Origin of the sequence: Nocardia otitidiscaviarum NBRC 14405 (assembly GCF_000308635.1) — a bacterium.
Taxonomy (GTDB): Bacteria; Actinomycetota; Actinomycetes; order Mycobacteriales; family Mycobacteriaceae; genus Nocardia; species Nocardia otitidiscaviarum.
The window spans coordinates 112,876-169,592 of sequence record NZ_BAGD01000106.1 but is presented as its reverse complement, the minus strand read 5'-3'; the positions used below and the strand labels follow the sequence as shown (position 1 = coordinate 169,592).

At 68.4% G+C, this 56,717-nt stretch carries 57 protein-coding genes and 1 tRNA gene (2 of these 58 only partly in view); 31 read left to right on the top strand and 27 right to left on the bottom strand.

The window, feature by feature from the left end; all coding sequences use genetic code 11:
* The 6 genes from ON31_RS24605 to ON31_RS24580 form a co-directional block, all read left to right on the top strand.
* A protein-coding gene (locus ON31_RS24605; protein WP_029931260.1) for a TetR/AcrR family transcriptional regulator crosses the window boundary here: on the top strand, positions 1–411 show its 3' portion. 204 nt of this gene lie to the left of the window's left edge; only the last 411 of its 615 coding nucleotides appear in the window; its start codon lies off the left edge, out of view; its stop codon occupies positions 409–411.
* 216 nt (positions 412–627) lie between these two features.
* Positions 628–1,239 (top strand): TetR family transcriptional regulator, encoded by a 612-nt coding sequence (locus tag ON31_RS24600; protein ID WP_039817094.1) that lies wholly within the window; start codon positions 628–630, stop codon positions 1,237–1,239.
* 407 nt (positions 1,240–1,646) lie between these two features.
* Complete coding sequence (mfd, locus tag ON31_RS24595; RefSeq protein WP_039817093.1) at positions 1,647–5,264, top strand: transcription-repair coupling factor; 3,618 nt, start codon at positions 1,647–1,649, stop codon at positions 5,262–5,264.
* Positions 5,261–5,992, top strand: coding sequence for a nucleoside triphosphate pyrophosphohydrolase (locus ON31_RS24590; protein ID WP_370450335.1), 732 nt, complete (start codon positions 5,261–5,263; stop codon positions 5,990–5,992). Before mfd ends, ON31_RS24590 begins: the two co-directional genes overlap by 4 nt.
* Before the next feature lie 196 nt (positions 5,993–6,188).
* Positions 6,189–6,821 carry a sensor domain-containing protein gene (locus ON31_RS24585; RefSeq protein ID WP_157533767.1) on the top strand — a complete coding sequence of 211 codons (633 nt, stop codon included), beginning with the start codon at positions 6,189–6,191 and terminating at the stop codon, positions 6,819–6,821.
* Between the two features lie 105 nt (positions 6,822–6,926).
* Entirely contained in the window at positions 6,927–7,748 is an 822-nt protein-coding gene (locus ON31_RS24580) for a DUF5602 domain-containing protein (RefSeq protein WP_039817091.1), read from the top strand.
* Positions 7,749–7,814: 66 nt separating this feature from the next.
* Here the strand turns inward: ON31_RS24580 and ON31_RS24575 are convergent, their stop codons facing one another.
* From ON31_RS24575 to ON31_RS24565, 3 genes are all read right to left on the bottom strand, one after another.
* Entirely contained in the window at positions 7,815–8,111 is a 297-nt protein-coding gene (locus ON31_RS24575) for an MTH1187 family thiamine-binding protein (RefSeq protein WP_039817090.1), read from the bottom strand.
* On the bottom strand, positions 8,108–8,683 hold the full coding sequence (locus ON31_RS24570) for a TerD family protein (RefSeq protein WP_039817089.1): 576 nt from the start codon (positions 8,681–8,683) through the stop codon (positions 8,108–8,110). Before ON31_RS24570 ends, ON31_RS24575 begins: the two co-directional genes overlap by 4 nt.
* Positions 8,684–8,815: 132 nt before the next feature.
* Positions 8,816–9,292 (bottom strand): pyridoxamine 5'-phosphate oxidase family protein, encoded by a 477-nt coding sequence (locus ON31_RS24565; protein WP_051037728.1) that lies wholly within the window; start codon positions 9,290–9,292, stop codon positions 8,816–8,818.
* 512 nt (positions 9,293–9,804) lie between these two features.
* On the opposite strand from ON31_RS24565, the gene ON31_RS24560 reads away from it, so the two are divergent.
* On the top strand, positions 9,805–11,259 hold the full coding sequence (locus tag ON31_RS24560; protein ID WP_039817088.1) for a stealth family protein: 1,455 nt from the start codon (positions 9,805–9,807) through the stop codon (positions 11,257–11,259).
* A 7-nt stretch (positions 11,260–11,266) separates the two neighbouring features.
* On the opposite strand, the gene ON31_RS24555 is transcribed toward ON31_RS24560, so the two are convergent.
* The gene (locus ON31_RS24555) at positions 11,267–12,220 is read right to left on the bottom strand and encodes a phosphodiesterase (protein ID WP_169335038.1); all 954 of its coding nucleotides are present in this window, start codon (positions 12,218–12,220) and stop codon (positions 11,267–11,269) included.
* On the opposite strand from ON31_RS24555, the gene ON31_RS38165 reads away from it, so the two are divergent.
* Positions 12,213–12,338, top strand: a complete 126-nt coding sequence (locus tag ON31_RS38165) for a hypothetical protein (RefSeq protein ID WP_255222241.1) — start codon at positions 12,213–12,215, stop codon at positions 12,336–12,338. The two genes, ON31_RS24555 and ON31_RS38165, sit on opposite strands and share 8 nt — an antisense overlap.
* 16 nt (positions 12,339–12,354) lie before the next feature.
* On the opposite strand, the gene ON31_RS24550 is transcribed toward ON31_RS38165, so the two are convergent.
* From ON31_RS24550 to ON31_RS24530, 5 genes are all read right to left on the bottom strand, one after another.
* Entirely contained in the window at positions 12,355–13,752 is a 1,398-nt protein-coding gene (locus ON31_RS24550) for an MATE family efflux transporter (protein WP_039817086.1), read from the bottom strand.
* Complete coding sequence (locus ON31_RS24545) at positions 13,749–14,900, bottom strand: PLP-dependent cysteine synthase family protein (protein WP_081592698.1); 1,152 nt, start codon at positions 14,898–14,900, stop codon at positions 13,749–13,751. Before ON31_RS24545 ends, ON31_RS24550 begins: the two co-directional genes overlap by 4 nt.
* 126 nt (positions 14,901–15,026) lie before the next feature.
* The gene (locus ON31_RS24540; protein WP_255222240.1) at positions 15,027–16,421 is read right to left on the bottom strand and encodes a type III PLP-dependent enzyme domain-containing protein; all 1,395 of its coding nucleotides are present in this window, start codon (positions 16,419–16,421) and stop codon (positions 15,027–15,029) included.
* Positions 16,422–16,479: 58 nt separating this feature from the next.
* Positions 16,480–17,442: an ornithine cyclodeaminase gene (locus tag ON31_RS24535; protein ID WP_029931274.1), complete on the bottom strand. Its 963-nt coding sequence runs from the start codon at positions 17,440–17,442 to the stop codon at positions 16,480–16,482.
* A gap of 30 nt (positions 17,443–17,472) precedes the next feature.
* Complete coding sequence (locus tag ON31_RS24530; protein WP_039817085.1) at positions 17,473–18,546, bottom strand: TauD/TfdA family dioxygenase; 1,074 nt, start codon at positions 18,544–18,546, stop codon at positions 17,473–17,475.
* A gap of 222 nt (positions 18,547–18,768) precedes the next feature.
* Here ON31_RS24530 and ON31_RS24525 point away from each other — a divergent pair, with 222 nt between their 5' ends.
* From ON31_RS24525 to ON31_RS24490, 8 genes are all read left to right on the top strand, one after another.
* Positions 18,769–19,530, top strand: a complete 762-nt coding sequence (locus ON31_RS24525; RefSeq protein ID WP_051037696.1) for a lytic transglycosylase domain-containing protein — start codon at positions 18,769–18,771, stop codon at positions 19,528–19,530.
* 180 nt (positions 19,531–19,710) lie between these two features.
* Positions 19,711–20,997 (top strand): phosphopyruvate hydratase, encoded by a 1,287-nt coding sequence (gene eno, locus ON31_RS24520; RefSeq protein ID WP_039817214.1) that lies wholly within the window; start codon positions 19,711–19,713, stop codon positions 20,995–20,997.
* Between the two features lie 79 nt (positions 20,998–21,076).
* Positions 21,077–21,649: an FtsB family cell division protein gene (locus tag ON31_RS24515; protein ID WP_039817084.1), complete on the top strand. Its 573-nt coding sequence runs from the start codon at positions 21,077–21,079 to the stop codon at positions 21,647–21,649.
* Positions 21,646–22,185, top strand: coding sequence for a DUF501 domain-containing protein (locus tag ON31_RS24510; RefSeq protein WP_039817083.1), 540 nt, complete (start codon positions 21,646–21,648; stop codon positions 22,183–22,185). The genes ON31_RS24515 and ON31_RS24510 overlap by 4 nt, the downstream gene beginning before the upstream one ends.
* A gap of 26 nt (positions 22,186–22,211) precedes the next feature.
* A complete protein-coding gene (locus ON31_RS24505; RefSeq protein WP_039817082.1) occupies positions 22,212–23,186 on the top strand; it encodes a Ppx/GppA phosphatase family protein in 975 nt (324 codons plus the stop codon).
* Positions 23,187–23,304: 118 nt separating this feature from the next.
* Positions 23,305–24,768, top strand: a complete 1,464-nt coding sequence (locus ON31_RS24500) for a peptide MFS transporter (protein WP_039817081.1) — start codon at positions 23,305–23,307, stop codon at positions 24,766–24,768.
* A gap of 293 nt (positions 24,769–25,061) precedes the next feature.
* Positions 25,062–25,922, top strand: a complete 861-nt coding sequence (locus tag ON31_RS24495) for a cutinase family protein (protein WP_081592718.1) — start codon at positions 25,062–25,064, stop codon at positions 25,920–25,922.
* 153 nt (positions 25,923–26,075) lie between these two features.
* A tRNA-Leu gene (locus ON31_RS24490) sits at positions 26,076–26,149 on the top strand.
* Between the two features lie 140 nt (positions 26,150–26,289).
* On the opposite strand, the gene ON31_RS24485 is transcribed toward ON31_RS24490, so the two are convergent.
* Both ON31_RS24485 and ON31_RS24480 read right to left on the bottom strand, forming a co-directional pair.
* Positions 26,290–26,616 carry a MerR family transcriptional regulator gene (locus ON31_RS24485; protein WP_244961527.1) on the bottom strand — a complete coding sequence of 109 codons (327 nt, stop codon included), beginning with the start codon at positions 26,614–26,616 and terminating at the stop codon, positions 26,290–26,292.
* Positions 26,617–27,198: 582 nt separating this feature from the next.
* Positions 27,199–27,558, bottom strand: coding sequence for a hypothetical protein (locus ON31_RS24480; RefSeq protein WP_039817079.1), 360 nt, complete (start codon positions 27,556–27,558; stop codon positions 27,199–27,201).
* Between the two features lie 622 nt (positions 27,559–28,180).
* Here ON31_RS24480 and ON31_RS37330 point away from each other — a divergent pair.
* Entirely contained in the window at positions 28,181–28,324 is a 144-nt protein-coding gene (locus ON31_RS37330) for a hypothetical protein (RefSeq protein WP_169335037.1), read from the top strand.
* A gap of 42 nt (positions 28,325–28,366) precedes the next feature.
* Positions 28,367–28,759 carry a VOC family protein gene (locus ON31_RS24475; protein ID WP_039817078.1) on the top strand — a complete coding sequence of 131 codons (393 nt, stop codon included), beginning with the start codon at positions 28,367–28,369 and terminating at the stop codon, positions 28,757–28,759.
* Positions 28,760–28,813: 54 nt separating this feature from the next.
* On the opposite strand, the gene ON31_RS24470 is transcribed toward ON31_RS24475, so the two are convergent.
* Both ON31_RS24470 and ON31_RS24460 read right to left on the bottom strand, forming a co-directional pair.
* Entirely contained in the window at positions 28,814–29,023 is a 210-nt protein-coding gene (locus tag ON31_RS24470; RefSeq protein ID WP_039817077.1) for a hypothetical protein, read from the bottom strand.
* A gap of 362 nt (positions 29,024–29,385) precedes the next feature.
* A complete protein-coding gene (locus ON31_RS24460) occupies positions 29,386–30,558 on the bottom strand; it encodes a helix-turn-helix domain-containing protein (RefSeq protein WP_039817075.1) in 1,173 nt (390 codons plus the stop codon).
* Between the two features lie 114 nt (positions 30,559–30,672).
* On the opposite strand from ON31_RS24460, the gene ON31_RS34865 reads away from it, so the two are divergent.
* Positions 30,673–31,557, top strand: coding sequence for a hypothetical protein (locus ON31_RS34865; RefSeq protein ID WP_051037694.1), 885 nt, complete (start codon positions 30,673–30,675; stop codon positions 31,555–31,557).
* 176 nt (positions 31,558–31,733) lie between these two features.
* Here the strand turns inward: ON31_RS34865 and ON31_RS24450 are convergent, their stop codons facing one another.
* The 3 genes from ON31_RS24450 to ON31_RS24440 all read right to left on the bottom strand — a co-directional run bounded on the left by ON31_RS24450 (position 31,734) and on the right by ON31_RS24440 (position 35,670).
* Complete coding sequence (locus ON31_RS24450; protein ID WP_255222239.1) at positions 31,734–32,552, bottom strand: CPBP family intramembrane glutamic endopeptidase; 819 nt, start codon at positions 32,550–32,552, stop codon at positions 31,734–31,736.
* Positions 32,553–33,201: 649 nt separating this feature from the next.
* Positions 33,202–34,812, bottom strand: a complete 1,611-nt coding sequence (locus tag ON31_RS24445; RefSeq protein ID WP_081592697.1) for a Na+/H+ antiporter NhaC family protein — start codon at positions 34,810–34,812, stop codon at positions 33,202–33,204.
* 288 nt (positions 34,813–35,100) lie between these two features.
* Positions 35,101–35,670: an NADPH-dependent FMN reductase gene (locus ON31_RS24440; protein WP_039817073.1), complete on the bottom strand. Its 570-nt coding sequence runs from the start codon at positions 35,668–35,670 to the stop codon at positions 35,101–35,103.
* 135 nt (positions 35,671–35,805) lie between these two features.
* Here ON31_RS24440 and sigJ point away from each other — a divergent pair, with 135 nt between their 5' ends.
* The 4 genes from sigJ (at position 35,806) to ON31_RS24420 (ending at position 38,590) form a co-directional block, all read left to right on the top strand.
* Positions 35,806–36,696: an RNA polymerase sigma factor SigJ gene (gene sigJ / locus ON31_RS24435; RefSeq protein ID WP_039817072.1), complete on the top strand. Its 891-nt coding sequence runs from the start codon at positions 35,806–35,808 to the stop codon at positions 36,694–36,696.
* A 52-nt stretch (positions 36,697–36,748) separates the two neighbouring features.
* A complete protein-coding gene (locus tag ON31_RS24430) occupies positions 36,749–37,222 on the top strand; it encodes a YybH family protein (protein WP_051037693.1) in 474 nt (157 codons plus the stop codon).
* Between the two features lie 218 nt (positions 37,223–37,440).
* On the top strand, positions 37,441–37,866 hold the full coding sequence (locus ON31_RS24425; RefSeq protein ID WP_370450332.1) for a VOC family protein: 426 nt from the start codon (positions 37,441–37,443) through the stop codon (positions 37,864–37,866).
* Between the two features lie 181 nt (positions 37,867–38,047).
* Entirely contained in the window at positions 38,048–38,590 is a 543-nt protein-coding gene (locus tag ON31_RS24420; protein WP_039817071.1) for a carboxymuconolactone decarboxylase family protein, read from the top strand.
* Positions 38,591–38,641: 51 nt separating this feature from the next.
* On the opposite strand, the gene ON31_RS24415 is transcribed toward ON31_RS24420, so the two are convergent.
* A complete protein-coding gene (locus ON31_RS24415) occupies positions 38,642–38,893 on the bottom strand; it encodes a helix-turn-helix domain-containing protein (RefSeq protein ID WP_039817070.1) in 252 nt (83 codons plus the stop codon).
* Entirely contained in the window at positions 38,890–39,591 is a 702-nt protein-coding gene (locus ON31_RS24410; protein ID WP_039817069.1) for an AraC family transcriptional regulator ligand-binding domain-containing protein, read from the bottom strand. The genes ON31_RS24415 and ON31_RS24410 overlap by 4 nt, the downstream gene beginning before the upstream one ends.
* A gap of 220 nt (positions 39,592–39,811) precedes the next feature.
* On the opposite strand from ON31_RS24410, the gene ON31_RS24405 reads away from it, so the two are divergent.
* Positions 39,812–40,276 carry a hypothetical protein gene (locus tag ON31_RS24405; RefSeq protein WP_039817068.1) on the top strand — a complete coding sequence of 155 codons (465 nt, stop codon included), beginning with the start codon at positions 39,812–39,814 and terminating at the stop codon, positions 40,274–40,276.
* A 22-nt stretch (positions 40,277–40,298) separates the two neighbouring features.
* Here ON31_RS24405 and ON31_RS24400 read toward each other — a convergent pair whose 3' ends face one another.
* The 5 genes from ON31_RS24400 to ON31_RS24380 all read right to left on the bottom strand — a co-directional run bounded on the left by ON31_RS24400 (position 40,299) and on the right by ON31_RS24380 (position 46,075).
* The gene (locus tag ON31_RS24400) at positions 40,299–40,751 is read right to left on the bottom strand and encodes a flavodoxin family protein (protein ID WP_039817208.1); all 453 of its coding nucleotides are present in this window, start codon (positions 40,749–40,751) and stop codon (positions 40,299–40,301) included.
* Between the two features lie 42 nt (positions 40,752–40,793).
* Positions 40,794–42,473, bottom strand: a complete 1,680-nt coding sequence (locus ON31_RS24395; RefSeq protein ID WP_039817067.1) for an MFS transporter — start codon at positions 42,471–42,473, stop codon at positions 40,794–40,796.
* 9 nt (positions 42,474–42,482) lie between these two features.
* The gene (locus tag ON31_RS24390; protein WP_039817066.1) at positions 42,483–43,901 is read right to left on the bottom strand and encodes a condensation domain-containing protein; all 1,419 of its coding nucleotides are present in this window, start codon (positions 43,899–43,901) and stop codon (positions 42,483–42,485) included.
* 34 nt (positions 43,902–43,935) lie between these two features.
* Entirely contained in the window at positions 43,936–44,865 is a 930-nt protein-coding gene (locus ON31_RS24385) for a glucosyl-3-phosphoglycerate synthase (protein ID WP_051037725.1), read from the bottom strand.
* A 328-nt stretch (positions 44,866–45,193) separates the two neighbouring features.
* Positions 45,194–46,075, bottom strand: a complete 882-nt coding sequence (locus ON31_RS24380) for an alpha/beta fold hydrolase (RefSeq protein ID WP_085996486.1) — start codon at positions 46,073–46,075, stop codon at positions 45,194–45,196.
* 152 nt (positions 46,076–46,227) lie between these two features.
* Here ON31_RS24380 and ON31_RS24375 point away from each other — a divergent pair, with 152 nt between their 5' ends.
* From ON31_RS24375 to ON31_RS24365, 3 genes are all read left to right on the top strand, one after another.
* Positions 46,228–47,283: a mechanosensitive ion channel family protein gene (locus ON31_RS24375; protein ID WP_051037692.1), complete on the top strand. Its 1,056-nt coding sequence runs from the start codon at positions 46,228–46,230 to the stop codon at positions 47,281–47,283.
* A 195-nt stretch (positions 47,284–47,478) separates the two neighbouring features.
* Complete coding sequence (locus tag ON31_RS24370; RefSeq protein WP_051037691.1) at positions 47,479–47,943, top strand: hypothetical protein; 465 nt, start codon at positions 47,479–47,481, stop codon at positions 47,941–47,943.
* Positions 47,930–48,361 carry a hypothetical protein gene (locus ON31_RS24365; protein WP_039817064.1) on the top strand — a complete coding sequence of 144 codons (432 nt, stop codon included), beginning with the start codon at positions 47,930–47,932 and terminating at the stop codon, positions 48,359–48,361. The genes ON31_RS24370 and ON31_RS24365 overlap by 14 nt, the downstream gene beginning before the upstream one ends.
* Before the next feature lie 151 nt (positions 48,362–48,512).
* On the opposite strand, the gene ON31_RS24360 is transcribed toward ON31_RS24365, so the two are convergent.
* On the bottom strand, positions 48,513–50,009 hold the full coding sequence (locus ON31_RS24360; protein ID WP_039817063.1) for an MDR family MFS transporter: 1,497 nt from the start codon (positions 50,007–50,009) through the stop codon (positions 48,513–48,515).
* Between the two features lie 257 nt (positions 50,010–50,266).
* Complete coding sequence (locus ON31_RS24355; RefSeq protein ID WP_081592695.1) at positions 50,267–50,857, bottom strand: TetR/AcrR family transcriptional regulator; 591 nt, start codon at positions 50,855–50,857, stop codon at positions 50,267–50,269.
* Positions 50,858–50,977: 120 nt separating this feature from the next.
* Between ON31_RS24355 and ON31_RS24350 the strand changes: the two genes are divergently transcribed.
* A complete protein-coding gene (locus ON31_RS24350; protein ID WP_039817062.1) occupies positions 50,978–52,477 on the top strand; it encodes an amidase in 1,500 nt (499 codons plus the stop codon).
* 8 nt (positions 52,478–52,485) lie between these two features.
* On the opposite strand, the gene ON31_RS24345 is transcribed toward ON31_RS24350, so the two are convergent.
* A complete protein-coding gene (locus tag ON31_RS24345) occupies positions 52,486–53,010 on the bottom strand; it encodes a GtrA family protein (protein ID WP_039817061.1) in 525 nt (174 codons plus the stop codon).
* A 168-nt stretch (positions 53,011–53,178) separates the two neighbouring features.
* Here ON31_RS24345 and ON31_RS24340 point away from each other — a divergent pair, with 168 nt between their 5' ends.
* The 3 genes from ON31_RS24340 to ON31_RS24330 are packed head-to-tail and all read left to right on the top strand — an operon-like array spanning position 53,179 to position 55,359.
* Complete coding sequence (locus tag ON31_RS24340; RefSeq protein WP_039817060.1) at positions 53,179–54,405, top strand: cytochrome P450; 1,227 nt, start codon at positions 53,179–53,181, stop codon at positions 54,403–54,405.
* Positions 54,406–54,445: 40 nt separating this feature from the next.
* Positions 54,446–55,039, top strand: coding sequence for a TetR/AcrR family transcriptional regulator (locus ON31_RS24335; RefSeq protein WP_039817059.1), 594 nt, complete (start codon positions 54,446–54,448; stop codon positions 55,037–55,039).
* Positions 55,040–55,050: 11 nt separating this feature from the next.
* A complete protein-coding gene (locus ON31_RS24330; RefSeq protein ID WP_039817058.1) occupies positions 55,051–55,359 on the top strand; it encodes a chorismate mutase in 309 nt (102 codons plus the stop codon).
* A 105-nt stretch (positions 55,360–55,464) separates the two neighbouring features.
* Here the strand turns inward: ON31_RS24330 and ON31_RS24325 are convergent, their stop codons facing one another.
* Positions 55,465–56,717, bottom strand: the 3' portion of a protein-coding gene (locus tag ON31_RS24325; protein WP_051037690.1) for a flavin-containing monooxygenase. Its footprint extends 235 nt past the window's final position; only the last 1,253 of its 1,488 coding nucleotides appear in the window; the start codon falls outside the window, past its right edge; the stop codon is at positions 55,465–55,467.

Below are 56,717 nucleotides of genomic sequence, written 5' to 3'. Positions count from 1 at the left end.
ACCGCCTCCCTCACCCAGAACCGGTCGCGGGTGCGGCTGGAACAGGTGGCGCTGGCGTTGCTCACCTATATGGAGGAGCGCACCGACGGGTTCCGCATCCTCATGCGCGACCAGCCCGCCTCCGCCGCCGAGGGCACCTACTCCAGCCTGCTCAACGAGGCGGTGAATCAGGTGGCGCACATACTCGCCGGGGATTTCGAAAAGCGAGGTTTCGATACGAGCCTCGCGACCCTGTACGCGCAGGCGCTCGTCGGCATGGTCGCGACCGCGGCCACCTGGTGGCTCGACGAACGGCAGCCCTCCAAGGAAGTGGTCGCCGCGCACCTGGTGAATCTGTGCTGGAACGGTCTCACGCATTTGGAAGCGGACCCCAAGCTGGCGTCGGAATGGCCCGCCCGCAAAGGGGTATGAACACGGTCACGTGAAATGTCGGTTATGCGGGGGCGGAACTGGACAGTTAACCAGCGAATTGCGAAGGAGGACGGGCCGAATGCTCGAATCGGCTGGCGGCGCGCAGTCGGGTGGTACGGTTCACCCATCCTTCGAGTGCTGTTCGAGCTGTGATGTCGGTCTACTTCGGGATGTCGGTCTACTTCAGGATGGCTGGTTTGATGACAGGCGGATCTGATGGCTAGGCAAGCGCGTGCGGAGATCACTCGCGATTCCGTGCTCGCGGGTGCTGCCGATGTCTTTCTGCGATTGGGCTACGCGAACGCGAGCCTGTCGGAGATCATCGCGCAGTCGAATGTGACCAAGGGCGCCTTGTACTTTCACTTCGGCTCGAAGGAAGAACTGGCGCGCGCGGTGGTCGACCAGGGCAATGAGCGACTCGTCAGCGCCTGCCAGGGCTTCTTCGATCCGCGCGTGCCCGCCCTGGAGGCGTGCATCGGGATCACCTACGTGGTCGCGGACCTGACCATGAACGATCCGATGGTCGGGGCCATGCTCAAACTGACCCACCAGATCGGCGACTACCGCGGCGCGAACGGCGACAATATCGCCAAGACCTGGGGCGAGACCCACCGTTTGCTCGCCGAACGCGCCATCGCCCAGGGCGACCTGAAGCCGGACCTCGACCCCGAGACCATCGGCCTGCTGTTGCAGGAGATGACCACCGGCGTGCACATCGTCGCCGTCAGCACCGATTCCATCGACCAGATGGCGAACCGCATGGAACGCGCCTGGTACTTCCTGCTCCCCTCCATCGTCCCGGAGGAGAAGGTCGCCTACTTCCGCTAGTTCGCCGCCCGCCGCCTGCGCCGCTACGTGCTGTAATTTTTGGCCTCCGCTCCGCTCCGGCGGGGTTTGCGGCGCTGGAAGTCCCGGTTCTTCCTTCCCGCCGCTCCTCCGCTTCGCTCCCCCGCTCTGGTCAGTCCAGAACCGGGACGCGCCGCAAACCCCGGGGTGTTGCCGGTGTGGAGTGGTGAATCCTGGCGGGTTGATCGCCGGTGGGCGGAGTTGGGGTACGGCGCAGGTGGGGGTGATTCGGGGGCCGTGCGGGGTGGCGCGCACTCGATGAGTGTGGTGTGTCGCCTCCGTCGGTGTTCGGCATGCTCGCCGCGTGGGGCGGCGGGGTGCGGTGTCGGCGTGAACAACTAGACTCGGCTGGCCGTCCGAATCGCTGATCCGCGTCCAGGAGTCTGCCCATGTCCTCGAACCGTCCACCTCTGGCCGGACTGGCCGCGGCGGCTGCGGCCGATACGGCGCTGCGGCAGGTCGCGGGGTTGATCGGGCGGGAGTCGGCCATGCTGGTCGCGCCGTCGGCGGTGCGGCCGTTCGTGGCGGCGACCATTGCCGAGCAGCGGCCGCTGGTGGTGGTGACGGCCACCGGGCGGGAGGCCGACGACCTCACCGTGGAGCTCGCGGAGATCCTGGGCGACGCCGTGGCGCAGTTCCCGTCGTGGGAGACGCTGCCGCACGAGCGGCTGTCCCCGAGCGCCGACACCGTGGGGCGGCGGCTCCAGGTGCTGCGGCGGCTGGCACACCCCGACGAGACGCTCTACGGCGAACCGCTGCGCGCGGTGGTGACCACCGTGCGCTCGCTCATGCAGCCCATGGCGCGCGGGCTCGGCGATATCGAGCCCATCGTCCTGCGCCTGGGCGCGCAGCACGACTTCGACGAATTGCTCACGCGGCTGGTGGAATTCGCCTACGAGCGGGTCGACATGGTGGGCAAGCGCGGCGAGTTCGCGGTGCGCGGCGGCATTCTCGACCTCTTCCCGCCCACCGCCGATCACCCTGTGCGCGTGGAGTTCTGGGGCGACGAGGTGAGCGAGCTGCGTGCCTTCTCGGTCGCCGACCAGCGCTCGCTGCCCGATATCCCCACCGAGGTGGTGATCGCCCAGCCCTGCCGGGAACTGTTGCTCACCAACGACCTTCGTGAGCGTGCCGCCCAGGTCGCCACCGAGAACCCGGCCGACGCCGCCCTGGTGGAGATGTTGGACAAGCTGGCCCAGGGCATCCCCGTGGAGGGGATGGAGGCGCTGCTGCCGGTGCTGCAACCGGGCGAACTGCAGCTGCTCACCGATGCCCTGCCGGCGCACACCCAGGTGCTGCTCTGCGATCCGGAGAAGATCCGCACCCGCGCGGCCGATCTGGTGCGCACCGGCCAGGAGTTCCTGGAGGCGTCGTGGACGGCCGCCTCCTTCGGCGGGGCCGCGCCGCTGGGCGCGCACGGACTCGACCTCGCCGCCTCCGCCTACCGCGGCCTGGACGAGGTGCACGCCGACGCCGAGCGGCGGGGCCTGGCCTGGTGGACATTGAGCCCGCTGGCCGCCGACGATCCGAACGAGATCGCGCTGCCGGTGCTGTCCGCCCCCGCCGCCCTCGGTTCCGAGGAACTGGTCGCCACCATCTTCGCGTCGCTGCGCGCCCACGTCACCACCGGCGGGCGCGCGGTGATCGTGGTCGCGGGACACGGTACGGCGCAGCGCGTGCTGGAACGGCTGCGTGACGCCGAGGTGCCCGCCACGGCGCTGGAGCCGGGGGCGCAGCCGGTCGACGGTCTGGTCGGCGTGCTGTGCGGTTCGCTGCACGACGGCATCGTGTTCGACGACGCCAAGCTGGTGGTGGTCGCGGAATCCGACCTCACCGGCAACCGCGTCACCGCCCCGCAGGAGGGCAAGAAGCTCGCCGCTCGCCGCCGCAATCAGGTCGACCCGCTGGCGCTGCGGGCCGGGGACATGGTCGTGCACGATCAGCACGGCATCGGCCGCTTCGTGGAGATGATCGAACGCACCGTCGGCGGTGCCCGCCGCGAATACCTGGTGATCGAGTACGCGCCGTCCAAGCGCGGCCAGCCCGGCGACCGGCTGTTCGTCCCCATGGACGCGCTCGACCAGCTCTCCCGCTACGTCGGCGGCGAGATGCCGTCGCTGTCCAAACTCGGCGGCTCCGACTGGGCGAACACCAAGCGCAAGGCGCGCAAGGCGGTGCGCGAGATCGCCACCGAGCTGGTGCAGCTGTACGCGGCGCGCCAGGCCGCGCCCGGTCACGCCTTCGGCCCGGACACGCCGTGGCAGCAGGAGATGGAGGACGCCTTCGCCTTCACCGAGACCGCCGATCAGCTCACCGCCATCGCCGAGGTCAAGGCGGATATGGAGAAGTCGGTGCCGATGGACCGTGTGGTCTGCGGTGATGTCGGCTACGGCAAGACCGAGATCGCGGTGCGCGCCGCCTTCAAGGCGGTGCAGGACGGCAAGCAGGTGGCGGTGCTGGTGCCCACCACGCTGCTGGCGCAGCAGCATCTGCAGACCTTCGTCGAGCGCACCGCGGGCTTCCCGGTCACCGTGAAGGGGCTTTCTCGCTTCACCGACGCGGCCGAATCGCGGGAGATCCTGGAGGGGATGGCCGCCGGTGACGTGGATATCGTCGTCGGCACCCACCGGCTGCTCCAGACCGGCGTCCGGTGGAAGGATCTGGGCCTGGTCATCATCGACGAGGAACAGCGGTTCGGCGTCGAGCACAAGGAGCACATCAAGGCGCTGCGCACGCACGTGGACGTGCTCACCATGTCGGCCACGCCGATTCCGCGCACCCTGGAGATGTCGCTGGCCGGAATCCGCGAGATGTCCACCATCCTCACTCCGCCCGAGGAGCGGCATCCGATCCTCACCTATGTCGGCGCGTACAACGACAAGCAGGTGGCCGCGGCCATTCGCCGCGAGCTGCTACGCGACGGCCAGGTGTTCTACGTGCACAACCGGGTGTCCTCGATCGACAAGGCGGCCAAGCGGATTCGTGATCTGGTGCCCGAGGCGCGGGTGGTGGTGGCGCACGGCCAGATGAACGAGGACGTGCTGGAGAAGACCGTGCAGGGCTTCTGGGAGCGCGAGTACGACGTGCTGGTGTCCACCACCATCATCGAGACCGGGTTGGACATCTCCAATGCCAATACGCTGATCGTGGAGCGCGCCGACACCCTCGGCCTGTCGCAGCTGCACCAGCTACGCGGCCGGGTGGGCCGCAGCCGCGAGCGCGGCTACGCCTACTTCCTGTATCCGCCGGAGAAGCCGCTCACCGAGACCGCCTACGACCGGCTGGCCACCATTTCGCAGAACTCGGATCTGGGCGCGGGCATGGCGGTCGCTATGAAGGATCTGGAGATTCGCGGCGCGGGCAATGTGCTCGGCGCGGAACAGTCCGGACATGTGGCCGGGGTCGGCTTCGATCTGTACGTGCGGTTGGTGGGCGAGGCGGTGGAGGCGTACCGTGCCGCCGCCGACGGTCGGCCCATCACCGTGGATGAGGAGGTCAAGGAGGTGCGCATCGACCTGCCCGTGGACGCGCACATCCCGCCCGACTACATCGGCTCCGACCGGCTGCGCCTGGAGGCGTACCGCAAACTGGCCGCCGCGCAGGATGATTCGGCCATCGCGGCCGTGGTCGAGGAGTTGGTGGACCGTTATGGACCGCTGCCGGTGGAGGTGGGCCGCCTGGTCTCGGTGGCCAAGCTGAAGCTGCTGGCCCGCGAGTACGGCGTCACCGAGATCGGCGTCACCGGCACCACGTTGAAGATCGCGCCGCTGCAACTGCCGGACTCGAAACAGTTGCGGCTCAAGCGCATCTACCCCAATGCCAGCTACCGTGCCGCCACCGGGATCGTTCAGCTGCCGCTGCCGCGCGTGGAGGACAGTGTCGGCGCACATCGCATTCGCGATGTGCAGCTGCTCCAGTGGGTGGCCGATCTGCTGCTGGCCCTGGACGGAAAGGCCCAGGGCGCGGTCGATCTCACCGTGGAGACCGAGGTGAGTGCGGCCCGATGAGCGGGGATGCGAACGGGCGCACGGTAGCCGGCACCGGGCAGGCGGCCGATACCGCCCGCATGACCGAAGCGCTGGCCGAGGCGGTCGATGTCATGGACCGGCTGTGGAACTTCGGCGGCTGGGAGGTGACCCAGACCCACGACTCGCTGCGCCCGTATCTGCTCGAGGAGACCTACGAACTGCTCGACGCCATTCAGCAGGCCGACGCGCCGACCATTCGGGAGGAACTGGGCGACCTGCTGCTCCAGGTCCTTTTCCACTCCCGAATCGCCGAAGCCGCAGGCGAGTTCACCGTGGCCGACGTGGCCGCCACCCTGGTGGACAAGCTCACCCACCGCAGCCCGCATCTGCTCGACGACTCGATCGGCCCCGACGCCACCCTGGAGCAGAAGATCGCCGCCCAGGAACGCGCCTGGGAGGAACGCAAATCCACCGAGAAGTCCCGCCGCTCCTGCCTGGACGGCATAGCCATGGCCCAGCCCGCCCTGGCCCTGGCCGAGAAGGTGCTCTCCCGCAGCCGCACAGCGGGCCTGCCGGACCACCTCGTCCCCGACGACCTCCGCACCGTCACCCTCGACCGGGGCGACAGCGCAGAGGAACGCCTCCGCAAGGCCACCCTCACCTTCGCCACCGCCATCCGCACCGCCGAGGACCGCGCCGAAGCGGCACGCGGCACGCGCTCCCCACTCACCGCGGACGACTGGCTCCGCTACTGGCCCCGAGCCTGACCCGCCCAGGCCACCGCCGACGCCGCCGAGCCGCATTTTCGCCGGTTCCGGTGGACGGGGTGGCGCGGTAGGTTTCGTGGGAACGGTAGCGGGCAACCCCGAAGGTTCGGGATGTCGGTTCTAGGGAGGCGGCATGCGGGGCCGTGGGATTGCGGCGGCGGTAGCCGTGCTGTTCTTGGTGACCGGGTGCGGACAGGTGGTGGGGGGTAGGGCCGAGCCCGATCCGGCGGTGGCGAGCATGCCGCGGCTGGGGGCAGAGCAGGTGGGGGAGGTGTTGCTGTCGATCTCGGAGATCGAGTCGATCGTGGACACCAGCGGGCTGACGCAGTCGTACGAGGCGGCGAGTACCGCCACGCCCAGTGAGACCATCAGCCCCGCGCGGTGCGCGGCACTGGTGTACACCGGGCACGACAGCGTGTACGGCGGTGACTGGACGGCCTTGCGCACCAGGGTGTTCCGGCAGCCGGGGGACCGGTACACGCATTTCGTCTATCAGACCGTGGTGACGTTCCGGAACTTCCTCGGCGCGGAGGCGCTCGTCGACCGGTACCGCGCGGTCATCGCCGACTGCCGGGATCGAAACGTCACCGTCGCGGCCTCCGGGCAGGATTCGCTGACCTGGCGGGTCGCCGACACCACGCGCTCCGTTCCCGAGGGGCAGGTCGCGGTCGGCTGGACCACCACCGAGCAGGGCAATGACTGGATCTGCGACAACCTCGCGCGCGCCACGGGCAATACCGTGATCGAGGCCAGTACCTGTTCGGTCGGCAATGCCCGTGCGGCACAGGTGATCGCGGACCGCATCGCGACGGAGGTCGGCCGCCGCTGAGCATGTTCCCCGCTGCGCGATTTGCGCGATTCGCCCTGTTCGGGGGTGGGAAATAGGGGATCGCCGGGGCTGTGTCCGGCGCCCGCCCTCCGTACCCTGAACGCCATGCGTTCGCGACGATTCGCCATGGCTGTCGTACTGCTGGGCATTCTGGGGCTCGCGGGGTGCTCCGGGGACGGCGACGCCGCGGGCGGCACCTTCTACGGTCCGGAGCGCTCCCTCGGCGACGGCACGGCGCGGACCTATGTGGTCGTCGGATCCGACGGCGATCCGATCGAGCTCGGATTGCGTTTCACCGCAGCGGCCTTGGCCGGCCTGCCGGACCGCGACGCGTACGGCGACGCGCTGGCGGGCCGCGCGCCCTTCCCGAAAGCCGAAGTGTACGAACTGCCTTCGCAGGCCGGGGCGACCGCCTACGACCACATCGCCGTCGACTGGTTGGCGCACGGCCATCCGCCGGTCGGCATCTTCGACGAACCGCATTTCGACGTGCGGTTCTATCTGCGTGAGCCGGCGGCCGTGGCGGCGATCGACCCCGCGGACGCGGAGTTCGCCACCAAGGCGGCCCGCTTCCCGGCGGCCGAATACCTGCCGCGCGACTATGTTCCGGCGGGCGACCCGGCCACCGAGACGGTGCCCGGCGCGGGCCTGCGCTGGGTGGATTCGGCCACGCCGTTCCACCCGCAGACCTACGAGTTCACCCAGGCCGTGCTCGCGGGCACCTGGGACGGCGAATACCTGTTCGCCGAACCCATGGTCACCCGGGACTGGTTGCTCACCGAACCCGATTTCGCCGCAGAGCTGAAACAGCCTGAGGCGGTGCGGAAATCGGGCCACTACGCCACCGGCTACGCCGTGCGCTACGACGCCGCCAGCCGGGAGTACTCGATCGTCCTCACCGGCCTCACCGAGCGCACCGCATCCTGACGACCGGCCCGGCGCATCGGCGCCGAGGTCGGCCGCTGACCAGATACATTCCGCACCCCACGCCGGTCACTCCTCGGCGAGGTAGCGCTCCACCGTTTCGACCTTCGCCGTCATGGCCCCCGTCACCCCCGGCCGCACATCGGCCTTGACCACCAGGCTGCACCGCGGCGCGACCGCCAGCACGGCATCGGTGGCCTGCTTGACCACCGCCATCACCTCGTCCCATTCCCCCTCGACGGTGGTGAACATGGCATTGGTCTCATTGGGCAGGCCGCTGGCGCGCACCACCCGAACCGCCTCGGCGACGGCGCGTCCCACGTCCGCGCCGACCCCGAGCGGTGTCACCGAGAAGGCGACGATCATACGTTGACGCCGTAGTCGCGGGCGATGCCCGCGAGGCCGGACGCGTACCCCTGGCCGATGGCCCGGAACTTCCACTCCGCCCCGTGCCGGTACAGCTCACCGAACACCATGGCGGTCTCGGTGGAGGCGTCCTCGGTCAGGTCGAAGCGGGCCAGCTCCGAACCGGTCGCCGCGTCCACCACCCGGATGTAGGCATTGCGGATCTGCCCGAAGGACTGCCGCCGCGCCTCGGCGTCGTGAATGGACACCGGGAAGAAGACGTTGGTGATCGTCGGCGGCATGGCGGCCAGGTCGACATTGATCACCTCGTCGTCGCCGTCGCCCTCACCGGTGAGATTGTCACCGGTGTGCTCGATGGTCCCCTCCGGCGAGCGCAGGTTGTTGTAGAAGATGAAATGCGCGTCCGACAGCACCCGCATATTCGATCCGCAGGCCAGTGCGCTCGCGTCCAGGTCGTAGTCCGCACCGGTGGTGGTGCGCACGTCCCAGCCGAGGCCGACCTGCACCTTGGTCAGATTGGGGGCCTGCTTGGACAGCGAAACATTTCCGCCCTTGGCCAGGCTGACGCTCATGATCTCCTTCCCCGCGGTGCCCTTCGTACCGCATCCCCACCCGATTATGGTCGAAATGGTGACCTGTTGTGCCAGTTCATTTCTGGAATGGCGGCTCGGACCGCCGGTGATCAGCCCCGTCGCCGCGCGCGGTCAGTCGAGTCCGGCGGCGAGTTCGCGCAGCGCGGCCACGCGTTCTTCCAGATAGCGCAGTTCGCCGGGGTCGAGCACGGTGCGCTGGATACCGGCCGCGACCGTGAACGCCGACTGCCGGTGATCGTCGATGGCCTCCACCTCGATGGCCACCGCCACATAGTCGCGCGCGGTGGGCATGGGATCGGCGACCACTCGCGCGTTGCCGCGCGCGCACAGCGCCACATCGCCGCCGCCGAGGATCAGCAGCGCCACCTCGGGGCGCTCCCGCAGCCGGGCCAGCGAGCCGCGATCGAATTTCAGGCTCAGCAGAATGCGGTGGTCGCCCGCGCGGACCGGCCACGAGACCGGAATGGCGTGCGGGCCGCCGTCGGTGGTCACGAGCACCGCGATGGTGTCGACCGGCCACTCCGGAAGCGTGTCCAACCGCGGATGGTCTGTCGAGGGCTCCTGACGCTGCTGGGCACGCGTAACCATCTTCGTCACCTCACGATCGTGTCGACGCAGCGGGCTGGACTGCGCTACTTGCAGTGTAAGGCGTTGTGACGCCGCCCGGCTGGGGTCCGATGATCACGAACTGCTCACCTGCCGCCGGTTACGGATGTGAAAACCCTTCCGGACCTCGGCACCGATTCGATTGACGAACCGACTTCGGAGGTTCATCATTCGTAACAGTTCCTCGTCCAATCGGGGTCGCGCGAATAACCGGCCGATGACCGCCCGGTGAAGATCGTCCGCCGCATCCGGCGTCGACGAACGCAGCAGCATCCAACAGACGCGCGTCGGGCGCGTCGCATGAGTGAGTGAGGTGAGTGCGACATGGGATTCCACCCGCATCGGCAGCGTCTGTATCCGCGCACCATACTCACGGCTCCGTTCTTCTGAATGCGCCCAGAGGATTTCGCGACTCGCCCCCGGACTGCGGGCGGGTCGCGTCGGCGCATGTGTCCAGGCGTGAGGTGATAGGCGCGACAGAGCGGAGAACGGTGATGGTGGATATGGGTGCGGGGCAGCCGGAGACGGTGGAGATGGTGGCGCGGTCGACCGCCGCGAATTTGGCGGTGTCGACGGCGGTGGTGGACGATCTGCGATATCTGCGGGCGGAGCTGATGGCGGCGGATCTGCCGTTCCTGCTGGTGCGCGACTGCGATCACCGCTTGGTGTTGGCGGTGGACGCCGCGCACCGAGCGGCGCTGCGCCGGGTGCTGGGCGCGGCGATGGTGGCTGGCTTCTCGTGCAATGAGCGGCAGCGCAATGTGTTCCGGCTGGGCCGGGACCTGGATCCGGCGCACCATGTGGAACTCGAACTGTGGGAGTACCACGGCGATACCGTGGAGTGCCCACGGCCGAACGCCCTGACCCGCACCGTCTTCGACCTGGCCGATGTGGAGCAGTCCACGGTGCTGCTCTACGAGCTGAGCTGGCCGACGCTGGCCGGAATGTTCATGCCCAACGCCACCGACGTGGGTTTCGACATCGACATCGTGTTCTCGTGGGTGGACGGTTCCGATCCGGAGTTCCGGGCGCGGCGCGCGGGCATGATGGCGCAGGTCGTGGTCGGTGAGGGGGATGAGGCCGATGCGCGCATCCGCCAGATCGACGAGCTGCGTTACGCGCTGCGCGCGGTGTACAAGAACGCGCCGTGGATCCGGCGCATCTTCATCGCCACCGACTCCGCGGTGCCGGAGTGGCTCGTCGAGGACCCGAAGGTCACCATTGTCCGTGCCGTGGACCACTTCTCGGACCGCAGCGGCCTGCCGATCTTCAATTCCCATGCGGTGGAATGCCAGTTGCAGCACATCGAGGGTCTGAGCGAGCACTTCCTGTACTCCAACGACGATATGTTCTTCGCTCGCCCGGTGCGCCCGTCCATGTTCTTCACCCCGGCCGGGGTGAGCCGCTTCATCGAGGCGGACACCCGGATCGGGCCGGGCTCGAACAACGAGCGCCGCAGCGGATTCGAGAACGCCGCGCGGGTGAACCGGGCACTGCTGCGGCAGCGGTTCGGCCATGTCATCACCCGGCATCTGGAGCACACGCCGGTTCCCTTGCGGCGCAGCGTGCTCCACGAGATGGAGCGGGAGTTCGCGGCGGATTTCGCCCGCACCCGCACCAGCCGGTTCCGGGCCGCCACGGATATCTCGGTGACCAATTCGCTCTACCACTACTACGCCCTGTTCACCGGCCGGGCGGTGCCGCAGGAGCGCGCCGAGGTGCGCTACGTCGACACCACCCTCTACACCGGGCTCGCGCTGCTGGACGGGCTGGCCGCACGGCGCAATGTGGACTTCTTCTGCCTCAACGACGGCAGTTTCCCGGAGGTGCCGGAGGCGGAGCGGGTGCGGGCGGTCTCGGAATTCCTGGAGACCTACTACCCGGAGCCCGCTCCGTGGGAGAAGCCGGCGACGGTGGGCGGAGCGCTGTTCGAATCAGGCGCCGCCTGAACCGCTTTCAGCTGACCGATTCGCCGTCGTTTTCGGGCGTGGTGGCCGGTCGCTGCACGACGTGCGGAATCCCGGCGGCCGGCGGGATGACGATGCCCGCGTCCGCCAGCTTGCGCGCCGCCTGCTCCGGGGTGGCCGGTTCCCCGACCGTCGGCCCCGACCCGATCGGCACCACCGAGTGCACCACGGTGTCCGGGTAGATGTGCACGTAGTTGAACGCCTGCGCGCCGTCGCGCCCGCGGATGCCGCCCTGGGCCACCGCCAGGTCCTGGCTGTAGCAGGTCGCCGACGCCACCGACACCGGAATCCCGGCGAAGGTGGCGCTGGTGGAGAAGTGCAGGTGCCCGGCCAGGATGGCGCGCACGTCGGTGCCGTCCAGCACGTCGGCGAGGCGGCGCTGATCACGCAGCTCCACCGTCACGGCCAGGTCGATCACGCACGGCACCGGCGGATGGTGCATGGCCAGCACGGTCCCGAACGGCGCGGGTTCGGAGAGCACGGTGCGCAGCCATTCCAGCTGGGCCGGGGTGATCTCGCCGTAGTGGTGGCCGGGCACCGTGGTGTCCAGCACCACGACACGCAACCCGTCGAACATGTGCACCCGGTCGTACGGCGCGGTGGAACCCGGCTCGTCCAACAGGTTCTCGCGCAGTGCGGTGCGGTCGTCGTGATTGCCCGCCACCCACACCAGCGGCGCGCCGACCCGCTCGGCGAAGGGTTCCACCAGGTTGCGCAGTTTGGTGTACGCCCCCGGCTCACCGTGGTCGGTGAGGTCGCCGGTGAACACGATGGCGGTCGGGGTGATGCCGCTGGCCTCGGCCTGCGCCAGCAGTTGGGATAGGCGTCGCTCGGCGTCCACCGTGCCGTAGAGCGCGGTGTCGGCGGCGATCAGGTGCGTATCGCTGAAATGGAACAGCACGTGATCGGGTCTCGGGTACTCGGCGACTCTGGTGATGTACACGGACATCCTCCCCGGCGGTTTCGTCTTCGCCCTGCTTGCCGATTCCGTCGGCCAGGATAGCGAAGCCGTTTCTTCCAGCCTGCCCGTGCCCAGTGACGGCATGCTTGCGGAAAGATGAGATTTACGTGTCGGCTTCAACCACCGAGGCTATTGGCCAGCACCCGGGGATGCTCCTGCTCACGCGCGTCCAGTAGCGCGAAGTAGCGGCGCAGCATCAGCACAGCGGTGGTGGCGAGTCCGGCGGCCAGGCCCCACCAGACGCCCGCCGCCTCCAGGTGCAGCGGGTAGGCGAGCAGCAGCGCCGTGGGCAATCCCACAGCCCAGTAGCCGATCAGCGACAGCCGGAACCCCGCCTTGGTGTCCTTCAGGCCGCGCAGCAGCCCCACGCCGATGTTCTGGGCCGCGTCGAAGAACTGGAGCACGATGGCGATCAACAGCAGGGTGTGCGCCAGCGCGATGGTTTCGCCGTTGGCGTCGCCGAGGAAGGGTTTCAGCACCCAGTCCGGGACGAGGACGTAGGCCACGCCGGTGACCGCGGCGACAATGGCCGCGTAGCGCAGTGCCAGCCACGCCACCGAGCGCGCGTGCGGGTACTCGTCGCGCGCCACCGCCGTGCTCACCAGGATGGACGAGCCGTGCGAGAGGCCGATGGCGACCTGGAAGACGATGTAGACGATCTGGTAGACGACATTGTGCGCGGCCAGCGCGGCCGCCCCCAGCGTGCCCATGACCAGCGCCAGCACCGAGAACATGCCTGCCTCGGAGCCGTAGGTGAGCGCGATGGGCGTGCCCAGCTTCAACTCGTCGCGCACCGTTCGCATGCGCACGGGCCACATCCGAATCGGCAGCGTCGGACCGAGTTTCGGGTCGCGGCGCACCATGGCCCAGAACACGCCGAAGGTGATGAGGAAGACCAGTGAGGTGGCCACGCCGATCCCGGTCAGCCCGAGCGCGGGCAGGCCGAGCCATCCGTACATGAGGCCCAGGGCCAGCACGAGATTGAGCGCCACCGAGCCGAGCGTCACCAGCAGCAGCGCCTGGGGCCGCTGCATGCCGACGGTGTACTGCCGCAGCACCTGAAACCACAGGCAGGGCAGCAGGCCCGGGGCCAGCGCCACCATCATGGGCCGCGCCGCCTCCAGCACCGAGGCGTCCTGACCCAGCCATTGCAGGCTCCAGCCGAGCCCGATCAGCAGCGCGCCGCCGAGGATGCCGGCCAGGGTCGCGATGAGGAAGCTCGACCGCACCACCTCGCGCACCTCGCGCTCCGCGCTCACGCCGCGTTTCTCGGCGCGGCTCACCGCGATGGCGACCTGATTGCCGGTGCCGGTGATCAGCCCGACGCACATGGTGCGGATCTGGTTGAACAGCACCAGCGCCAGCCCGCCCGCCGCCACCTGCCGCACCCCGAGCGTGCCCATGAGCGCGATATTGGTGGTGGACACCGCCACCTGGGCCAGTTGGGTCAGTGCGATCGGCGTCGCCAGCGCGGTGAGCCGTCGTCCGTCGGATTGCCTGGTGGCGGAGCTCATTTGGCCGCGACTCCGGACACCGGCTCGCGCTCGTCGGCGGGCAGCAGGATGGTGTGGGTCGCGCGCGGGGTGCGGGCCGCGTCGGCCGCCGACGCGGTGTCGCGGCGGGCCGCGGACGGGAGCCGGTCGAGCAGCGCGGCGACGGCGCGTTCGGTCTCGGCGTCCAAGAGGTCGCGGTCACTCATCCACTCGTCGTCGAACACGGTGTCGAGATACTTCTCGCCACCGTCGCAGACAATGGTGACCACGGTCGACCCGGCCGGGAAGTCGTCGAGTCGCCGCAGGGCCGCGAATACCGAGCCGCCCGCGGAGCCGCCGATCATGAGGCCGAGCTTGGCGGCCAGGACCCGCGCGGTGGCGAACGCCTCCACATCGGAGACCTTGACGCCCTCCTTCAGCAGGCCCAGGTCCTCGGCGACGATCTTGCCCGGATCGGCTCCCTCCGGGGTGCCGGTGCCGGACTGCCAGTAGGGACCGGCCGGTCCGCCGAAGGCGATGGAGCCGACCGGCTCCACCCCGTAGAGCAGCGGTTCGATTCCGCGCTCACGCAGACGGCGCGCGGTGCCGAACATGGAGCCTCCGGTGCCGACGGCGGAAATCAACACATCCACCCGCCCGAGTTCATCGAGCAACTCGTCGGCCAGCGCGTAGTAACCGAGCGCATTGGCGTCGTTGTTGTGCTGTTCGGTGAAGTACGCATTCGGCGCTGTTCCGGCGTCGAGCGCGGCCTCGCATTCCTCGCGGGCCATTTTCTCGGCGAGTTCCTCACGTGCCGAGGTGGAAAGGCTGTCATCGCCTTCCTCCGCTACGAACACCAGTTCGGCACCCATGGCTTTCATCGCGCGCAACTTGTCCCTACAGGCGTGGTGGTCCACCACCGCGGTAAAGCGATACCCACGCTCAGCCGCTACAACCGCCAGGCCGAGTCCGGTATTTCCGGAGGTCGACTCGATGATGTGGCCGCCGGGGGAGAGCAGGCCGCGGTGTTCGGCATCGTCCACCATGGCGCGGGCCATGCGAATCTTCGCCGCGCCGGTGGGATTGAGATTCTCCAGTTTCAGATACAGCCTGGTGCCGGTGTCAGTGGCGGCCAGTTCGAACAGCGGGGTGTGTCCGATCAGGTCTGTCACACGGGTGACAACCGACATCGCGGGATTCTCCTCAGGATCGGGTAGGGCATGGATGGATTCGAGTGCGGCCGAGCGGCCTGAAACGCTAGGTAAGCCTAAGCGTTGGTGGTGGAGTTGTCAGCACCACCGCGGCCCGAGTTTCGGCTACCGTTCGGTAATTCGGGATTCCACCGACCATTCGTAGGAATCGCCCGGAATGTCCCGGAGAACGACCTTCGGTGGAATGGCGAGATCGTGGAAGGCGGACTCGTTGGAGTCCATTTGATAACCGGCGGTATTGGGGTAGACCAGCAGATCGCCGCTGCGGGCGGCGCGCGGCAGCGGAATGCGCCGCCTGCTGATCATGTCGTCCTCGAGGCAGGACGCGCCGCCCACCGCCGTCGGCGTCACCGTGCCCGGTCCCGGCGGCCACAGCACCGGGTCGGGCAGGAATTCGCTGCCGAACCACTGCTCGGACAAACTGAGGCTGGTGCCGTTCGCGGTCAGCATCAGGTACGAATGCCCGTGGGCGAACAGGTCTTTCACGCCCTGCACGCCGAAAACCGTACTCCCGGCGCGATCCAGCAGCGCGCGACCGGGCTCGACCGCCAGTCCGATGCCCTCGCGGCGCAGCCGCTGCGCCAAGCCGTCGTGTTCCAGCACCCGGGTCAGCATGCGCGGTCCGGGCTGCGGGAAGTGGTAGGGGTAGAGGTCTTTCGGTTCCCAATCACCGTGGAACCAGTGCGGACTCAGCCGGGTCCGGAAGGCCGTCCACGCCGCCTCGGGTACGTAGTCGACACCGAAGCCGCCGCCGATCGAGATGGTCGTGATCGGGTGCCCCCAGCCCCGAGCCTCCCGGCAGCGCTCGAGCAGTGCCGCCGCCAGTTCCGCGCGGGGCCGGTAGTCGTAGCCGCTGAGATGGAAACTGAAGCCCTCCAGCCGAATCGTCTGCGGGTCGGTCTGCGCCACGGCGAGGTCGAGTTGATCGCCGCGCAGGCCGAAGCGGCTGGCGGAGCCTGGGGGCAGCGCGCGCAACAGCACCCGCGCCGGACCGCCGAGCGCGGTCAGGCGATCGAGTTCGGAGAGCGCGTCGATGGCGATGACGGCGCGCGCACGCACCGCCAGCCGCAGCAGCTCATCGGATTTGGCCGGTCCGGTGACCATGAGGTCCCCGCCGTCGACTCCTCCGGCCAGGGCGGCGTGCAGTTCGGCGGTGCTCGAAACATCCACGCCCGCATCGTGCGCCGCGCACTCGGCGACCACGCAGTCGGCCTTGTTGGCCTTCTTGCCGTAGTAGATCGTTCCCACCACACCGGCGGTGGCGAACGCCTGACGGAAGGCGCGGATATTGTGCCCGACGCGGGCCGGATACAGGACGTGGAAGGGACCGCCGATCTCGGTCGCCATCTCGCGCAACAGGTTCGGGTGAGCCAGCAGCCTGCGCTCCCACGGGTCGCGGTGGGCGGGCAACGGTGCGGCGGTGATGTCATCGCGAGTGATGCCATCGTTGTCGGTGTGCGGGTCGGTGGTGTGCGAGTCGGCACCGTGGGTATCCGCCACCGCGGTCAGGGTTTTCGTGAAGTCCGTCAGCGTTCTCCCCTTTCGCTGTCGCACCCGGTCAGTCCCACAACGGCACCTCCGTGCCGCGCCCCTCGGCGATCGCGAGCGTCGCCAGTGCGTGCGCCACCGCGATATCGGTGAGCACGAGACCGCTGTTGTAGACGAAGATGCGTTGGTCGTCGGATAGTCGTCCGGTCGCGCGGCGGCTGAGGATCTGGGGTAGCTCCGCGTCGACCGGACGTAGTCGGCCGTCGGCATCGGCCATATCGGTGCCGGTCAGGGCCATCTGCTCGGCATTGGTGGCGATCACGCGATCGGCCCGGCCGAGCGTGGAGGGGGCCAGCCCGTAACCGACCAGCACCGCCACCGCGCCGGGCGCGAGATCATCGGCCTCCACCGCGACCTTGGTGCCCGGCCCGGCGGTGGCCAGCACGACGTCGGCGTCCCGGGCGGCCGCCCGCGGGTCGGAGACGATCTCCAGTTCCGCGCGCGGCTGGTGGCGCAGCAGCTCGCGCTGGACGGCCTCGAGTCCCTCGGGATGGGTGCCGTAGAGCATGAGCCGGTCGAGCTGTGGATTGGCGGCCAGCAGATGGGGCAGGGCGTTGCGGCCCTGGGTGCCGGTGCCGATCAGCAGCACGCTGCGCGCACCCGGCCGGACGGTCTCGCGCACCAGCAGCGCCGAGACCGCGGGTGTGCGCAGCGCGCCGACCCGGGCGCAGTCCATCATGGCGATGGGCAGCCCGGTGGCGTCGTCGTAGAGCGTGATGGTGGTGTAGTACCGCTTGGTGCTGCGATCGTGGTGCGGATCGAACTTGTAGGACGTCTTCATGGCGACCACGCGGCGGCGACCGTCGCGGCCGAGCATGGCGTAGGCCACCGACCAGCCGTCCGGATGCGCCACGCTGAGCTTGCGCGGGTTATCCGAATTCCCCTCCGCGAAGGCGAGGTACGCGTCTTCGACGGCGCGCACCACCTCGCCCGGACTGATCGGGACATCGGCCAGATCGCTGCGGCTGAGCACTCGCAGCGGGGTGGATCGGGTATTCACCTGCTAATTCCTCGGGTCGTTGCGGAACGGCGACACCGTGCGCTGGCCGTACCCGTTCTCGGTGCTCTCGGCCTCGGCGCGACGCCGCCCGGGCAGTCGGATGTTCACCCGCTTGAGCCAGCGGTCGGTGCCGTCGTACCGGGGTTTGAACGGCACCCGGCCGTGCACCACAACGTCATTGTCCACCAGCAGCAGTTCTCCCGGGGTCAAAGCCGCGGTGATGCACACCCTTTCGAGCTCCAGCGCCAAATGATCGTAGGCGGCCCGGAATTCGGCGTCCGCCTCGTCGAGCGGGGTGTAGGCGGGATCGAAGCGCAGGGTGAGCGCGTCCGCGTCACTGCCCAGAGTGGCCACGGCGGGCGCGGGGCTGGCGGGAAATTCGCTGCCGTAGGACAGATCCGGATGGATGGGCAGCAGCGCCCGCTCCAGTCGTGCCCGCTGCCAGGACTCCAGCCGCACCCGCCGCACCGACGACACCGTGGTGCCGACCCTGTCCGGGTTGCGCAGGCAGCCGAGCATGAGCAGGTTCGCGCGCTCCGGGTGGAAGGCGTCCTCGGTGTGCGGGGCGAGCAGGGTGGTGCTGCTGGCCCCGGTCTGCTCCTGCTCGTGGCCCGGACTGGGCACGATGTTATTGACCAGCCGTCCCGCCTGCTGGCCCTGCCAGCCGAACGGCTCACCGGCACAGCGCGCCAGCAGCAGCATGGCGATGTCGAGTTCGAAGGAGGCGGCGCAGCGGACGGGATCGCCCGCCCAGGCCGCCGCCTGCCGCCAGTCGATGGGGGTGGGGCCGAGTTCGGCGTCGGCCACGGGCAGGTCACCGATGATGGTGACACCCGCCGCGGTGGCGGGTGCGCGCATGGCCTCGTGTACGGCGTCGGGCAGTTCCCGGTAGCGGGAATCGATCGTGTGGATCAGCGTCGTATGTGCGAGGGTGGTGGATATCGCCGGATCGTGTCCGAGTGTGACGGCGATCTCATGGGCGAGGTCGCGGATGGACCGTGACGCCGCCGCGGGCAGCACGCGTCGTTCGAGTTCGGCGGGGTGAAGCGAGTTACGTTCGAAGAGAACGCTTTTCACCGAGGGTTGTCCCTTCTTCGCATCGTTGGTGCGCGGACGTTCGATGGTGAAAAGTACACGGCTTACTGAGGTTAGGCTAGCCTGTGTTTCGCGTCCGGCGTGTCGCAGAGAAATAGCGGGTTGGCATGGAAGGGTAGTGCTGAAAGATTGCCAGCACCCCGGATTCGGCCGATTCGGCACGGGCGCGTCGGCGCATCGTGGCCGACGCGCCGCTTCGTCTGGATGATGAATAACGTGCGTTTCGTGAAGGCCGGCGCTGGCGCCGTCATCTCCCGCGCCGGCCTGCTGGGCACGGCGTGTGCCCTCGTGCTGCTAACCGGTTGCGGGGCAGTGGATCTCACGCCCATTCCGGAGGGTATCCCGCCCGGTCCGGGTGCGCCGCTGCCCGTCATCGACATCGACGCGCCCGGCCGCACCGCGGCGCAGCTGCGCGGCTGGGCCGAGGAGCGGTCCGACGCCCTGGGCATTCCGGTGGTGTCGCTGGAGGCCTACGGCTACGCCGCCGCCGTCATGGCGCGCGCCCGGCCGGACTGCGGCATCGCCTGGACCACCATCGCGGGCATCGCGAGCGTCGAGAGTCGGCACGGCACCCACCGCGGCGCCGACGTCGCCGCGGACGGCACCGTGTCGCCGCCGATTCGCGGGATCCCCCTGGACGGTTCGCCAGGCGTCGCGCGCATCGAGGACACCGACGGCGGCAGGCTCGACGGTGACACCGTCTACGACCGCGCCCTCGGCCCGATGCAGTTCATCCCGGAGACCTGGCAACGCTGGGGCGTGGACGCCAACGGCGACGGCATCGCCGATCCGGACAGCATCGACGACGCGGCCCTGACCGCCGCCCGCTACCTGTGCGCCAGCGGCGGCGACCTCACCGGCCCCGAGGGCTGGCAGCGGGCGCTGCTCACCTACAACCAGTCCAACGTCTACATGCACACCGTGCGCGACCGCGCGGCGGCCTACAGCGTGGGGCGCAGAGCCTGAGCGCGGTCCGCCGGGCCGACCGCGTCCGGCGGAAACCACCGGTCACCGGCCGCGGTCCGCTTGCGCCGGTCGCGCGGACGGGCTGGCCGGGCGAGCGGCCGAGCATCCTTGCGTTAGGCTCGGCACCGCACGGGAATGCCGTGCGACCTGCCGAGCAAGCAGCCGAAGGAGTGTCGTTTCGTGGCCATCATCGAACAGGTCGGAGCTCGCGAGATCCTGGATTCTCGTGGTAACCCCACCGTCGAGGTCGAGATCGCTCTCGACGACGGCACCCTCACCCGGGCGGCGGTGCCGTCCGGCGCGTCGACCGGCGAGCACGAGGCCGTCGAGCTCCGCGACGGCGGAGACCGCTACCAGGGCAAGGGCGTGCAGAAGGCCGTCGAGGGCGTGCTGGACGAGATCGCCCCGGCCGTGATCGGCCTGGACGCGGTCGAGCAGCGCACCGTCGATCAGACCCTGCTGGACCTGGACGGCACCCCCGACAAGTCGCGCCTGGGCGCGAACGCCCTGCTGGGCGTGTCGCTGGCGGTGGCCCGCGCCGCCGCCGAATCCTCCGGCCTGGAGCTGTTCCGCTACGTCGGCGGCCCCAACGCCCACGTGCTGCCGGTGCCCATGATGAACATCGTCAACGGTGGCGCGCACGCCGACACCGGCGTGGACGTGCAGGAATTCATGATCGCCCCGATCGGCGCGCCGACCTTCAAGGAGTCGCTGCGCTGGGGTGCGGAGGTCTACCACTCGCTCAAGTCGGTGCTGAAGTCACAGGGCCTGTCCACCGGTCTGGGCGACGAGGGCGGTTTCGCCCCCGACGTCGCGGGCACCCGCGCCGCGCTGGACCTCATCGCCTCCGCCATCGAGAAGGCGGGCTACAAGCTCGGCACCGATGTGGCGCTGGCCTTGGACGTGGCCGCCACCGAGTTCTACACCGCCGGTGAGGGATACAAGTTCGAGGGCAGCGTGCGCAGCGCCGCCCAGATGAACGAGTTCTACAGCGAACTGCTGTCGGCCTACCCGATCGTCTCCATCGAGGACCCGCTGTCCGAGGACGACTGGGACGGCTGGGTCGCGCTGACCGACGTCATCGGCGACAAGGTGCAGTTGGTCGGCGACGACCTGTTCGTCACCAACCCGGAGCGCTTGGAGGAGGGCATCGCCAAGGGCGCCGCCAACGCGCTGCTGGTGAAGGTCAACCAGATCGGCACCCTGACCGAGACCCTGGACGCCGTGGACCTGGCGCACCGCAACGGCTACAAGACCATGATGAGCCACCGGTCCGGTGAGACCGAGGACACCACCATCGCCGATCTGGCCGTGGCCGTCGGCTCCGGTCAGATCAAGACCGGCGCGCCGGCCCGCTCGGAGCGCGTGGCCAAGTACAACCAGCTGCTGCGCATCGAGGACGCCCTGGGCGACTCGGCGCGCTACGCCGGTGACGTCGCCTTCCCGCGTTTCGCGTTCGAAGGCTGAATAATCGGGCTCGGGAAATCGGTAGCCCGGGGGTCGCACGGCCCCCGGGTGTCGAATCGGCTGAGTTTCGAGGTGTGAGATGACGGAGCGGCGAGCGCGCGGTACCAGTCCGGCCGGACGCGGGGACCGCCGCTCGTCGCGATCCGCCAGATCGCGGCCGGCGGCCAGCGGCAAGGGCCGCACCACCGCCGGAGCGCGGGCCGCCGCCCGGCGCGCCGCCAAATCCGCGAAACCCGCACGGTCCGAACACAAGATCCTCGGCCTGTCCACCGGGCGGGCGGTGCTGCTGGCCGCGGTGGTCGCCGCTCTGGCCCTCACCCTCGCGGTGCCGCTGCGCACCTATTTCAGCCAGCGCGCCGAGGCCCAGCAGCTCGCCGCCGAGCGGGCACAGCTGGAGGCCGAGGTGGCGGAGCTGCGCGATCGCCGTGCGCAGCAACAGGATCCGGCCTACACCCGGGCCGAGGCACGAGACCGGCTGCGGCTGGTGATGCCCGGCGAAACCCCCTACATCGTGCAGGTGCCCGGTATCGAACAACCGGCGGTGCCGAGCCCGACCAGCAAGCCGCGGGAACCCGACCCCTGGTACACCGAGCTGTGGCGCAGTATCTCCGAGCCGCAGCCCACACCCACGCAGGAAGGAGCACCCGGGTGACGTACGAAGAGCCCACCGACCGGGATCTCGAGATCGTCGCCGAGCAGCTGGGGCGCGCCCCGCGCGGGGTGCTCGCCATCGCCTACCGCACTCCCGACGGTGTGCCCGCCGTCGTGAAGACCGCGCCCAAGCTGCCCGACGGCACGCCGTTCCCCACGCTGTTCTATCTGACCGATCCGCGGCTCACCGCCGAGGCCAGCCGGTTGGAGACCACCGGTCTGATGCGCGAGATGACCGAGCGGCTGGGACGTGACACCGAACTGGCCGCCGCCTACCGCGCGGCCTACGAGGGCTATCTCGCCGAACGCGACGCCATCGAATCGCTGGGCACCGATTTCGCCGGTGGCGGCATGCCCGATCGGGTGAAGTGCCTGCACGTGCTGATCGCGCACTCGCTGGCCAAGGGGCCGGGGGTGAATCCGCTCGGCGACGAAGCGGTGGCGCTGGCCGCCGACCACGGCCTGCGCGGCACCGCGATTCCCGCGGACTGGCCGAAATACGAAGCGTACGGGACCGATTCGGCCGCCGCGGAGTAGCCGGAGGAGTATTCGAGGAGTAGCTCATGACCGACCGGATCGCCGCCGTCGACTGCGGCACCAATTCCATCCGACTACTGATCGCCGATGTCGCCCCGGCCGGGGAGGCGTCGGCGACGCCGCATCTGACCGATGTGCACCGGGAGATGCGCATCGTGCGGCTCGGGCAGGGCGTGGACGCGACCGGCTCGCTGCACCCCGAGGCCATCGAGCGCACCCGCGCCGCCCTGCACGACTACGTGGACCTCATGCTCGACGCCGGGGTGTCGCGGGTGCGCATGGTCGCCACCTCCGCCACCCGCGATGCGAGCAACCGCGAGGACTTCTTCGCCATGACCCGCGCGGAGCTCGGGCGCGTGGTGCCGGGTGCGCAGGCCGAGGTGATCACCGGGGACGAGGAGGCGCGGCTGTCCTTCGCCGGGGCTGTTGGCGAATTGTCCAGTGCCGACGGGCCTTTCGTGGTGGTCGACCTCGGCGGCGGATCCACCGAAGTGGTCCTGGGCGACAGTTCCGGTGTGCAGTCGGCCTATTCGGCCGATATCGGTTGTGTGCGGATCACCGAACGCTGCCTGCGCGGCGACCCGCCGACGCCGGAGGAGGTGGCGTCCGGGCGGTTCTTCGCCTCCGAACGGCTGGCGCAGGCGTTCGGCGTGGTGCCGGTGGAGCGCGCCCGCACCTGGGTCGGGGTGGCCGGGACCATGACCACGCTGGCGGCCGTCGCCCTCGACCTGCCCGAATACGATTCGGAGAAGGTGCATCTCACGCGCCTGACGCTGCCGCAGGTGCGGGCCGTCTGCGATCGGCTGATCGGGATGACGCACGACGAGCGAGCGGCACTGGGCCCCATGCATCCGGGCCGGGTGGACGTCATCGGCGGTGGTGCGGTGATCACCGAGGTGCTGGCGGACGAGCTGGCGCGCCGCGCCGGAATCGACGCGCTGATCGTCAGCGAGCACGACATCCTGGACGGCATCGCGCTGTCGGTCGCACCCCGGCGATAGGATCGGTCTATGGCCGCGACAACCCAGGTCACGGCCCGTTTGTGCGGTTGAACAAGCGGTGACGGGAGTGCGTCCCCGATGTTGCTGTTCAATTGCCCAATATGGGAGGGTGACGCACATGACAGCTACACCTCTCGCGAAGGAGGGGGCCGAACGCACCCTGTTCGGGCACCCCATCGGCCTCGCGAATCTGTTCGGCGTGGAGCTCTGGGAACGTTTCTCGTTCTACGGCATGCTCACGATCCTGGGCTACTACCTGTACTACTCGACCACCGAGGGTGGTCTCGCCATGCCGCAGGCCACCGCCACCGGCATCGTCGGGGCGTACGGCGGTCTCGTCTATCTCTCCACGGTGCTCGGCGGCTGGCTCGCCGACCGGGTGCTCGGCATGGAGCGCACCGTCTTCTACGGCGGCGTGGTCGTCATGGCGGGTCATATCGCGCTGGCGATCATTCCGGACCTGGCGGGCGTCGCGGTCGGCCTGGTGTTGGTGGCGCTCGGCTCCGGTGCGCTCAAGGCCAACGCCTCCTCGCTGCTGGGCACCCTCTACGCCAAGGGCGACGCCCGCGCGGACGGCGGGTTCACCCTGTTCTATCTGGGCATCAACCTCGGCGCCTTCGCCGGTCCGCTCATCACCGGCCTGCTGCAATCGCATGTCGGCTTCCACTACGGCTTCGGCGCGGCCGCCATCGGCATGGCGCTGGGGCTGACGCAGTACGTGGTGTTCCGCCGCAATCTCGGCGACCACGGCCGCGAGGTGCCGAATCCGCTGCCGCGCCCCGAGATTCCGCGCACGGTGGCGGCGGTGGCCGGTTTCGGCGTGGTGGTCCTGCTCGCGTGGGTGACCGGGCTGCTCACTCTGGAGAATCTGCCCGACGTCACCACCGGGGTGATCGTGCTGGCCTCCATCGCCTACTTCGTCATCATGCTCACCAGCGCCAAGGTGGAGCCCATCGAGCGGGTGCGGGTGCGGGCCTATATTCCGCTGTTCATCGCGAACGCGGTGTTCTGGTCGCTGTTCCAGCAGATCTTCACCGTGCTGGCGGTGTACTCCGATGAGCGCATCGACTGGAATGTCTTCGGCTGGACCGCGCCGTCGAACTGGATCGGCTCCATGGAACCGGTGTGGATCATCGCGCTGTCGCCGCTGTTCGCCATCATGTGGACGCGGCTGGGGAACCGCGCGCCGAGTACGCCGCGCAAGTTCGCCATCGGCGTGATCGGGATGGGCGCGGCCTTCATGCTCTTCACCGTGTTCTCCGGAACCGAGGGCAAATCCGTGCCGATCCTGTTCGTCTTCGTGGTGCTGGGCGCGTTCGCCGTCTCCGAGCTGATGCTCTCGCCCATCGGCCTGTCGGTGACGACGAAGCTGGCCCCCAACGCCTTCCGCGCGCAGATGATGGCCCTGTACTTCTTCTCGGTGGGCATGGGCACCTCCATGTCCGGCGTGCTGTCGAAGTACTACGACCCCGCGCACGAACTGGCCTACTTCGGCATCACCGGCCTGGTGACCATCGCCGTGGGTGTGGCCGTCTGGTTCATCGCGCCCCGGGTGAGCCGCCTCATGGAGGGCGTGCACTGACCGATCCGGCTCCGGAGGTGACGGCCGCTGTCGTCACCTCCGGCCAAACGGATTGTTAATACCTTCGCAAAGCACTTTCGCGGAAAGCCTGAAGTTCGCTACGGTCGTTTCGGCCGTCGGCTGGGCGTGGATTTCCGCAGCGTCGCGATCCACGCGGTGTGGATGATGATCCGCTGCGTGCGGAGAACCGAGCAAGGAGTGTGGCCTTGTCGTTGCGAGCAACTGGGCTTCGGCGTGGAACGCGAGCTATTCGTCTGGCCGGTGTCGCCGTCGCGGCCGCGGTGGCGGCGGGCATGGTGTGGGCGACCGGCGCACCCCGCGCGGACGCCGCGCCGGGTGATTGCCCCGCCCTGAACGTGGTGGCGGTGCCAGGCACCTGGGAGACCTCCCGGGACGATCCGAAACAGGGCATGTTGTCCCTGGTGACCAATGGTCTGCCCGGCAGCGTGCGCACCGACTACGTCAGCTACGCGGCCACCGCCCTGCCCTGGGAGGGCGAGGTCTACGGCCGCTCCAAGCGCGAGGCCGTCAACGCCGCCCGCGGCCTGATCGCCGATATGGCGGCCCGCTGCGGCGCAACACGTTTCGCCCTGGTCGGCTACAGCCAGGGTGCCGACGCCGCCGGTGACCTGGCCGCCGAGATCGGCACCGGCCTCGGCGTGGTCCCGCCCGACCGCGTGCTCGCTGTCGGCCTGCTCTCCGACCCCCGCCGCTCACCCACCGACATCCTGGTCGGCCCGCCCGTCCCCGGCGCCGGTGCGGGCGGTGCGCGCGTAGGCGGCTTCGGCTGGCTCGCCCCCAAGGTCCGAACCATCTGCGCCGCAGGTGATCTCTACTGCTCGGTCCCCACCGACGACCTGGCGGGCCGCTTCGCCGGCTTCCTCACCCAACTCTCCGCCCCCGACCCCCTCCAGTTCGGCAACTACGCCCTCACCCTCCAAGCCATCCTCGGCGAGGCCCTCACCCCCGGCTGGAACGCCATCCTCACCGCCCCCGCCGACGACCCCGCCAGCGAGCAGTGGGCCCGCCAGGTGGAGGAGTTCTACCGCTCCGGAGTCCACCAGTCCTACCCCGGCTACGTGGTGGACGCCAACGGCACCACCGCCACCTCCTGGCTCCGCAACTGGCTCGCGGGCATCGCCCGCACCGCCTGACCCTCCGGGCCGGGTACCAGCCCCACCCAGACCGGTACCCGGCCCGACCACTGCACCCCCGGCCGTCCCCCCGCGGCGCACCTGTGACACCCACCCGAATCCACCCCTAGAAGATTCCGGCACAACCGTACGGCTCGGTAGGCTGACCCCCGCGCCCCCGTAGCCCAATTGGCAGAGGCAGCGGACTTAAAATCCGCCCAGTGTCGGTTCGAGCCCGACCGGGGGCACGACTTCGACATCGAAGTCGGAGGGCCGGCACATCCTGTGGAGTAGGGCCAGACGGGCTCGCGCGTCCAGGACGTCCGCGCCATCTGGAGCTCTTTCGTCGGCCACTCACCGCGGGCTGCCTGCGTTGGCCCCGCACGGGCTACGGGTGCTCCGAGTCGCGGGCTTCGTGCGTGTCGAGGGCGTGCTGCAGGGTGGCGTTGAGCGCCTGCGCCTCCGCGAGCTGATCTTCCAGGATCACGATCCGGCAGGCGCCCTCCAAGGAGTTCCCTGCATCGATCAGTTCGCGTACCCGCGCGGCGATCCGCAACTGATAGCGCGAGTAGCGGCGATGCCCACCCTCCGAGCGTTGCGGGGTCAACAGGCGCGCACCATCCAGGGAGCGCAGAAACGCCTGGGTCACACCAAGGAGCTCGGCGGCGCGACCCATGCTGTAGGCGGGGAAATCCTCGTCGTCTAGTCGGTCCACCCCGCTTCTATCCGGAGTGGGAGTCATATCCGGTTGCTGCACAGCACCTCTCAATTTGCCAACGGCCAGAGGCCCCGGCGCACTGTGCGCCGGGGCCTGGGAAATACGTATACGAAAGGGTCGAGTTGCTCACCGGCCCCCAAAGGCCGATGGCATACACCGCTCCCGAGAGCACTCGGGTTGTACAACAGGGTTTCGACTACTCAGTGGCCACCACCTCCATGTGTACGCGTCTTGTCTGCGAGCCGTCTTGCTGTGCCCGCCCCGCCGGCGGCGGTCCAGCAGCCAGTGGGTCAGCCGGATTCTCGCCTGCGTCGGCGGGGCGGGGTACCGCATACCAGGCAGTTCACCTGCCCAGTCACTCGATCTCTCATTTTTGACAACAGTGAAATTACCCAACAGCATATGGAATGTCTAGAGTGGCCACTGAAGATTTTCTGGTGAGTGATCGCCCATCGGAAGGATCAGTCGGCGGCACGACCTGGCGATTCCCCCGTCGAAGTGCATCGATGCGGGGTATAAGTGGCCGCTGCTCTGATCGGGTGACCTTCGTTCGATCGGATGAGGGGCCGCGTCTGCTCGCTACGGCAAGACGAGGCAGGCGGAGCCGGTGTTGATGCCGGTGCCGACCTCGAGATTGATTGCGGGGCCGCCCTCGGAGGTTTGGTAGGCGACGATCCGGTGCCAGCCGGGGTTCGTCGGGGTCCACTGCACGGTCGCCACACCGTCGACCGGCTGGATGTAGTTGCTCGGTGAGAAGACTGTCGAGGGGGCGAAGTCGTAGAACGACACCGGGGCGGCGTCGTCGACGGTCGCGGTCAGTGTGTAGGTGCAATTGGTGCCGTACTGCTGGGTCGGCCCCCAGCTGAGCCCGGGTGAGGCGTGTAGGCCGGTCACCCGCGCGGCGGCATCCGGCGCGGTCACCAGGACGGAGGCCGCCACGCCGAGCAGAGCAACCGACGATCCGAGCAGTCTGCTGGTTCGTGGTGGCCGCGGTCGGTGTGCCGCACTGCGTATGTGCCCGGTCTCGGTGCGTCTCGACAGCGATAGCATCGTCGAATTCCTTTCAGTCGCCTGCCTTTACGATGCATCAACCGATCCCGAGGGCGGCAGAGCCGAAGGTCGTCAGGATGCGCGGGCTCCGCAGACGGCAGTCGTGACCTACCAGGATCGTGCTGGCCGTGGGCCGAGGCCGCGGCGCGCAATGGGCGGGAGGACGTGAATTCCTGCTGTTCGACACCGGTCTCGCCGACCCCGGCTGGGTGTATGCGGCGGGCTCGAGCTGGGCATCCGACTTCCCCGAGGTGACGCTCCAGCTGCTCTGGCCGACCGACCACACATGGGGCCGTGGCCAGAACACCGGCGTAGGTGGCAGCGAGCCTACGGGCAGGTTGCTGTCTTCCTCGACATCGCGGGAAACGGGTGGAATCTGCTCGGACCGCCCGCACCGACAGTGGGTTGATCAGTCGGAGTCGACCGGCCGTTACGGAACTGGGACCTGCCGTGGTGGAGTAGGGTCGAGGCAACGAGGCCATCGAGGCTTTCCGAACAAAGGACCAACCAGTTGTCCGACAAATCTCCGCGTAGCAAGATGTCCAAGGCTCAGGGTAAGACCCTGAAGGAGAAACGAGCGGAGAAGAAGGCCAAATCCGCCAACCCGCAGCCCGCAATCGAGGGTTTCGAGAAGAAGGGCAATAAGCACCGCTGAACTGCGGTTGGCCGCACCGGACGCGTGCCTATGCTCAGATGGATGCATCTGGAGCTGGTGGCGATCGCGGTCGAGGAATATGACCCGGCAATCGAGTTCTTCGTCGGGGTGCTGGGCTTCGACCTGGTAGAGGACGTGCCGTCGCTGACCAACGATGGCCGACCCAAGCGGTGGGTGGTGGTTCGTCCGCCAGGTGCGCAAACCGGAATCCTGCTGGCGCGTGCGGACGGTCAGCGGCAGGCGGCCGTGGTCGGTGATCAGGTTGCTGGTCGCGTGGGGTTCTTCCTGCGGGTTGATGACTTTCGGTCGGAATATGCTCGGCTGCTCGCAGCGGGCGTCGAATTCGTGACACAACCGCGGTCCGAGCCGTATGGCTGCGTCGCGGTCTTCGTGGACATTGCCGGCAACCGGTGGGATCTACTGGGTCCTGCCTAGTCGTGGCCTGCCGGGATTGCGCCGCAGTCCGAGATTGTTGACTAAGAAGGGTCGTCATGGAGCGTCCGGCTCGACGTCTTCGACGGATTCCGGCTCCACGTCGATGATCTCGCCATTGTGGCCCAGCGGGCTGAGCACCCCACCGATGTCGAGATCCGGCTCGGCCAGCTGTTCGGCGGTGATCGGCCAGCCGTCCTCGCCGACCGGCCAGATGCCGTCGTCGCGGTGAAGGTAGGAGAGGTGGCCGCCGTCGCGGGCGGTCATGGCTCAGTCCTCACCGGCCGGTTCGAATCGGGGCCGATCTTCCCGGCGTCGACCAGGGCCGACCAGGCTGCGGCCTTGGTGTGGCAGGCGTCGAGGTGGCAGTTGATATGCACCTGCATCGCGAGCCCTGGGTTACTGCGCCCCCATTCGCGGTTGCGGTGGCTGAGGCAGTCGAATCGCACCGTCGTTTCCCTCCGGTGAGCGGGTGCTTGGGAGGCGGCGGCACCGGGGATGGCTACGGGTTCACCCGGCGACGCTGCCTACCTTCGAGCCTCACAGTCGGCGGAAGTGCCAACAATGGCACTCTCGGGAGGCGAATTCGGGAAGTGCCACCAGGCGCGGTGCAGAGAGCACTGTGGCCGTCAGTACTCCAGTCGCATCAGGTCGGACAGCTCGCGCATATCTGCGGTGAGGGTCCGGCGACGCCCAATGATGCGCCCAAGTAAATCCTTCGCCATGCGCTGTTCGACCAGCCATGGCCGTGCTTCCCGCGACAGGCGTTGAAGGATCTCGAAACCCGCGTCATAGCGGCGCAGTTCGACGTGCGCCGATACAACGTCGAGCAGGTGGCGATTGCGGTTGTCCGACGTCGGCCGCAGGCTGGTGGGAACGTCTCTCGCGAGTCGCAGGGCAAGGTCCGGGCGATCATCGACAACGGCGTTCTCGACTCGCTTCATAGCGACCGTGGCGGGGTCGAATGTCGTCCAATACTGGTGGTATCCAACCGATTTCGGGCGTACGGCAATCGCAGCGGCCTGTGCGAGGCGCATCATCTCGTCTGCCTCGTCTGCCCGGTTATCACGGATCGCGGCCGCGGAGCCACGCAGCAGCAACCACCCCCACGTCGATATCTCCTGCGTGCTCGCTACCGATAGGCGCGGCTCTACCCGGTCGGCCCACGCCACTGCCAACTCGCGCACTTGCTCGAATTGCCTCTCCACCAACAGCAGCCAGCACAGCGTGATGATCGCCGATGCCGCGTCCAGGACGTTGCCGGTAGCCTCGGCATCCGCCAGGGCTTGTTCCAGGGCGGCGCGCGCGGTCTTCGGCTGGCGGGTCTGCACCATCACCGAGCCGGCCAGTTGCAGCACCCGTGACCGCATCAGCGGCGTCGCGGTCTTGCTGTCCTCGATCAGGCGCGGCAGCATTCGAGCCAGCGTCTCGTATTCATTGTTGTGGTACAGCGTCACCGCAGCCGCCAGCGATTCGCCGAGACTCCGGCTAGCTACCGGGTCCGGCTCTGTTGCTGGCACCGGCGCAGCGATGGCGTCACGTGTCGGCAACCACAATGCGTTCCCCTCGCCGCTCCCTTCGGGCGGACTGGGGTTCGGCCCGAGTAGTGCGGTCAGGGGGCATTCGAGCGCGACCGCGAATCGGCGCAAGCTGTCGATACGGACGTCTTCGCGTTCGCCCTGCTCGATCTTGCGGACCCACGACACCGAGACGCCCGCAGCCTGGGCCAACTCCTTCTGCGTGAGCCCGCGCCGCCGTCGAACTGATTGCAGGCGTGCGCCGATACCTGCCACCACACTCATGCCACCACGCTACGACTGGTCGCGTTGTTCGTGCACGGCTTCCGACGTCACGCCGGCGACCGGAGCCGACTTGAAGGCGGACTGTCCGCCAGCCGCGCTCACTAGGCTGACCGGGTGCGGTTCACAACGGATGTCGAGCGTGGTGGGTGGCTGCTCGGGCGGGTCGGCGAGCACGGGGTCGGCAGCGTTGCCGGTACCGGTTTCGAGGCGTATGCGCGGATTCTGCATCCGGTCGAGGCGATCCGACGCGATGTCACGGTCACCGACGAGTGGGGCAATCCTGCGATCGTGGCGGAGGCGATGTGGCCGTGGGCCGAGGTCGCCGCGCGCAATGGGAGAGTGATGCATCCGCTGGTGCAGTGGCGCAGACTCACCGACGATGAGGACGAGGCGGCGATGTCGTTCGACGACGGTTGGGAGGTCGGCCAGACCGTCGAGGGGTGGTTCGATCCGAAGCTGTTGGCCGCGCTCTGCGTTCACCTCCGTGCGGCCACCGAGACACCCGAACAGGTGACGGCTGGGGTGTGGAACGGATTCGGTGAGCTGAATTCATCCGCCGATGCGGTGTTCGTCGCGGCCACCGACGGCGATCCGCGGGACGTCGAGCGTGAGCGCGATCGAATCGACGCCGAATTGGCTGTGTCCGTCGCGCCGGAGGTTCGACAGGCGGTCGAGTCGGGGCCTTTCCTACGCTGGCCGGGACGTGACTTCTTACTGTTCGACACCGATCTCTCCGAGCTCGCGGATCCCGGCTGGGTGTATGCGACGGGCCTGGGATGGACGACCGACTTTCCCGGGGTGATGCCCCAGCTGCTCTGGCCCGCCGACCACGCGTGGGTCGTGGCCAGCGAGATCGACTTCGACTCGACGATCGTCGCCGGCTCATGGGCTCTGATCGATGCGGTGTTGGCCGACAGTCGTTTCGAGGCTTACGAGATCGACGAGGAGTCGGATCTGAGTTGGGGCGGCGACACGATCAACTCCGCGCCGAAGGGCTGATGTGGACCGCCGAGCCGTGCGCACGGGGCCGAGCGTGACGCCGGGTTGGTCGATGCGCAGCTGGATCAGCCGACAGGTTCCAGCCTTGAAGAACGGGCCACAGGCCGCGAGCGGCATTGACAGCGGCTCGATTCGAACGCTCCGTGGCGGCGCCCGACTCCGGCCCGTCGAACTCCTCACATGAGGTTCAGCGCGATGGCGAGGGTGCCGAGTGTCGCCAGGATCGAGGTGACACCCACGTGCATGCCGATCGACAGCCGGATGTCGTTGTACCGCCAGACACACCAGTATCCGGGCAGTGTGAAGATCACCCGGGGCAGCAGCACCCACGGCGTCCAGAAGTGGTACAGCGAGAACAGGAATGTGTTGACCACCGGCGCCGACCGGCTCAGGTGGGCGATGCGGGGCAGCAGGAAACCGCGGAAGTACAGCTCCTCGATGAGCGGAAGGGCGATCCCCGTGAGCGGTAGGCAGATCACCATGGTGATGAGGGTTATCGAGTGCGGGTAGCCGTCGAGATAGGTGATACCCCCGCGCTCGGCGGCATCCACGTACGGCAGCCAGGTGAAGAAGGGTTTGCAGAAGGCGTTCACCGGTGCCAGCGCGAAGCTCAGCGCCATCATCCACACGATCAGGGGGATGACCATGGCGACGAGTCTCCCGCGTGGGAGCGGCCTATCCAGGTAGTGCAGTACGCCGCGCAGCGAGACGTGGCCGTTGCGGATGCGTCCGAGCCACAGCAGTCCGGCCAGGATCGGGATCAGAATCAGGCACAGGGCGATCGCCCAGCCCAGGAAGCCGGGATAGCCGATGGCCTCGGTGAACGGCCTGCCGATCAGCAGATAGGCGGCGACGATCGCGGCACCGGGGACGAGGTGCAGCAGAACGGACAGCGGTAGGGAATGACGGTCGCTGAGCAGGCGCTCGGCCAGTGCCACCGGCACCATACCGTTCCAGGTCGAATCGGCCGAGTTCGAAGAAGCGGTGGTGGGCAATGACTTTCCTTTCGATGACGTGGTGCGCAACAGCAACACCGTCGCCAACGCGGCTGACACGGCCCTGACACCGCCCTGACACGCCCGCGGACATGGGTGCTCGGTTCCGAAGGGCTGATACGGAACGCCGGGCCGTGCAGGGTCAGGGGCTGTCCGGAGCAATGGGGAGGGCGGGGCAGAGCCGGCGGTATTCGATGTCTGCGGAAACCCATTCGCGCCACGTCTTTCGGCTCATGTTCGCGGTAAGCCTGCCGCAGAGTTCCGTCGTCACGGATTCGAATATCGGCCATTTGCGGACGACCCCCTCGATATCGGAGGTCACGAAGGTCTTGCCTTCCGGATGGAAGGTCAGGACGCTCGACAGAGAATCCAGGCCGATGTTGGCGAAAGTTCGCGTATGTCAACTATCCCTCGGCCATTGAGTATTCGTGATATTCGTATCCGTCGACACGGTTGCACCGCAGGAAAAACGAAGGTGTATAGGGTATTCGGCGGCGAGTAGGTGTAGGCCGACGAGTGGATTGCTGGATCTGCCGACCGGGCGTTGTCATCTCCTGGATCGGTGATCCGATCCGGCTCGAGCCGCGGCTACGGTGCGGGTGTCACCACCCGCACCGTAGGACACGAATCCGTCTGTGCGACAACCCCCTTACAGCACCACCAACGCCAGGGTGGTCGAGGTCGCCGCGGCGAGGGATGCGGCGGCGAAGGCGAGCGGGAGTTGAGTTCGCACGTGATCCATGACGTCGCCACCGCAGGCGAGGGCGGACAGGATCGTCGTATCCGAGATGGGGGAGGCTTGGTCGCCGAAGACCGCGCCGCCGACGACGGCACCGAAGCACAGGTGCAGGTAGATCGGATTCGGGTCGATGGCGTAGGCGAGCGGCATCGCGAGCGGGAAGACGACCGCGAAGGTGCCCCAGGACGAGCCGATGGAGAACGCCACCACCATGCAGATGACCATCAGGATGGCGGGCAGCAGCGGGTCCACCACCCAGTTCGAGGTGGTCTCGACGATGTAGTTCGCGGTGCCGAGCTGTTTGGATACATAGCCGAGTGTCACCGCCAAGGCCAGGATCAGCGCGCCGACGGTCACGCCCTTACAGCCGTCGACGAAGCCTTCGATGGCCTCGCCGAGCGGGAGGCCCTTGACCAGCGCCAGCACGATCGCGGTGATCACAGCCAGGCCGAACCCCTGCGCGATGAGCACCTTCCCGGTGATGGCATAGGAGCCGACTACCACGGTGAGCAGGACACCCATCGGAACGGCGAAGTCGGCGAGACCCGGCGAGTAGTCCTTGGGCAGCTTCATGGTGACCAGCTCGTCGGAGGTGATCGGCTTGGCGGTCGGGGCATTGAGCTGTCCGGTGGTGCGGGCGCGGTGGATGGCCTTCTTCATCGCACCACCGACCCACGGCAGCTTCCCCCAGGCGAACAGCAGGGTCGCCAGCAGCGCGAAGATCGCGTAGAAGTTGTACGGGATCGAGCTGATGAAGAACGCGATGCCCTGATCCTCGGTGGCGAACAGCGGGGTGGTCCCCACGATCAGACCGGCCACGTAGAGCGGCCAGGCGTTGAACGGGAGCACGGTCGCGACCGGAGAGGCGGTGGAGTCGACGATGTAGGTCAGCTCCTCCTTCGACACCTTGTGCTTGTCGGTGAGCGGGCGCACGGTGGTGCCGGCCAGGATGGTCGAGATGGTGCCGCCCTGATGGAACAGCACGCCCACCAGCCAGCCGAAGACCCGCGCGCTGACGGGGCCGCGCACCAGGGTGCGGCCCGCCATCTCCGCGAATGCCTGCGCGCCGCCGGTGCGCGTCCACAGGCCGATCAACCCGCCCAGTGCCCACAGGTAGACCAGCAGGATGGTCGCGAACGAGACGGTGCCCAGCGACGGGAGCATGAACCCGTCGACGATGTTGTACTCCGCGCTCACGACGCCGCCGGTGACGACGCCGAGGAACAGCGCCGCCACCACGTTCTTGGTGGCGAATACCACCACCAAGGTGACCAGGGCAGGCAGCAGGCTGAACGCCCCCACATGCTCACCCTCGCCGGGAAGCGTTCCGGGAGAAAGGAATCCGAGGGCGATCAAACCGATCGCAATGGCGATCACCCCGATGAGGCCGCGTGACCGGCCGATGCGCCGGGCGGGGGAGACCTTCTCCGCCGCCGCGTCGGCGCTCGGTCCGCCGGGCCGAGCGGAGTCCACGCTCGTTTCTCGGATCTCGGATATCGAATCTATGGATTCCGTGGACATGGCGACCTTTCCGATGCGATCCAGGGCGGAACTCCCGCTGGGAGACGGTCGCTGCCCACCGAACAAGTCGTGTCGCAGTGGTATCCGTGCCCGGCGAGGCCGCGTTCCGGTTAGCGACGGCGGCGGAAAAGCTTCCTCATATCTAATGTGCCGTCACTTAGTGGCACGATACTTGGTGTAGTTATGGTGGTTCTATCCCACGCTTCCCGCACATGGGAAACCTGTTGCGGATCTCACGCGTCGATCCGGTCACCGCGCCGGGGCGGGCATCGATCACGATCGGCTTCCTCATGAACCGACGAGCGCGCGCAGCGGTGCGAGCGCGGTGCTCCACGCGACGAGCTGGTCGAGTGTCTTGTGCAAGGCGTCGGTGTGGTGGTCGCGGGGAGTGAAGGTGGTGACGTTCTCGAAGTCGGTGAGCACTGAGATCGCCACCTGGTAACCCACGTCGGCCATGCCGAGGGTGCCGCAGATCGTCCGCAGTTGCACCACGGCGCGGGTGCCGCCGCCCGCGCCGTAGGAGACGAATCCGACCGCCTTGTTGGTCCACTCCGTGAACAGGTGGTCGATGGCGTTCTTCAGGACTCCGGGGATGCCGCCGTTGTACTCCGGTGTCACTATCAGGTAGCCGTCGAACGGGGCGATTCGCTCCGCCCACGCGCGGGTGTGCGGGTGGACCGATGGGCCGAACATCGGCGCCACCGGTTCGTCCAGATGCGGCAGCGGGTGGTCGCGCAGATCGATCAGCTCGACGTCGACGTCGGTGCGCTGTGACGCCGTATCGAGTACCCACCGGGCGATCTGGGGGCCATTGCGGTTGGGGCGGGTGCTGCCGAGGATGATGCCGATCTTGATCATGTCGAGGACTCCTGCTCTGCTCGAGGCTGCTCGATCAATCCGACGATGTGAGCGCGCGAAATGTCAGGGCTGACATTCCGGGGCGCTGTGTCGTCGGTTCGGTGGGAGAACTGTCGACCGGAGGAGGCGAACGTCATGACCGATCCGCTACTGGGTGTGGTGATCAGTGAACGCCGTCAGCTGCTCAATCTCGCCTACCGGCTGCTCGGTTCGCTGGCCGAGGCCGAGGACGTGGTGCAGGAGACCTATGCGCGCTGGTACGCGTTGACGGAGTCGCAGCGGCGAGAGGTCGCGTCACCCGGCGCGTGGTTGACGACGGTCGCCAGCCGAGTGTGCCTGGATCTGTTGGGCTCGGCGCGGGCCAGGCGGGAACGCTATGTGGGCGAATGGATTCCGGAGCCGGTCCCGGGGCACCCGGAGTGTCTCGGTGGCTCCGACACGGCCGATCCCGCCGAGCGGGTGACCCTCGACGAGTCGATCGGCATGGCCTTCCTCATCGTGCTCGATTCGATGACGCCCGCCGAGCGGGTGGCATTCGTCCTGCACGACGTCTTCCGCTACTCCTTCGCCGAGATCGCCGAGGTCGTCGGCCGCACTCCGGCCGCATGCCGTCAGCTCGCCTCCAGCGCGCGCCGCCGCGTCGACAGCTCCCGCAGCGCACCGGGTGCCGACCGTGCCGAGGTGGTCCGGGATTTCAAACAGGCTTGGGAGGCAAAGGACATCGACGCCTTGGTCGGCCTGCTCGATCCGCAGGCGATCGCCACGGCCGACGGCGGCGGGCTGGCCCCGACCTTCCGCGACCCGATCATCGGCGGCGAGCGGATCGCTCGCGCCTGCATGCAGCTCGCCACCAGTGGCCCCGCGATCACCCTGTCGGAGCGGGTGGTGAACGGACAACCCGGTCTGGTCGCGCGGCTCGACGGCACGATCATCTCGGTCTACGCCTTCGACATCGCCGACGGTCGGATCACCCGGGTCTGGGTGGTCCGGAACCCGGAGAAGCTGCGGGCATGGATCGCCGGGTGAGTTGAATCGATATCCGCCTCACATTTCGGGCGGCTGTGTCGTCGGAGGGAGTATGGAAGAACCGATCACGCCCAGCGACCTTCGAACGCACCCGGGACACACGCCGGACGACGCCGAGATACACCGCCACATCGGCAAATTGGTCGACGGGCTGCGAGCCAAAGACCTCGACGTCCTGAAGCGGCTGTACACCCCCGATGTCGTGTCCTTCGACATCGAGCCGCCACTGCGACACGTCGGGATCGCGGCCAAACTCGAGAACTGGGCGAGGGTATTCCTGGCCTTCGAGACCGTGGACTACGAGCTGCGCGACCTGACCTTCGCCATCGGCGGCGAGGTGGCGTTCGGGCACGCTTACGGTCGTCTCAGCGGGGTGCTGAGGGGTGGAACACGAACCAGCGGCATGTGGGTTCGAGTGACGTTCGGTATGCGCAAGATCGACGACACCTGGTTGATCGCACACGACCAGGTCTCGGTGCCGCTCGACATCATGAGCGGCAGGGGTGTGGTCGACCTCGAGCCCTGACGTACCTGTCGGGTGCCGTCGTGGTCAGGCCGGGGCCCCGAAAACCCTTGGGAGGGAAACGCATGCCATTCGTGACTGCCGATGACGGGGTCGAGATCCGCTACCTGGACACTGGAGGTGACGGGCCAGGCGGCGACCTGGGTGAGATTTCGGCGCTCGGTTAGGCGATCACCGATGCGTCCGCAGTTCCCAGTGGAAGGTCCTTGTCGATCTGTTCGATGTGGTTCTCCGCCGCGCAATCGGTCAGGAATCGAGAAGCGCTGGCCTTCGGGGCGCCCATAGCGTGGCGACGTGTGTATGACCCGCCTGAACGGACCAAGGAGGCAAGGGATGAAGGCGAATATGAGTTCGCCGCCGACGGGGGGACGCTGATCGGGCTGTACGGGCGCGACGGGCTGGCCGCGGAGATGGGGGTGAGCCCGGAGGGCAGCGGGTTCGGCGGGATGGTGTTCACCTATGTGGTGCGCAGTGAGGCTCGGGTGGACGAGATCCTGAACGAGGCCGAGCAGGCCGGTGGGACGATTCTCGAGCCCGCCGCGGCGACGGAGTGGGGCGGTTACGGCGGGACGTTCGCGGACCCGGACGGCTATGTCTGGAGCATCGGGTTCAGCGCTCAGGCCGCGGATCAGGCGTACGCCGAGTAGCGGACCGTCGGATGTCCGATGCTGTCGGGAAATGTCCCCCGAACCGGTCGTGAACCGTCCGCTGTGTGGCGGCGCGAACCCTCGGCGCCGGGCGGATTCCTCCGTACCTTTCGAAGTGTCCGAAAACGGAAGCGAATCAACGGGATTCGCTTCCGGGATCGCTCATCGGAAAGGAAGAATCATGTCTCGTCTCCCCCTCGTGCAGCCCGAACAGGCCACCGGCGTCGCCGCGGAACTGCTTGCCACGGTGCAGAAGTCGCTCGGCGTCACCCCGAATATGACCAAGGCGATGGTGAACAGCCCGGCCGTGCTGCAGGCGTACCTGGGCTTCTCCGGCGCGCTGGGCGGCGGCAAGCTGTCGGCCGCGGTGCGGGAGCAGATCGCGCTGCTGGTGGCGCAGGAGAACGGCTGTGACTACTGCCTGTCGGCGCACACCTACATCGGTACCAACCTGGCTGGCCTGCGGGCGGCCGATACCGAGCGGGCGCGGCGCGGGCAGGGGACCGATCCGACCGCGCAGGCCGCACTGACGCTGGCGGCGGCCGTGGTACGCACGCGCGGCGGCATCGAGGACGCCGATGTGAAGACCGCGCGGGAGGCGGGTCTCGGCGACGAGGAGATCGCCGAGGTGCTCGGCAACGTCGCGCTGAACGTGTTCACCAACTACTTCAACAAGGCCGGTGGCGTCGAGATCGACTGGCCGGTGGTGCGCGCCGACGGCTAGGTCGACGGGGAAGTCCGCCCGGGGCGCGGATCGCGTTCCGGGGCGGGCGATCTAACCGGTGCGGCGCAGCTCGGCCGGGCTGGTGCCGTACCAGCGGTGGAAGGCGCGGCGCAGGGCACGCACATCGCTGTAGCCGACGCGGGCGGCGATCGATTCCAGAGTGAGCGAGGCGTCGCGCAGCAGCCGGGTGGCGCGCTCCTGCCGGGCGCGCTCCACCATCTCGCGCCAACTGATCTGCTCCTCGGCGAGCCGTCGCTGCAGGCTGCGCGGGCTCATGGCGAGCCGGGCGGCGACCCGATTCAAATCCGGTGAACTCCCGTCGTCGAAGATCGCCTCGATCTCCGCGTACACCTTATGGCGTGCAGCGCCGGATCGGAGCCGGGCAGGGCGGCGCGCGCATCGCGCTCGTCGATGAGCACTTGCGGGTGGTCGGCCCCGAAGTCGATCGCGTCCGTGCCGAAGAAGCGGCGCAGGTGGTCGTAGTGGCGGGGAGCGCGGCCCGGCAGCAACACCCGGCGCGGCGCGATATCCCGGTTCAATGCCGCGCGGGCCTGCTGGATCACCAACCCCAGCGCGAACTCGCCGATGATCTGTTCCAACTCGCTCGGCTCCGGCCCCAGATACACGATCGACAGCGCGCCGTCCTCGCTGCTCACCTCCAGTCGCGACTCCGGGCTGGTGACCGCCGCGAAATTCGCGGAGAGCGCGACGAACCCGCTGGCCAAGGTGTCCGACGAGGAGACGAGGTAGTCACCCGTGCGCAGCATGCCGCGTTCCCAGCGGGACGACACCCGCACGCCCCCGCCGAGCGGTTGCAGGGCGTGAACGGCGGTGTCCCACAGGTGATGGAGGGTGGCGGTGGGGATCCGTATCCGGGGGTCGGCGGTGTCCAGGGGTACGGCCCCGAGTGCCCGGTCGATCTCGGCCTGCGGAATACCCGCCGTACGGGCGGCATCCGCGATCAGGCGCGCGAGGTAGGCCGGAACAGTCCTGTCGATCACCGAGGCATATTAGCCGCCAGAATTGTCAAGTATGTCCGGATGATTGGCGTGGAATGTCCGCTTTCTGGCGTGTTCGGGCCGCCGGAGTCCGCCACGTTGGTGTCCTCGGGCGTCGTGGTGCGGTGACCTTCTGCCCTTGGGATGGGCGTCCGCCGGGATCAGGCTGAGGTGGTCGTGAACGAATGTGTCGGCGCAGCGCCGACTTTCGAGGAGGAACGCCATGAAACCGTTGTCGGAATCGTTGCTGGAGCTGTCGGATCGGGTCAAGCGGATCGAGGAGGCGTCGGCGGCGGCGCGGGAAAAGAACCGGGCCGCGGTGCAGGCGCGGCGGGAGGAGTTCGAGACCGTGGTCGAGCGGGAGGGTAAGGAGTTCGAGCACACCGCCACCGAGATGCGGGAGGCGACGCAGCGCTGGTGGGTCGAGACCAAGAACGCGCTGGAGCGCCAGTTCGAGGCCATGCGAGCCGATTTCGAGCAGTGGCAGGCCGATGCGCACGGCGAGGCGACGGGGAAGGCTTCGCCGCGTGCGGTACAGAGCGCCGAGGATGTCGCGGAGGTCGCCGTCGTCCTGGCCCGCTACTGCCTCGACGCCGCCGAATGGGCCGTCGCCCGGGCACAGCGGGCCCTCGGCGACACCGAGGAGAAGGCCGACGTACCGGCCGAGCAGCCGGTACGGCAGGGCTGACCTTCACGGGGGCGCGGCGTACTCAAACCGCGGCCGGTACCGGGATGGGCAGGGTGCGCGCCCACTCGCGCGCCAGGTCCCTGGCCCGTACCTCGGTCGAGGCGTCGTGGCGGCCGTGCTCGCCGACCTGGGTCGCGCCGCACGCGGTCAGCTTCTCGGCCGCGATCTCGCCGCCGCGGTTGTAGGTGTCGCCGTAGACGGTGTCGCCGAGTCCGAAGACCGCGAAGCGCAGCCCGGTCAGGTCGGGCGTGGTGGCGTCGAGCCGGTCGAAGAAGGGTTCCGCGCCGGTGGGCAGGTCGCCGTCGCCGTAGGTGGAGCAGACGACGATGTGGAAATCGTCGGCGGTCAGGTCGCCGGGGTCGAAGTCGGTCATGTCGTAGACCGAGACGTCGTACGCCGACAGTTCGTCGGCGACGCACTCCGCGACCGCCTCGGACGTGCCCATTTCGGAACCGAACAGAATGACGACGCGCACCACGTCTCCCTTCTCAGATAAGTTAGCCTAGCCTAGGCTAACTTATCTGATGGGCGTCTTCCGCCGACGGAGCAGGAAGGGCAGACTCGCCAGCCCGACCGGAACGAGCAGTACCAGGATCGAATCCCGGAAGGCGGAGACGAACACCGTCCCGGCCAGACTCTCCAACGACTCGCGGACCGCCGTCGCCACCTGCTCGCGCAGCGCTGAATTTCCTTGCTGCTGAGACGATTCGGAATGATCGCAGCCCGCCGGAGTGCGCTCCGGCGTGGGCGACTGGAGTTGCAGCGTCGCACACCGGGAGAATTCGCCCGCGATGCTGGGTGCGAACGGCGTAACCGCCGTCAGCCGCTGCTGCAGTTGATCCCGTTCGGTGCTCACCGCCGCCGGGGCGCCGGCGGCGACGGAGTGGAAGAACAGAATGCCGATCAGCGCCACCCCCAGCGAGTTCCCGACCTGCTGTGCCGTGGGCACCAGCCCGGACGCCGAATCGATCGACCGCGGCGGCACCGCCGCCACCACCGCGATCTGCAAGCGGGCCGCCGCCACCCCCACACCGAAGCCGCCGAGCAGCAGCGGCACCAGCAGCACCGGCCACGACAGCCCGGCCGGAGACGGATCCAGGGCCAGCAGCCAGCCCACCAGCAGCACCCCGAACAGCACACATCCCACGCCGACCATCCGATTGCCCAGCGCCCGCGCGAATTTCGGTGCGATCAGGGCCCCGGCCACCGCTCCAGCCGAGAAGGGCAGGGTGGTCACACCGGTGCGCAGCGCGGTGTACCCGAGCCCGAATTGCAGCGATACCGACATGGTGAACAGGTAGGCCGCGAACACCCCGTACACCACCAGGCAGGCCACGATCCAGTAGGCGAAGCGCGCCGAGACGAACAGGCCCGGATCGACCAGCGGCGCACCGCCCCGCGCGGCCGTCCGGCGTTCGTGTGCGACGAAGGCCGCCAGTACCGCCACCGATGCCGCCAGCATGGCGAGAATCGTTGTCGACCAACTGTGTTCGCGGCCGATCGACAGTCCGTAGACCAGCAGGAAGAGGCCGATCGCCGCCAGTATCGCGCCACCGACGTCCACGGTGCAGCGCTCGGAGGCCACCGAGCCGCGCAACTGCCGGGCGGCCAGCACCAGCGCCACCGCTCCGGGAATCAGGTTCACCAGGAAGATCGACCGCCACGACAGGTCGAGCGGATTCGCGCCCAGCAGCAGCCCGCCGACCAGCGGGCCGAGCATGGCCGCCGTACCCGCGGTCGCACCGTACAGCGCGAAGGCCAGATTGCGGCGGCCGGTATCGGCGAACCGCGCGCTGATGATCGCGATGGGCTGCGCGGAGACGGCTCCGGCGGCCGCACCCTGGAGCACGCGCGCCGCGATGAGTGCGAGCGGGGTGGGTGCGATACCGCACAGCACCGACGCCCCCACGAACACCGCGAGCGCCGCGGTGAAGAAGCCGCCGCGCCCCCATCGCATCCCCAGCCGCGCACTCGGCAGCAGCGAGCAGGCCAGCGCGACGGTGTAACCCGTGAGCATCAGCGAGGATTCGGCCGAACTCGCACCGAGTTCGCGCACGATATCCGGGATCGCGACGGTGACGATGGTCGCGTCCAGCATCTGCATGAACACGGCGATGAACACGGCTGTCACCGCGAGCCAGGCCGAGGAGTGCGCCGCGGGGGCGGCGGTGTCCCGCGATACGCGCAGTGCGCTCATGGGCTGCCCCTACGCGACATCGAGGGAGAGCGGGCTGGTCTCGGAGTGCGTGATCGACTCCATGACCTCGGTCAGCGCATCGCAGTAACGGGCCATCGAACGAGCGGCGACATCGGTGTCCGGGAACAGCGATGCCATCCAGATCATGTCGTGGGTGCGCTGCACCCACGAGTACACCTCCTCGGAGGTGCCGCGGCTGCCGAAGAACGAGAACTTGAGCGCGGTGAACAACTCCGCGCCGGGCAGCTTGCGCATGTCCAGGAATGACAGCATCGGAGCGACCCAGCCGCGCCGGACCTCGAATCCGTCCTGGGATTCCAGCAATTCGACGACCCGGTGCAGCGACACCTCCGACAGGCAGCGGCCGTCGGCGAAGGCGGCGTCGGCGCGGCGGGCGGTATCGGCGAAGCTCTCCGCGGGGTCGAAGTCGAAGGCGATCGGAATCAGGCTCGCGTACCAGCCCACCGAGCGCCGTTCGGCCGCGCTGACCCGGGTATTCTTCGGCGACAGGTTGAAATACCAGGTGCGCCCGGACAGTTCGTATTCGGCACGGGCCGCGGCGGCGAAGATGCCGGACACCAGGCGCACCCCCGCACGTTCGCATTCGGCCTCGAAGCGGTCGGCCGCATCGTCGGACAGCAACACCCGGCGGTCCGAGGCGGCCGACGCCGACTCTCGCGTACCCGGATCGCGCAGCGGCAGTGGGAAGCTGGGCAGCCTGCCGCCATTGGCCATGATCCGATCGGCCCAGGCCACGATCTGCGGTGACCGCGCGTCCAGCGCCGCGGCCCGGGAACGCTCCCGGCCGCTGTGCTCGCGGTAGCTCGCCGCGGGCACGGCGTCCAGGTGCTGTGCACCGCTGGGGTCGTAATAGAGCTGCACGAGTTCACCGCTGATGATCCCGCCGGAGACGGCATCGCAGTTGATGTGATCGGAGGCCACCACGAAGGTGAACGAGGTGCCGTGGTCGATCACCGCGAAGGTGAAGCAGTCCCAGCTGGTCGGCCCCGGGGTCAGCCGCTGGAGAATACGGCTCACCAGCGGGCCGTCGATCTCGCCCCAGGAGTCGGCGGTGAGCTGGATGTCCTCGGGTGCGAGCACGCGGCGCTGGATTCCGGCTGCACCGTCGATCTCGAACCAGCTGTGGAAGGAATCGTGTCGCCGCACGATCGCGGTCGTGGCGCGGACCAGCGCCGGAATATCGGGTGCGCCGTCGAGGGTGAACGCGCACAGCACCAGGCGATCGAACCGGCGACCCGACAGTTTCGCGGTGCGCGCCATTTCCAGGTACGCGTCCTGCTGAAAGGACGGTGGGGTGGCATCGGCGCGGGCGCGAAAAGCCGCCGCCCGCGAGGTTTCGCTGGGACGGATGACGGTCAACTGGCCGCCTTTCGGCCGCCAATCGTCGATGAGTCCGCTCTGCATCATGGCAAGGAGTCCTCTGAAATGGTGGAAGTCGAATTCAGGACGCGATTTTCAGCAGCGATCCGATGGGCGGCCGCTGTTGCGCGTGCAGGTCGAATTCGCGGGGTACGAATCCGTCCACGCCGAGTGGGAACTGGACGATTCCGGCGCCGGAATCGGGGAGCCCGCAGCGTCCGAGCGCGGTCGCGACGATCTGGCGGCTCATCACCCCGAGTTCGTGCAGCGGCCGATTGCGGTGCTTGCGCACGCCGAGGTCGACCTGCCCGATGCCCTCCGCGCCGTACTGGTCGAAGACGTCGATCAGCAGCCCGATCTCCACGCCGTAGTGCGGTGCGAAGGCGAGCCGCTCGAGCGCCTGCCGGGTGGCGGCGTACTCCCCGCCCAGCGGTTGCACCACGTGACGCAGCCCCGGGCGCAGCGCGGCCAGCAGCGGGCGGGCCACGAGTTCGGTGACCCGGCCACCGCCGGATTCGTCGAACGACTCACCCACCAGCAGCGGCCGCCGGTAGTAGCCCTTGCAGAAGACCAGGGCCGGGTCGAGCAGGAGCGGGCCGATGAGCTTGGGGACGAACTGCGGATCGGGATCGATGAGATCGGAATCCATGAACATCACGATGTCGCCGGAGGCGACGGCGAGGGAGCGCCACAGCACCTCGCCCTTTCCCGGAACGGGGGGATGGTCGGGAAGTACCGATTCCCGGCTGACCACGGTGGCGCCGGCTTCGGCGGCGACGCGCATGGTGGCATCCGTGGACCCGGAATCCATGACGATCAACTCGTCGACCAGGCCGGCCGGCAGACGCCGCACGGCCCGGACCACCTCACCCACGGTGGCTTCCTCGTTCAGGGCGGGAAGCACTACGGAGACGGTCCGTCCGTCCTTGGCGGCGATCAGGTCGCGCGCCGTCCACCCCGGGTTTGCCCAGGTGCGGATGCCCTCATCAGATTTCGCGAACAGACCGGTCATATCGACCACCTCTTCTGGTGCTCGGAATGCGTTGATACTGCGAATCGCGGCGTTGCGATGAGGAGAAGCTACAACGCCGCTGAGCGACTGACCAGATTTAAGTAATAGGTTTCAGGCGGTGGTAACCGAGCATTAACTTATTTGCGGTTAGACCACGCAAATCGGGCATGTGCGGTATGGAATAATCGTGACCGCAGTCGCATTTCAATAATGTAGTGACGGGGGTCGCTGTAAGGCAAGTTCTTTTCGGCTGGTAATTCCGCTGTTTTGAATCATAGTGTGAGAATTGCTTATTGTGCCAAATGACGCGACGACGTGTATCTCGATATTAGCTGAGAGATTGCCAGCGTAATAGTTCGCGAGCTCCCGCGCCGTACGCGTCCGGATCCTCGAGTTGCGGATAGTGGCCGAGGCCGGGCAGTTCGACCACTCGTGCCGCGGGGCGCAGCGCGCGCAGCCCATCCAGCACCGCCGTGGTGGCCACCGGATCCGCGGTGCCCCACAGCAGCCCCAGCGGCTTGTCCCAGTCCCGCACCGCGCCGTGCCAGCGCTGCGCGTGGGTGACGCGCTCGTCGAGATAGGCGGTCAGCAGATGGGCGATGCGATGGCCGCCCGCCCGCGACAGCAGCGCCCACTGGGCGGCCGCCTCCGCGCTGCTCAGCGGGTGCGCCGCCGAGAACAGTCGGGAGAACTCGCGAGTGAAGACGATCCGATTGGCCAGGCGCGCCGCGACCGGTCCCAGCGGGCCGCGCAGGAGCTTCTGGATGGGTCGCAGGGTGGCCTTCTCCAGAATCACGCTGCCATTGCTCAACACCGCGCGGTCGAGTTCGAACGGAAGCGTGCCCTCGATCTCACGGGCGAGTAACTCGGTGGCGACCGAGGTACCCATGTCGTGGGCCAGCACGGCGATCGGGCCCGAGATGCCGGTCAGTGCGAGTACCTCGGCCACGGTGTCGGCGTGCTCGAACAGGCTGTAGCGGTGCGGGCGCGGCTTGTCGGAGAGGCCGAAGCCGGGGAAATCGAGAGTGATCCACGCCCGACCGTCGAGCCGGTCCACGATGTGGCGGAAATCGAAAGAGCTGGAAGGGTATCCGTGCAACAGCAGGACTGTGGGAGCCGAACCCGGGGCCGAACGTACGAACACCGAACCCGCCCGGCAGTGCAGCATCCGTCCGCCCGCGCGCCAGTCCCGAACCGCCTGTGGCATCACGAACCAGCACACTACGGGTCCCGCCTGGTCGGGGAAAGCCGCGGTCGGCGCATGCGCTCGGGGCGGGTCGTGATTCCCCCTTGCGGCGCGCCCGTTATCGAAATGTAACGTGGAGAGAGGACCGAGACGCCAAGGCAAGGAGTCCTGACACCTTGGAAGATGTATTGCGGCCGCTCATAGTCTTCGGCGGCACCCTCGCCGTCAGCATCATGGCCGGACTGTTGATCGACCGGGTACTGCGGTACAGCGCGAACCGACACCCCGGATCGTCGGTGGCCACCCTGCTGCGTCGGATACAGCTCCCCCTGCAGGCGTTACTCGCCAGCGCCGGACTGCATTTCACGTATCCGCTCGCGCAACTGGAACTCCAGCAGGACACCGTGATCCGCAATGTGCTGGCCACCCTGGCGATACTCGCCACCGCGTGGCTGGCCATGCGCGCCGCCGACACCGTGGCCGGGAACACCCTGGACAAGTACGCCAACCGGACCGCCGACACCGCGCGGGTGCGGCGGCTGCACACCCAGCTCGGCATGGTGCGCCGGATCGTCACCACGGTGCTGGTCGTGACCACGGCCGCGGTGGCCATGCTGATCCTGTTCCCCAACCTGCGCACCCTCGGCACCTCGCTGCTGGCCTCGGCCGGTGTCATCGGCATCATCGCCGGTGTGGCGGCCCAGTCCACGCTCGGCAATCTGATGGCCGGATTGCAGATCGCGTTCGGCGATTCGGTGAAGATCGGCGACACCGTGGTGGTCGAGGGCGAGTGGGGCACCGTCGAGGAGATCACCCTGGCCTTCCTCACCGTGCGCATCTGGGACGACCGCCGCCTCACCATGCCCATCTCGTACTTCAACAGCAAGCCCTACGAGAACTGGTCCAAGGGCGGTCCGCAGATCACCGGCACCGTCTTCCTGTACCTGGACCACAGCACCCCGGTGCCGGAACTGCGCCAACACCTGCACGAATTCCTGCGGGGTCGCAAGGACTGGGACGGCCGCAAGTGGAACCTGCTGGTCACCGACAGCACCCCGACCGCCATCGTGGTCCGCGCCTCCATGTCGGCCCGCAATGCCGACGACGTCTGGGATCTGCGCTGCGCGGTACGCGAGGAACTGCTCGGCTGGCTCGCCCGCTACCACCCGTACGCCCTCCCGAAGATCCCGACCGCCATGGTGAGCGGCGGCACGCCCGCCATGGCGGAATAGCGGTACGCCGGGGGGTAGGGGCGAACCTGCGGCCAACGCTCCGACAGATCCACATTCGGGTCTCACAGTCGAGCGTTCACGGTTGGGACAGCTGGCTTTACAGACGGTCACACGGACGCCATGTGCGCGTCATCACACCGGCAAACTCCCGGGCGCACACTGATTCCGCGCACCGCTCGTCGCTCGGAGGTCCCGATGTTCGAATCCTGCCGTTCCCCACACGAATCCGCCCATCTGCTGCGCGTGCGCTACGGATTTCCCGTGGAGCTGTTCGCCGACCGGCCCTACCTCACGGTGGGCCGGGCGGTGGAGGCCATCGGGCTGCCGCAGCGGCTGGGCCGCCATGTCCGAGATCAGTTGGCGGGCTTGCCCGCAACGCCCGCGGTGGCCGATCCGCGCGGGCGGAACTGGTGGTTTCTCGTCGCTCCACCGACGCCGTATCACGCTGTGCCGCAGCGGCTTCTCGGTCGGCTGCGAGCGCACGGCGTGACCGTGCCCGATGTCGGCGGCAAGGTGATGCTGCCGGTCTCGGATTATCGGCTCGGTTGGCACTGGGCCTGTGAACCCGAGCCCGGCCGCCTGGCCCTGCCGCACCGGGCGATGGTGCTGAACGCGGCGCGTTCGGCCATTCTGCGCGGAGCCGACCATGTTCCCGCGTGAGCGCGCGGTCGCGGTCGCGGCGCGGGAGCCGCTGCCGAGATGGCAGGAGCTGCTGGCCGCGTTCGGCGCCGCCGACACGGACCGGGGGAGCGGGCATCCACTGCTCGGCGCCGCCGCGGCACTGGCCGAACTGCACCGGCTGCGCCGCTCACAGCCCGGCCACGCCGCCGAGATCGACTGCCGTCGCGCCGAATTGGCCGCCGCCATCGACGGCTGGGTGAGCGCGGAGCCGCAGTCACACCGCCTGCGCCCGGAATCGGTCGGTGGCTTCGTCGACCGGATGGCCGCCGCCCACGCCCACGCCGACCGCCTGCTGCACTCCGATATCGACATCGCCGACGACCGGGTGCATGCCGCCTGGCACCGGCTGGCCGCCCTCGCCGACGCCTGGACCGATCTGACCGGCAGGACACCGTGACCCGCCGCTGGCGGCCGCGAAGCACGAATCCCCGCACCCATGAGGGGGTGCGGGGATTCGTGCCGCGCGCGGAGGAGTCCGGAAGCCGCTGGCCGTCCGCGAGCGGTGACGTGGACCGGCTGGTGCCCGAGCCTACGTGGTGCCCGTCGGTTCAGTCCTTGACCAGGAGCGGTGCGGCGCTCTCCGCATCGCTCGCGACATCCTCGCCCGTCTCCTCCGGTGCGGGGGCCCGGTTCGGGAGCAGGATCGCGGTCACGATGACGAGTACCGACAGGGCCGCGGACACGGCGAAGGCCAGGCGCATGCCGTCGAGCTGGGCGGTCACCGGTTCGGTGCCGGTCTCCACGAGCTGGGTCATGCGCGCGGACATGACCGTTACCACCAGGGCGGTGCCGAACGCGGCCGCGACCTGCTGCAGCGTGCCCAGCATGGAGCTGCCGTGCGAGTACAGGTGCGGCGGCAGTGCGCCCAAGCCCAGCGTGAACACCGGGGTGAACAGACCCGCGAGTGAGATCATCAGCAGGATGTGCAGGGCCAGCAGCTGCCAATACGGCATGGACATGGAGATCTGGGTGAAGCCGGCCAGCGCCACGGTGACGCCGACAGCGCCGGGAATCACCAGCGGTCGCCCACCGAAGCGGTCGAAGAGGCGGCCGACCGTCGGACCCAGCAGACCCATGGCCAGGCCGCCGGGCATGACCAGCAGCCCCGTCTCCAGCGGCGACAGGTGGCGCAGGTTCTGCAGGTACAGCGGCAGCAGGATCATCGAGCCGAGCATGGCCAGGAAGGCCACCGACATGAGGACGAGCGCCTTGGTGTAGGTGCCCGACAACAGGATTCGCAGATCCAGCAGCGGCACCCCGGAACGCTGCAGCCGCAGCTGCCGGAACGCGAACACCGCGATGAGCGCCAGTCCGGCGGCCACCAGCAGGGCCGGAACCGCGACGTGATCGGTCTCGAACTTGCTCAGGCCGTACACCAGACCGCCGAAGCCGAAGGCCGCGAACGCCACACTGAGCCAGTCGATATCGCCGGTCTGCGGCTCCCCGATATTGTCCAGGCGACGCAGGCCCAACCAGGTGACCGTACCGGCGATCGGCAGCACCAGCACGAAAAGCCAACGCCACGAACCGGCCTGGAGCACCAGTCCGGAGATGACCGGTCCCATGGCGGGAGCCACCGAGATGGCCAGGGTGACATTGCCCATGACCCGGCCGCGATCCTGTTCGGGCACCACCGTCATGAGTGTGGTCATCAGCAGCGGCATCATGACCGCGGTGCCACCGGCCTGGATGACGCGGCCCACCAGCAGCACCGCGAAGGTCGGTGCGACGGCGGAGAGGGCGGTACCCGCGAGGAAGACGCCCATGGCGATGGCGTACGCCTGCCGGGTGCTCACCCGCTGCAGGAACCAGCCCGTCACGGGGATGACCGCCGCCATGGTGAGCATGAACGCGGTGGACACCCACTGCGCCGCGCGCTCGGTGACGTCGAGATCGTGCATGAGGCGCGGAATCGCGTTGATCATGATGGTCTCGTTCAGGATCACCACGAAGGTCGCGAGCACCAGCAGCCGGATGACCGTCGGCGTCTTGCCCCCCGTCGGGGCCGGTCCGCGCGACGGCGGTGCGGATATGTCGGCGGGCATACGGGTACCTCCGGGCGTTCGTGAGCGAAAGACGGTGCGGCCGGATGCCGAGACGGCGTCGTCCGGGCGCTACACCTGATCAGACGAGAACAGTCGGCACAACTCATCGGCCGGGCGTCAGTATTCCTGCCGACACCGCGACGATTCATCCGATTATTTGTGTCCGTGGACCCGAGCGTGCCGTGAAACTCCCTGATTACCAGGCCTTTTCGCCAGCCTGCCCGATGTTGTGACCCTGATCACGCCGGTGTGGAATTTCAGGCGGACGGCGTTCGTGACAGGAATTCCACCACTGCCTCGAAGGCGTCGTCCACGCGGGCGCGATCCCCGGTGGTGATCAGATCCAATTGCAGTCCGCGCACCTGCGCCAGGATCAGGGTGGCGGTCCGGGAGATGCTTTCCGGCGGCCAGCCGTACCGCGCCAGCTGGCGTTCGATCACCGTCAGCCAGTCGGTGACCAGCCGGGCGTTGGGATGGTTCGGCGTGCGCGCGGCGGTGGCGACCAATTCGAACAGGACCAGGAATTGTCGCTGTTCGCGCGGCTGGCACAGATGCCGCCACGCCGCACGCAGCAGGTCGACCGCCGACTCGACGCGCAGGATCTCCGCGGAGAGGATGCGCTGTTCGAAATCGGCGCGGATATGTTCGAGGACCTCCGCCAGCAGGGCGTCCTTGGTGGCGAAATGTCGAATGAGGGTGGCGTGGCTGACGCCGACGGCCTGCGCGGCCCGGCGCAGCGTGAGGTCGCGTACGCCATTGTCGAGGACGTACTCGGTGGCGGCGGCGAGCAGCTCCGGGCGGCGATGCTGAAACCGCAGCGTCCGGCCGTCGATCCTCTTCTCGCTCATCGCGGGCAGCCTATCGGTTTCCACCATGAGCAAATTTTACCGTTCCAAGTGGTTACGTAACCGGTTGGTACGCCTACTATCGACGGGGAGGCCCGGGACGGCCCGCGGAAGGAGACGAGTATGCGATTCGACGAGTACCGCGCCCACGACGCGGTCGGCTTGGCCGCCCTGGTCGAGCGCGGGGAGATACACCCGACCGACCTGCTGGAGTTGGCGCTCGACCGCTGCGCCGCGATCGATCCGGTGATCAACGCCGTGAGCCTGCTGATGGAGCGCGCTGCCCGACAGCGCGCCGCCGGCCCGCTCGCCGGCCCGCTCGCCGGGGTGCCGTTCCTCATCAAGGACCTCGGGCAGGACTACGCCGGGTACCCCACCTCCGGCGGTACCGGACCGCTGCGCAAGGTCGCCGTCGAACGGCACAGCATGGTCGTGCAGCGCTGGCTCGATGCCGGTCTCGTCATCTTCGGCAAGACCACCACCTCGGAATTCGGCAGCAAGGCGGTCGTGGAGACCCGCACCTTCGGGTCCACCCGCAATCCGTGGGATCCCACCCGCACCCCCGGCGGCTCCTCCGGCGGCTCGGCGGCGGCGGTGGCGGCGGGCATCGTCCCGGTGGCCGGGGCCAGCGACGGCGGCGGTTCGATCCGCATCCCCGCCGCCTGCACCGGACTGTTCGGCCTCAAGGCGGGCCGCGGGCTCATCTCCAGCGGACCGCTCTACGGAGACCTGCTGTTCGGCGCGGTCACCGACGGCGTCGTAGCGCGCAGCGTGCGTGATTCGGCGGTCATGCTCGACATCCTGAGCCAGCCCGATCCCGGCGCGCCGTACCCGGTGGCGCGACCCGATCGGCCCTACCGCGACGCCGTCGCCGAACCGCCACGCCGCCTGCGCATCGGCTACACCTGCGAATCGCCTACGGGCTCACCGGTGGACGCCGAGGCGGTGCGCGCCGTGGAGGACGCCGCACGCCTGCTGGAGAATTTGGGGCACACCGTGGAACCGGCCGCGCCCGCCATCGACGGCACGCGGATGGCCATGGACTTCATGACCGCCTGGACCGCCATGGCCGCCGCGGAACTGGCGGTCGCGTGCGAGGTGAGCGGGGCGTCCCCAACGGAGTTCGATATCGACACCCAGGTGCTCGCCGCCGTCGGCCGTGCGGTCACCGGTCCGGAACTCATGGCGGCACACGCGCGCTGGAACACCTACACCCGCGCTCTCGCCGCCTTCCACGACACCTACGACCTGTTGCTCACCCCCACCCTGGCCACGCCGCCGCTGCGGATCGGGCAGCATCGCACGCCCGCACTCGCCGATACCGTGCTGCCGCCGCTGTTGCGCCTCGGCGCGGGAAAGCTGCTCTCCCGCACCGATTTCTACGTCGATCTGGTGACCTCGAACCTGTCCGCGGTGCCGTTCACGCAGCTGGCCAATATCACCGGCCGCCCCGCCATGAGCGTGCCCACGCATTGGACGGAAACCGGCGTACCACTGGGTGTCCAATTCGTCGGACCCTCGGGGGCCGAATATCTGCTGCTCCAGCTGGCGGCGGAAATCGAAACCGCCCGACCGTGGTTCGATCGGCACCCGGACAATCTCGGTGTGGTGGACGCGGATTAGCCGCGCGCTCACCGGCGCTGGACCGGATCCCCGCGCTCCAGATCGGGAACGACGGTGTGCGGGAAGACGTATCGGCGCATGGCCCACCAGCGGAACACCGTGGCGAGCAGGGTGCCGATAATCGAGGCGCTGATGAAATCGGCGATGTTCTCCACCAGCAGGGAGACGTGCGGGGTGCGCAGCTGGAAGACATAGCTGGACACCGCCAGCGGCAACTGGTTGATCACCATGCCGATGCCGGCCACCAGGAAGAACAGCGCTGCCTCGTGGCGGCGCTCCCGACCGCCCCGCGCGGTGAAGGCCCATTCACGGTTGAGGATGTAGGACAGCACGGTGGCGAGCAGCACCGCGATCACATTCGCGGTGACCGGCTTCTCCTGTAGGACGGTCCACTTCAGGCCGAAGAACAGCACGACCGTGGTGACGAAGGCGATCCCGCCGACGGTCAGGAATTTCAGCAGCTCCGCGTGGCGAACGAACAGCGACAGCATTCGGCTCGGCACGCGTGCGACGACAGCCTGGACCAGGAACACGCCGCCAGGCTAGCCGACGATCCGCGCGGTCGCTCGGTCGATGCCGATCCGCCGGGGTCGATTCGATGCGGGGACGTCGACCGCCGGGGAGCGGAGTCATCGTGAGACGGCAGCGTGGTACTGGAACGTGTTCTAGACAGAATCCGCAATATGTCTTACCGTCGATTCATGGGTTCAATGGCGTCTCAGGAAGTCCGTTTCGAGCTGATGTCGGGGGAGAGCTGGCGCGATCCCTGGCCGATGTACGCCGCCCTGCGGGAACACGATCCCGTGCACCGGGTGCTCCCGGCGGGGCGCGCCTCGGAGGACTTCTACGTGCTCTCGCGGCACGCGGATGTGTACGCGGCGGCTCGTGACCCGGAGACCTACTCGTCCGCCTCCGGGCTGACCGTGGACTATATGAACCTCGAGGCGGCGGGCATTCCGATCAAGCCGTTCGTCTTCATGGATCCACCCGAGCACACCGACTTCCGGCGCCGCGTCGCGGGCGGATTCACACCGCGCCAGGTCAATTCGGTGGAACCCGCGGTGCGGGCGTTCGTGGTGGAACGGATCGAGCGCCTGCGCGCGGCCGGATCCGGGGATATCGTCGCCGAACTGTTCAAACCGCTGCCGACCATGGTGGTCGCCCACTATCTCGGTGTGCCGGAGGCGGATCGGGAGAAGTTCGACGAGTGGACCCACGCCATCGTCGGCGGCGCGGTGGACGGCGCGAAGCTCGCCGCGGGTGCGGAAATGCCCTCGGCTCTGGGTGAAATGGTGGGCTACTTCGCCGAACTCATCGCCCGCCGCCGCAGTGAACCCGAGGACGACACCATCTCGCACCTGCTGGCCTCCGGTCTGGGGGCGGACGGAGACGACGAGGGCGTCCTGGCGATTCTCGGCTTCGCCTTCACCATGATCACCGGCGGCAATGACACCACCACCGGCAATCTCGGCGGGGCCGTGCAACTGCTGCACCGGTATCCGGAACAGCGCGCACGACTCGCGGCGAATCCCGGGCTCATTCCCGACGCGGTGGAGGAATTCCTCCGGATGACCTCGCCCGTACAGGGTTTGGCCCGCACCACCACCCGGGACGTCGAACTGCACGGCACCACCATTCCGGCCGGACGGAAAGTGCTGCTGCTCTATGCGTCCGCCAATCACGACGAGCGCGAATTCGGGCCCACCGCGGGCGAACTCGACATCCACCGGCAGCCCAAGCGCATTCTGACCTTCAGCCACGGCCACCACCACTGCCTCGGTGCGGCCGCCGCGCGCATGCAGGCCCGGGTCGCGCTCGAGGAACTGCTGGCGCGCTGCCCGGAGTTCCGCGTCGACCTGGACGGGGTGCGGTGGTCGGATGGGAACTACGTGCGCTGGCCGGTCAGCGTGCCGTTGCGCGCGGCGTGACCGGGCGGTGTCCATGAGCGATCGCATACCCTCGGCGGCTATGGCGAAGGACAGGCGTGGAGGTCGGGACTGGCTGGCGGAGCAGCGGGCCGATCTGGCGGCCGAGCGCATACTCGACGCCGCGGCGCGACTGTTCGCCGAACGAGGGCCGGGGGCCGTGGGCATGGGGGACATCGCCACGGCGGCCGGATGCTCGCGAGCCACCCTGTACCGGTACTTCGAGAATCGGCAGGCGGTGCGCCTGGCGTTCGTGCACCGGGAGGCGCGCCGGATCGCCGCGCGGGTGTTCGCGCAGGTGGAGACAGTCGAGGACGCTCCCGAACAGGTCGTCACCGCCATGCTGACGGCGGTGCGGGAGGTGCGGTCGGATCCGGTGCTGATGGCGTGGTTCCGGCCCGGGGAGTCCGGTTCCACCGGTCGGATCAGTCAGGATTCCGAGGTGATCGAGGCCATCGCCGGTGGGCTGTTCGCGACCTCGGTCGTCGATCGCGAGGAGCGTGGACGCTTGGCGCGCTGGCTGACCCGGGTGATCGTGTCGCTGTTGGCCGCGCCCGGCCGGGACGAGGCCGATGAGCGGGCCATGCTCGAGGAATTCGTGGCCCCGCTGGTGAGTCGCGCGGTCGTGGGGCATTAGGGTCGCCCAGCGTGTCCGATTTCGAATCGCTCGATCAGGTCCGTGCTCGCATCGACGCGCTCGACGGGGAACTGATCGGGTTGCTCGCCGAACGTCAGCGGCTGGTGCGAGCCGCCGCGCGTTTCAAAACCGACGAACAGGCCGTGCGCGCGCCCGACCGGGTCGAGCGGGTGGTGGGGCTGGCGCAGGAGCGGGCGCGCGCGGGTGGGCTCGCACCCCAGGTCGCGGAGGCGGTGTGGCGGGCCATGATCGGGGCGTTCATCGAGTTGGAGCTCGGGGAGCATGCGGAGATCGCCGGGCACGCCCGGGGCATGGAGTAGGTACTCGGTTGGAGTGCGCCGCGCTTGCCCACCCCGCGCCCCTGGCGCGGACTGCCCAAGCGCAGCCGGTCCGGGTGGGCGCGGCTGGTTGTTCGGGCCGGTGGTTCAGTGCCGACTCATCGCGTGGGTCAGTAGGTAGTCGGTTGGGGCGGGTGTGCGGCGGATGAGTTTCTCGTAGGCTCCGGGGCTTCCGGGCCACAGTTCGGGGAGGCCGTCCGCGCCGAGGTACCAGCTTCGGCAGCCGGTGGTCCAGACCGTGCCGGGTGCGGCGGCGCGCAGGCCGGCGTTGTAGCGGTCGGTGGCCGCCGGAGTCGGGGCGACGGCGGCGAATTCGCCTGCGCGCCAGCGGCGCAGCCAGTGCACGATGCGGTGGGATTGCGCCTCGGCGACCGCGGTGAGCGGGTGGTTCGCGACGGGGCTGTGCGGGCCGATGAGCATGAACAGGTTCGGGAAGTCGGGCAGCATCATGCCCTCGAAAGCGCGCGGGCCGTGCACCCAGACCTGGTCCAGGGTGCGACCGCCGAGGCCGGTGATCGCCATCGGGCGCATATAGGCGTGGGAGTCGAATCCCGTTGCCAGCACCAGGATGTCGAGGCGGTGTTCGACGCCGTCGGTGGTGCGCACGCCGTCCGGAAGAACCCGGTCGATACCGGCGGTGACCAGGTCGACATCCGCCCGCTGCACGGCCGCGTAGAAGCGGTCGGAGACCACCAGGCGCTTGCACATGGCCTGGTAGTCGGGGGTCAGCCGCCGTCGCAGTTCCGGATCGCGCACCGTGCGCAGATTGCGCGCCACCACCCACTGGACCAATCGCCGCACCGGACCCGGCCGCACCAGTCCGCGGGAGAACAGCGCGAAGGCGGCGCGATTGCCGCCGTAGGCCAGCCTGCCGAGTGCGGGTACGCGCCGGTACACGGCCTTGGCCGCCGCCGAGTACTCGCGGTTCACGGTCGGCAGAATCCACTGCGGGGTGCGCTGGAACAGCACCACCCGAGGCACCTGCCCGGCCAGCGCGCTTACCAATTGGGTTCCGGTGGAGCCGGTTCCGATCACCCCGACGTGCTTGCCGGTCAGCTCGACATCGTGATCCCAGCGCGCCGAATGCATGACGGTTCCGGTGAAGGAGTCCAGACCCGGGATGTCCGGCACGTGCGGATCGCGCAGGAATCCGGTGGCGCACAGCACGAAATCGCAGTGCTCCACCTCGCCGGTCGAGAGCGTGACCCGCCAGCCCGCCCCGGTGTACTCCGCGCCCACCACCTCGACGCCGAATCGGGTGCGGCGGAGCAGGTCTCGTTCCCGCGCCACGCGACATAGGTATGCCTTGATCTCCGCGCCCGTCGAATACAGCCGCGTCC

Excerpts from the sequence above, each read along its gene's own strand:
- ON31_RS24600 (WP_039817094.1), top strand. The coding sequence starts at position 628 with ATGGCTAGGCAAGCGCGTGCGGAGATCACTCGCGATTCCGTGCTCGCG.
- mfd (WP_039817093.1), top strand. The coding sequence starts at position 1,647 with ATGTCCTCGAACCGTCCACCTCTGGCCGGACTGGCCGCGGCGGCTGCG.
- ON31_RS24590 (WP_370450335.1), top strand. The coding sequence starts at position 5,261 with ATGAGCGGGGATGCGAACGGGCGCACGGTAGCCGGCACCGGGCAGGCG.
- ON31_RS24580 (WP_039817091.1), top strand. The coding sequence starts at position 6,927 with ATGCGTTCGCGACGATTCGCCATGGCTGTCGTACTGCTGGGCATTCTG.
- ON31_RS24575 (WP_039817090.1), bottom strand. The coding sequence starts at position 8,111 with ATGATCGTCGCCTTCTCGGTGACACCGCTCGGGGTCGGCGCGGACGTG.
- ON31_RS24570 (WP_039817089.1), bottom strand. The coding sequence starts at position 8,683 with ATGAGCGTCAGCCTGGCCAAGGGCGGAAATGTTTCGCTGTCCAAGCAG.
- ON31_RS24565 (WP_051037728.1), bottom strand. The coding sequence starts at position 9,292 with ATGGTTACGCGTGCCCAGCAGCGTCAGGAGCCCTCGACAGACCATCCG.
- ON31_RS24560 (WP_039817088.1), top strand. The coding sequence starts at position 9,805 with ATGGTGGATATGGGTGCGGGGCAGCCGGAGACGGTGGAGATGGTGGCG.
- ON31_RS38165 (WP_255222241.1), top strand. The coding sequence starts at position 12,213 with ATGTACACGGACATCCTCCCCGGCGGTTTCGTCTTCGCCCTGCTTGCC.
- ON31_RS24550 (WP_039817086.1), bottom strand. The coding sequence starts at position 13,752 with ATGAGCTCCGCCACCAGGCAATCCGACGGACGACGGCTCACCGCGCTG.
- ON31_RS24545 (WP_081592698.1), bottom strand. The coding sequence starts at position 14,900 with ATGTCGGTTGTCACCCGTGTGACAGACCTGATCGGACACACCCCGCTG.
- ON31_RS24525 (WP_051037696.1), top strand. The coding sequence starts at position 18,769 with ATGATGAATAACGTGCGTTTCGTGAAGGCCGGCGCTGGCGCCGTCATC.
- ON31_RS24515 (WP_039817084.1), top strand. The coding sequence starts at position 21,077 with ATGACGGAGCGGCGAGCGCGCGGTACCAGTCCGGCCGGACGCGGGGAC.
- ON31_RS24505 (WP_039817082.1), top strand. The coding sequence starts at position 22,212 with ATGACCGACCGGATCGCCGCCGTCGACTGCGGCACCAATTCCATCCGA.
- ON31_RS24500 (WP_039817081.1), top strand. The coding sequence starts at position 23,305 with ATGACAGCTACACCTCTCGCGAAGGAGGGGGCCGAACGCACCCTGTTC.
- ON31_RS24495 (WP_081592718.1), top strand. The coding sequence starts at position 25,062 with ATGGTGTGGGCGACCGGCGCACCCCGCGCGGACGCCGCGCCGGGTGAT.
- ON31_RS24475 (WP_039817078.1), top strand. The coding sequence starts at position 28,367 with ATGCATCTGGAGCTGGTGGCGATCGCGGTCGAGGAATATGACCCGGCA.
- ON31_RS24470 (WP_039817077.1), bottom strand. The coding sequence starts at position 29,023 with ATGACCGCCCGCGACGGCGGCCACCTCTCCTACCTTCACCGCGACGAC.
- ON31_RS24460 (WP_039817075.1), bottom strand. The coding sequence starts at position 30,558 with ATGAGTGTGGTGGCAGGTATCGGCGCACGCCTGCAATCAGTTCGACGG.
- ON31_RS24445 (WP_081592697.1), bottom strand. The coding sequence starts at position 34,812 with ATGTCCACGGAATCCATAGATTCGATATCCGAGATCCGAGAAACGAGC.
- ON31_RS24440 (WP_039817073.1), bottom strand. The coding sequence starts at position 35,670 with ATGATCAAGATCGGCATCATCCTCGGCAGCACCCGCCCCAACCGCAAT.
- sigJ (WP_039817072.1), top strand. The coding sequence starts at position 35,806 with ATGACCGATCCGCTACTGGGTGTGGTGATCAGTGAACGCCGTCAGCTG.
- ON31_RS24430 (WP_051037693.1), top strand. The coding sequence starts at position 36,749 with ATGGAAGAACCGATCACGCCCAGCGACCTTCGAACGCACCCGGGACAC.
- ON31_RS24425 (WP_370450332.1), top strand. The coding sequence starts at position 37,441 with ATGTGGTTCTCCGCCGCGCAATCGGTCAGGAATCGAGAAGCGCTGGCC.
- ON31_RS24420 (WP_039817071.1), top strand. The coding sequence starts at position 38,048 with ATGTCTCGTCTCCCCCTCGTGCAGCCCGAACAGGCCACCGGCGTCGCC.
- ON31_RS24405 (WP_039817068.1), top strand. The coding sequence starts at position 39,812 with ATGAAACCGTTGTCGGAATCGTTGCTGGAGCTGTCGGATCGGGTCAAG.
- ON31_RS24395 (WP_039817067.1), bottom strand. The coding sequence starts at position 42,473 with ATGAGCGCACTGCGCGTATCGCGGGACACCGCCGCCCCCGCGGCGCAC.
- ON31_RS24390 (WP_039817066.1), bottom strand. The coding sequence starts at position 43,901 with ATGATGCAGAGCGGACTCATCGACGATTGGCGGCCGAAAGGCGGCCAG.
- ON31_RS24385 (WP_051037725.1), bottom strand. The coding sequence starts at position 44,865 with ATGACCGGTCTGTTCGCGAAATCTGATGAGGGCATCCGCACCTGGGCA.
- ON31_RS24370 (WP_051037691.1), top strand. The coding sequence starts at position 47,479 with ATGTTCGAATCCTGCCGTTCCCCACACGAATCCGCCCATCTGCTGCGC.
- ON31_RS24365 (WP_039817064.1), top strand. The coding sequence starts at position 47,930 with ATGTTCCCGCGTGAGCGCGCGGTCGCGGTCGCGGCGCGGGAGCCGCTG.
- ON31_RS24360 (WP_039817063.1), bottom strand. The coding sequence starts at position 50,009 with ATGCCCGCCGACATATCCGCACCGCCGTCGCGCGGACCGGCCCCGACG.
- ON31_RS24355 (WP_081592695.1), bottom strand. The coding sequence starts at position 50,857 with ATGAGCGAGAAGAGGATCGACGGCCGGACGCTGCGGTTTCAGCATCGC.
- ON31_RS24350 (WP_039817062.1), top strand. The coding sequence starts at position 50,978 with ATGCGATTCGACGAGTACCGCGCCCACGACGCGGTCGGCTTGGCCGCC.
- ON31_RS24340 (WP_039817060.1), top strand. The coding sequence starts at position 53,179 with ATGGGTTCAATGGCGTCTCAGGAAGTCCGTTTCGAGCTGATGTCGGGG.
- ON31_RS24335 (WP_039817059.1), top strand. The coding sequence starts at position 54,446 with ATGGCGAAGGACAGGCGTGGAGGTCGGGACTGGCTGGCGGAGCAGCGG.